At 57.4% G+C, this 57,671-nt stretch carries 48 protein-coding genes and 3 pseudogenes (1 of these 51 running past the window's edge); 19 read left to right on the plus strand and 32 right to left on the minus strand.

Going from position 1 to position 57,671, the window contains the following annotated elements:
• Window positions 1–168 precede the first annotated feature (168 nt).
• Window positions 169–543 (minus strand): hypothetical protein, encoded by a 375-nt coding sequence (locus L6637_RS25220; protein WP_188637391.1) that lies wholly within the window; start codon window positions 541–543, stop codon window positions 169–171.
• Between the two features lie 68 nt (window positions 544–611).
• Here L6637_RS25220 and L6637_RS25225 point away from each other — a divergent pair, with 68 nt between their 5' ends.
• On the plus strand, window positions 612–941 hold the full coding sequence (locus tag L6637_RS25225) for an EAL domain-containing protein (protein ID WP_128930197.1): 330 nt from the start codon (window positions 612–614) through the stop codon (window positions 939–941).
• 224 nt (window positions 942–1,165) lie between these two features.
• Window positions 1,166–1,406: pseudogene (locus tag L6637_RS25230) on the plus strand (IS630 family transposase); the annotation flags it as partial.
• Between the two features lie 647 nt (window positions 1,407–2,053).
• Here the strand turns inward: L6637_RS25230 and kynU are convergent.
• From kynU to L6637_RS25265, 7 genes are all read right to left on the minus strand, one after another.
• Window positions 2,054–3,268 carry a kynureninase gene (gene kynU / locus L6637_RS25235; protein ID WP_128929957.1) on the minus strand — a complete coding sequence of 405 codons (1,215 nt, stop codon included), beginning with the start codon at window positions 3,266–3,268 and terminating at the stop codon, window positions 2,054–2,056.
• Window positions 3,265–4,104, minus strand: coding sequence for a tryptophan 2,3-dioxygenase (gene kynA / locus L6637_RS25240; RefSeq protein WP_128929958.1), 840 nt, complete (start codon window positions 4,102–4,104; stop codon window positions 3,265–3,267). Before kynA ends, kynU begins: the two co-directional genes overlap by 4 nt.
• Before the next feature lie 256 nt (window positions 4,105–4,360).
• Complete coding sequence (locus L6637_RS25245) at window positions 4,361–5,212, minus strand: ABC transporter permease (protein ID WP_128929959.1); 852 nt, start codon at window positions 5,210–5,212, stop codon at window positions 4,361–4,363.
• Between the two features lie 2 nt (window positions 5,213–5,214).
• The gene (locus L6637_RS25250; protein WP_164933581.1) at window positions 5,215–6,060 is read right to left on the minus strand and encodes an ABC transporter ATP-binding protein; all 846 of its coding nucleotides are present in this window, start codon (window positions 6,058–6,060) and stop codon (window positions 5,215–5,217) included.
• Window positions 6,060–7,106: an ABC transporter substrate-binding protein gene (locus tag L6637_RS25255; RefSeq protein ID WP_128929961.1), complete on the minus strand. Its 1,047-nt coding sequence runs from the start codon at window positions 7,104–7,106 to the stop codon at window positions 6,060–6,062. Before L6637_RS25255 ends, L6637_RS25250 begins: the two co-directional genes overlap by 1 nt.
• Window positions 7,107–7,152: 46 nt before the next feature.
• Window positions 7,153–8,370, minus strand: coding sequence for a CaiB/BaiF CoA transferase family protein (locus tag L6637_RS25260; RefSeq protein ID WP_232995541.1), 1,218 nt, complete (start codon window positions 8,368–8,370; stop codon window positions 7,153–7,155).
• Window positions 8,367–9,302, minus strand: coding sequence for a hydroxymethylglutaryl-CoA lyase (locus L6637_RS25265; RefSeq protein WP_128929962.1), 936 nt, complete (start codon window positions 9,300–9,302; stop codon window positions 8,367–8,369). The genes L6637_RS25260 and L6637_RS25265 overlap by 4 nt, the downstream gene beginning before the upstream one ends.
• Before the next feature lie 446 nt (window positions 9,303–9,748).
• Between L6637_RS25265 and L6637_RS25270 the strand changes: the two genes are divergently transcribed.
• Window positions 9,749–10,909: an amino acid aminotransferase gene (locus tag L6637_RS25270; protein ID WP_194468753.1), complete on the plus strand. Its 1,161-nt coding sequence runs from the start codon at window positions 9,749–9,751 to the stop codon at window positions 10,907–10,909.
• 41 nt (window positions 10,910–10,950) lie between these two features.
• Here L6637_RS25270 and L6637_RS25275 read toward each other — a convergent pair whose 3' ends face one another.
• Entirely contained in the window at window positions 10,951–11,760 is an 810-nt protein-coding gene (locus L6637_RS25275; protein WP_232995542.1) for a GntR family transcriptional regulator, read from the minus strand.
• Window positions 11,761–12,856: 1,096 nt separating this feature from the next.
• Here L6637_RS25275 and L6637_RS25280 point away from each other — a divergent pair.
• Window positions 12,857–14,113, plus strand: a complete 1,257-nt coding sequence (locus L6637_RS25280; RefSeq protein WP_128929965.1) for a GGDEF domain-containing protein — start codon at window positions 12,857–12,859, stop codon at window positions 14,111–14,113.
• Window positions 14,114–14,545: 432 nt separating this feature from the next.
• Here the strand turns inward: L6637_RS25280 and L6637_RS25285 are convergent, their stop codons facing one another.
• The 9 genes from L6637_RS25285 to L6637_RS25325 all read right to left on the minus strand — a co-directional run bounded on the left by L6637_RS25285 (window position 14,546) and on the right by L6637_RS25325 (window position 24,695).
• On the minus strand, window positions 14,546–14,689 hold the full coding sequence (locus tag L6637_RS25285) for a hypothetical protein (protein ID WP_232995543.1): 144 nt from the start codon (window positions 14,687–14,689) through the stop codon (window positions 14,546–14,548).
• A gap of 549 nt (window positions 14,690–15,238) precedes the next feature.
• Complete coding sequence (locus L6637_RS25290) at window positions 15,239–17,773, minus strand: S8 family serine peptidase (protein WP_128929966.1); 2,535 nt, start codon at window positions 17,771–17,773, stop codon at window positions 15,239–15,241.
• Window positions 17,676–18,752: an AAA family ATPase gene (locus tag L6637_RS25295; RefSeq protein ID WP_128929967.1), complete on the minus strand. Its 1,077-nt coding sequence runs from the start codon at window positions 18,750–18,752 to the stop codon at window positions 17,676–17,678. The genes L6637_RS25290 and L6637_RS25295 overlap by 98 nt, the downstream gene beginning before the upstream one ends.
• 161 nt (window positions 18,753–18,913) lie before the next feature.
• Window positions 18,914–20,260, minus strand: coding sequence for an IS5 family transposase (locus L6637_RS25300; protein ID WP_128963208.1), 1,347 nt, complete (start codon window positions 20,258–20,260; stop codon window positions 18,914–18,916).
• A gap of 636 nt (window positions 20,261–20,896) precedes the next feature.
• Window positions 20,897–21,271, minus strand: a complete 375-nt coding sequence (locus L6637_RS25305) for a helix-turn-helix domain-containing protein (protein ID WP_074274398.1) — start codon at window positions 21,269–21,271, stop codon at window positions 20,897–20,899.
• A complete protein-coding gene (locus tag L6637_RS25310; protein ID WP_128929968.1) occupies window positions 21,271–21,582 on the minus strand; it encodes a type II toxin-antitoxin system HigB family toxin in 312 nt (103 codons plus the stop codon). The genes L6637_RS25305 and L6637_RS25310 overlap by 1 nt, the downstream gene beginning before the upstream one ends.
• Before the next feature lie 297 nt (window positions 21,583–21,879).
• Window positions 21,880–22,341: a hypothetical protein gene (locus tag L6637_RS25315; protein ID WP_128929969.1), complete on the minus strand. Its 462-nt coding sequence runs from the start codon at window positions 22,339–22,341 to the stop codon at window positions 21,880–21,882.
• Window positions 22,331–23,293 (minus strand): helix-turn-helix domain-containing protein, encoded by a 963-nt coding sequence (locus L6637_RS25320; protein WP_128955131.1) that lies wholly within the window; start codon window positions 23,291–23,293, stop codon window positions 22,331–22,333. The genes L6637_RS25315 and L6637_RS25320 overlap by 11 nt, the downstream gene beginning before the upstream one ends.
• A 76-nt stretch (window positions 23,294–23,369) precedes the next feature.
• Entirely contained in the window at window positions 23,370–24,695 is a 1,326-nt protein-coding gene (locus L6637_RS25325) for a carbon-nitrogen hydrolase family protein (RefSeq protein ID WP_128929971.1), read from the minus strand.
• A gap of 279 nt (window positions 24,696–24,974) precedes the next feature.
• On the opposite strand from L6637_RS25325, the gene L6637_RS25330 reads away from it, so the two are divergent.
• The 7 genes and pseudogenes from L6637_RS25330 (at window position 24,975) to L6637_RS25360 (ending at window position 32,725) form a co-directional block, all read left to right on the plus strand.
• Window positions 24,975–26,063: a hypothetical protein gene (locus tag L6637_RS25330; protein ID WP_128955132.1), complete on the plus strand. Its 1,089-nt coding sequence runs from the start codon at window positions 24,975–24,977 to the stop codon at window positions 26,061–26,063.
• Between the two features lie 102 nt (window positions 26,064–26,165).
• A complete protein-coding gene (locus L6637_RS25335) occupies window positions 26,166–26,741 on the plus strand; it encodes a M12 family metallopeptidase (RefSeq protein WP_232995544.1) in 576 nt (191 codons plus the stop codon).
• A gap of 8 nt (window positions 26,742–26,749) precedes the next feature.
• Window positions 26,750–27,916: a S1 family peptidase gene (locus tag L6637_RS25340; RefSeq protein WP_232995545.1), complete on the plus strand. Its 1,167-nt coding sequence runs from the start codon at window positions 26,750–26,752 to the stop codon at window positions 27,914–27,916.
• 12 nt (window positions 27,917–27,928) lie between these two features.
• Window positions 27,929–29,278, plus strand: coding sequence for an alpha/beta hydrolase (locus L6637_RS25345; RefSeq protein ID WP_128929974.1), 1,350 nt, complete (start codon window positions 27,929–27,931; stop codon window positions 29,276–29,278).
• Window positions 29,279–29,341: 63 nt separating this feature from the next.
• Window positions 29,342–30,447: pseudogene (locus L6637_RS25350) on the plus strand (IS630 family transposase).
• Window positions 30,448–31,057: 610 nt separating this feature from the next.
• Window positions 31,058–32,389, plus strand: a complete 1,332-nt coding sequence (locus tag L6637_RS25355; protein WP_128929975.1) for a type II toxin-antitoxin system HipA family toxin — start codon at window positions 31,058–31,060, stop codon at window positions 32,387–32,389.
• A 9-nt stretch (window positions 32,390–32,398) separates the two neighbouring features.
• On the plus strand, window positions 32,399–32,725 hold the full coding sequence (locus tag L6637_RS25360) for a helix-turn-helix domain-containing protein (protein WP_128929976.1): 327 nt from the start codon (window positions 32,399–32,401) through the stop codon (window positions 32,723–32,725).
• A gap of 647 nt (window positions 32,726–33,372) precedes the next feature.
• On the opposite strand, the pseudogene leuD (L6637_RS25365) reads toward L6637_RS25360, so the two are convergent.
• From leuD (L6637_RS25365) to L6637_RS42810, 4 genes and pseudogenes are all read right to left on the minus strand, one after another.
• A pseudogene (leuD, locus tag L6637_RS25365) lies at window positions 33,373–34,007 on the minus strand (3-isopropylmalate dehydratase small subunit).
• A 9-nt stretch (window positions 34,008–34,016) separates the two neighbouring features.
• Window positions 34,017–35,429 (minus strand): 3-isopropylmalate dehydratase large subunit, encoded by a 1,413-nt coding sequence (gene leuC / locus L6637_RS25370; RefSeq protein ID WP_128929977.1) that lies wholly within the window; start codon window positions 35,427–35,429, stop codon window positions 34,017–34,019.
• A gap of 171 nt (window positions 35,430–35,600) precedes the next feature.
• Window positions 35,601–36,380, minus strand: coding sequence for an HpcH/HpaI aldolase family protein (locus L6637_RS25375; protein WP_206733115.1), 780 nt, complete (start codon window positions 36,378–36,380; stop codon window positions 35,601–35,603).
• Window positions 36,381–36,661: 281 nt separating this feature from the next.
• Window positions 36,662–37,048, minus strand: a complete 387-nt coding sequence (locus L6637_RS42810) for a helix-turn-helix transcriptional regulator (protein ID WP_128929979.1) — start codon at window positions 37,046–37,048, stop codon at window positions 36,662–36,664.
• A 139-nt stretch (window positions 37,049–37,187) separates the two neighbouring features.
• Here L6637_RS42810 and gcvA point away from each other — a divergent pair, with 139 nt between their 5' ends.
• The 6 genes from gcvA (at window position 37,188) to L6637_RS25410 (ending at window position 42,975) form a co-directional block, all read left to right on the plus strand.
• A complete protein-coding gene (gcvA, locus tag L6637_RS25385; RefSeq protein WP_128929980.1) occupies window positions 37,188–38,063 on the plus strand; it encodes a transcriptional regulator GcvA in 876 nt (291 codons plus the stop codon).
• Window positions 38,064–38,333: 270 nt separating this feature from the next.
• Window positions 38,334–39,404 carry an ABC transporter substrate-binding protein gene (locus L6637_RS25390; RefSeq protein WP_128929981.1) on the plus strand — a complete coding sequence of 357 codons (1,071 nt, stop codon included), beginning with the start codon at window positions 38,334–38,336 and terminating at the stop codon, window positions 39,402–39,404.
• Window positions 39,405–39,644: 240 nt separating this feature from the next.
• A complete protein-coding gene (locus L6637_RS25395; RefSeq protein WP_128955133.1) occupies window positions 39,645–40,517 on the plus strand; it encodes a branched-chain amino acid ABC transporter permease in 873 nt (290 codons plus the stop codon).
• Window positions 40,518–40,578: 61 nt separating this feature from the next.
• Window positions 40,579–41,523 (plus strand): branched-chain amino acid ABC transporter permease, encoded by a 945-nt coding sequence (locus L6637_RS25400; protein WP_206733114.1) that lies wholly within the window; start codon window positions 40,579–40,581, stop codon window positions 41,521–41,523.
• A complete protein-coding gene (locus tag L6637_RS25405; protein ID WP_128929984.1) occupies window positions 41,520–42,275 on the plus strand; it encodes an ABC transporter ATP-binding protein in 756 nt (251 codons plus the stop codon). Before L6637_RS25400 ends, L6637_RS25405 begins: the two co-directional genes overlap by 4 nt.
• The gene (locus L6637_RS25410) at window positions 42,268–42,975 is read left to right on the plus strand and encodes an ABC transporter ATP-binding protein (RefSeq protein WP_128929985.1); all 708 of its coding nucleotides are present in this window, start codon (window positions 42,268–42,270) and stop codon (window positions 42,973–42,975) included. The genes L6637_RS25405 and L6637_RS25410 overlap by 8 nt, the downstream gene beginning before the upstream one ends.
• A 54-nt stretch (window positions 42,976–43,029) precedes the next feature.
• Here L6637_RS25410 and L6637_RS25415 read toward each other — a convergent pair whose 3' ends face one another.
• Window positions 43,030–43,809 carry an SDR family NAD(P)-dependent oxidoreductase gene (locus tag L6637_RS25415; protein WP_128955134.1) on the minus strand — a complete coding sequence of 260 codons (780 nt, stop codon included), beginning with the start codon at window positions 43,807–43,809 and terminating at the stop codon, window positions 43,030–43,032.
• 72 nt (window positions 43,810–43,881) lie between these two features.
• On the minus strand, window positions 43,882–44,784 hold the full coding sequence (locus L6637_RS25420) for an isocitrate lyase/PEP mutase family protein (RefSeq protein ID WP_128929987.1): 903 nt from the start codon (window positions 44,782–44,784) through the stop codon (window positions 43,882–43,884).
• Between the two features lie 594 nt (window positions 44,785–45,378).
• Between L6637_RS25420 and L6637_RS25425 the strand changes: the two genes are divergently transcribed.
• The gene (locus tag L6637_RS25425) at window positions 45,379–46,203 is read left to right on the plus strand and encodes an SDR family NAD(P)-dependent oxidoreductase (protein WP_128929988.1); all 825 of its coding nucleotides are present in this window, start codon (window positions 45,379–45,381) and stop codon (window positions 46,201–46,203) included.
• A 38-nt stretch (window positions 46,204–46,241) separates the two neighbouring features.
• Here L6637_RS25425 and leuD (L6637_RS25430) read toward each other — a convergent pair whose 3' ends face one another.
• The 5 genes from leuD (L6637_RS25430) to L6637_RS25450 form a co-directional block, all read right to left on the minus strand.
• Window positions 46,242–46,874 (minus strand): 3-isopropylmalate dehydratase small subunit, encoded by a 633-nt coding sequence (gene leuD, locus L6637_RS25430; protein ID WP_128929989.1) that lies wholly within the window; start codon window positions 46,872–46,874, stop codon window positions 46,242–46,244.
• A gap of 17 nt (window positions 46,875–46,891) precedes the next feature.
• Window positions 46,892–48,301 (minus strand): 3-isopropylmalate dehydratase large subunit, encoded by a 1,410-nt coding sequence (gene leuC / locus L6637_RS25435; RefSeq protein WP_128929990.1) that lies wholly within the window; start codon window positions 48,299–48,301, stop codon window positions 46,892–46,894.
• A 316-nt stretch (window positions 48,302–48,617) separates the two neighbouring features.
• Window positions 48,618–49,688 carry a cupin domain-containing protein gene (locus tag L6637_RS25440; protein WP_128929991.1) on the minus strand — a complete coding sequence of 357 codons (1,071 nt, stop codon included), beginning with the start codon at window positions 49,686–49,688 and terminating at the stop codon, window positions 48,618–48,620.
• 96 nt (window positions 49,689–49,784) lie between these two features.
• Window positions 49,785–50,693, minus strand: coding sequence for a fumarylacetoacetate hydrolase family protein (locus L6637_RS25445; RefSeq protein WP_128929992.1), 909 nt, complete (start codon window positions 50,691–50,693; stop codon window positions 49,785–49,787).
• 63 nt (window positions 50,694–50,756) lie between these two features.
• Complete coding sequence (locus L6637_RS25450) at window positions 50,757–52,868, minus strand: FAD-dependent monooxygenase (protein WP_164933583.1); 2,112 nt, start codon at window positions 52,866–52,868, stop codon at window positions 50,757–50,759.
• Window positions 52,869–53,363: 495 nt separating this feature from the next.
• Here L6637_RS25450 and L6637_RS25455 point away from each other — a divergent pair, with 495 nt between their 5' ends.
• Window positions 53,364–54,107 (plus strand): SDR family NAD(P)-dependent oxidoreductase, encoded by a 744-nt coding sequence (locus L6637_RS25455; protein WP_128929994.1) that lies wholly within the window; start codon window positions 53,364–53,366, stop codon window positions 54,105–54,107.
• Window positions 54,108–54,340: 233 nt separating this feature from the next.
• Here L6637_RS25455 and L6637_RS25460 read toward each other — a convergent pair whose 3' ends face one another.
• From L6637_RS25460 to nhaA, 3 genes are all read right to left on the minus strand, one after another.
• Window positions 54,341–55,297: a fumarylacetoacetate hydrolase family protein gene (locus L6637_RS25460; RefSeq protein ID WP_164933584.1), complete on the minus strand. Its 957-nt coding sequence runs from the start codon at window positions 55,295–55,297 to the stop codon at window positions 54,341–54,343.
• A gap of 458 nt (window positions 55,298–55,755) precedes the next feature.
• Window positions 55,756–56,760 carry an IclR family transcriptional regulator gene (locus L6637_RS25465; RefSeq protein WP_128929996.1) on the minus strand — a complete coding sequence of 335 codons (1,005 nt, stop codon included), beginning with the start codon at window positions 56,758–56,760 and terminating at the stop codon, window positions 55,756–55,758.
• A gap of 312 nt (window positions 56,761–57,072) precedes the next feature.
• On the minus strand, window positions 57,073–57,671 hold the 3' portion of the coding sequence (gene nhaA, locus L6637_RS25470; protein ID WP_128929997.1) for a Na+/H+ antiporter NhaA. Its footprint extends 742 nt past the window's final position; the window shows 599 of its 1,341 coding nt (coding positions 743–1,341); its start codon lies off the right edge, out of view — the gene reads right to left on this strand; the stop codon is at window positions 57,073–57,075.

Consider the following 57,671-nt stretch of genomic DNA (forward strand, 5'->3'; position numbering starts at 1 on the left):
TCCAAAAAACAGTTCATGCCAGGCTGTATCGCAGCTCATTCGCGCGATGCCCAGGTGGGGGGCTCATGCCGGTTACACCCAATGTTGACCCCAGGGTTCCGCCTTCGATACCGGAATTTCTGAGGCGGCGGTAACAGGACCGAATCTGCAGCGGGCTGGCGTGTGGCTCTAAGCGGTTGGCTGATACAGTGTTGGAAACCAACGATCGACAACCGCAGTTGGGAAGCCGAGCTTCACCGGCGAGCGTGTTGTGGACGAGACGAGGTAACCCTTTTCAATAAGGGAGTTGAGCACCGCCCGCGCCTGGCGCTCTTTGTAGCCGGTGAGGCCGCGCGCAGGGCCCCGAGCATATTCGCCCGCCATGACCGCTTCGCGCAGCAAAGGCCATGAACCCTTTGGAAGGCGCTTTGCACGCGTCTCCTCCTCGGTCCAAATCTCCATCCGCCTCAGTAATTCTTCCGGCTCCAAAAGCCCGGCCATGAAGTTGACCTGGTCAACACAGGTGGCCAGGAAGAATTTGCAGAAATCAAGAAGCCCTGCCATCGTAAGATTGCCTCGGCTATCGAGGTCGCCGCGACGCGGCTCGTCAGCAGCCTGCAGATAGGCGTGGTATTCCTCGTGAAGCCAAGTCAGTCGATTACCTCCACGCTTTCCTATTCGATCGCATCAAAGTCGATCGCCCCTTCGTCGCGGAGCTTGGAACCAACCAGCGCTCCGACGCGATCATGCGTGCCATCGTGAGCAGGACCAGGAGTCTTGGAATACCGCTGCTGGCCGAGGGTATCGAAACGGAGCAGCAATGGTCGTGGTTGCCCAAACTCGGCTGCAACGCAGCACAAGGCTATTTGATCGGTAGGCTAAAACTGCCACACGCCGTTTTGTCCCACATGATGAGTGGCAGGTCACGTCGACGAAAGATGGGGCTTGGGCACTCCGTGTAATGCACATTGTAGCATACCGTTCGGGACCGTGAAGATCATGAAGTCTGCTTGATTTGCCGATGACAGCAGATCTTTCTGGTCGCTTTCCGTGACGCGCCTTTTCTTATCATTTTTCGAAATAATTTCGATCGGGAAGTGGGCATTGCGACGACGGCGCCGGAAGGCGCGCGACCAAAAAATTCGACGGTTGCGGGCGAGGGGGCCAGACGGCTTGGCCGGCAGGTCACTACACCCCGAAACACGCCAGTTGGCTCATCATGGTCGAGTGCGAGATCAGCGTGTTTCAGCGCCAGTGTCTTGGCCGCCGCATCGACGACCCCAAAAGGTCCCGAAACGAGATCGCAGCATGGCAAAGCCGGCGAAGCAAAACTCGAGCTCGCATCAAGTGGATGTTCGCAACCTGACAAAGCACGCGCCAAACTCGGCCGCGCCTATCCAGCCACCGCAAAGAGTCAAAATCACTGAGCTGAACCACTAGGTGCTCGCGCATTTTAGTCGTTCCAAAAAACGTTAGGGTGATCCCGCTCAAATTTCGGAGTTTCAGTCGTTTCCGACACCGATAAGCCGGGCTAGTAAGAGCAATAACCAGAAGGCACCGTTCATTCGAACACTCCCTTCTTCTCTACGCCGAAACGACGCACTCCATCCTGCTTCGATCCGTCGCGGAACGAGGAGCGGAGCTCCTCGCCGGGGGCGCTCGGGAACGGCATGCATGCCTATCTGTAGGTTCAATCCTAATTCGGACTCCGTAACGATGAATTAGGACACCGCGGTTAGGCGGAGATCGTCGGGTGCTTCCTCAGTCCCACCCGACACAGCTTAAATGCGTATATCGGAAAAGGGAGGTCCCGGCGGCAAACCGGGGCTTTTTCGTTTGGCTCAAGGCGGTAAACACAAAAAGGCAAAAACGCCGCCCGCTTGAAAAACCGATGCGAGCGGCGTTTAGCCAGCCAAGGGAAGGTGATGCAAAATCCCAGCGAGCACTAGTATGCACAGACTGTAACACGATTTTGTGTCGGGGAAAGGGACACCCGCCAGACGAGTACCTGCTATCTCGCAGCAGGGTATTGTGTGTGAGCAGACTTGGTGGAGACGCACGCATTGCTAAGCGCTCATGTCACGGCATGCACAACGTCATATTCTGGCCGCCGCCAAAGCTCCCGCGTAAATACCCGCTCGATCACCTCGATTGCTCTCATCACTTCGGCCTTGCCGATATAAAGCGGGGTGATACCGAACCGCATGATGTCGGGCGCCCGAAAGTCGCCGATCACGCCATGGGCAATCAGGGCTTGCATCGCTGCGTAGCCCCTTTCAAATGCGAACGAAACCTGTGAGCCTCGCTCTTCATGCGAGCGCGGCGTCACCAGCCTGAGCTGCGGGCAGAGACGCTCGACTTCGCCAATCAGCAGATCGGCGAGCTCGAGCGAGCGAGCGCGGACTTCATGCATGTCGATGCGGTCCCAGATATCGAGCGAGGCTTCCAGCGCTGCCATAGCGAGCACGGGCGGAGTGCCGATCCTCATGCGCTCAATGCCAACTGCTGGTGCATAGCCGAGATCGAAGGCGAAGGGCTTGGCGTGGCCCATCCAGCCCGACAGAGCAGGCCGCGCGTGATCAGCATGGCGCGGCGCAATGTAGAGAAACGCCGGCGCCCCAGGGCCGCCGTTGAGATACTTGTAGGTGCATCCGGCCGCGAAGTCGGCGCCAACGCGTGCGAGATCGACGGGCAACGCGCCGGTAGAATGTGCGAGGTCCCAGACAGTGACGATGCCCAGTGCGTGGGCTCTTGCGGTGAGCTCGGCCATGTTATGACGCCGCCCCGTGCGATAGTCCACCTCCGTGATATAGAGCACCGCGATTTCCTCGGACAGCGATTCCTCTATCTCCTCAGGCCGAACGAGCCGCAATTGGTGCCCGCGTCCCAAGGTCGCGATCAAGCCTTCGGCCATATAAAGATCGGTCGGGAAATTGCCGGTATCCGACAACACGATTTTGCGATCACGATTCATCTCGAGCGCGGCGGAGAGCGCCTGATAGACCTTCAACGACAGCGTATCGCCAACGGTGACAGACCCAGTTTCAGCGCCAATAAGCCGTGCAATCCGATCACCCAGCTTGCGCGGCTGCACATACCAGCCGGCAGTATTCCAGGCGCGGATCAGCTCGACGCCCCACTGCTGCTGGATGACGCGGCCCATTCGATCAGCCGTGCTAAGCGGCAGCGGACCAAGCGAATTGCCATCCAGATATGTCACACCGTCCGGAATGTTGAACAGCGGCTTTGTCTGTTCGTAAACGCGCAATCTGTTTTCTGTAGTGCTCATAGGACCGTTCGGACGCGCCAGAGTTCCGGGAATAGTTCGACCTCCAGCATTCGCTTGAGATAGCTGACGCCGCCGGTGCCTCCCGTACCTCGTTTGAAGCCGATGATGCGCTCCACGGTGGTCACATGGTTAAAGCGCCAACGGCGGAAATAGTCCTCGAAGTCGACGAGCTTCTCAGCAAGCTCGTAGAGCAGCCAATGCGTTTCCGGCGCCTCATAGACACAGCGCCAGGCCTCGACCACTGCATCGTTGAGGCGATGCGTTTCACGGACATCACGTTCCAGTACGGAGCGCGGAATCGCAAGCCCCTTGCGGTTGCCGAGGCGCAGCACCTCGTCGTACAGGCTTGGGATTGTGAGCTCCCTCTCAAGAAGCCGTGTCGCCTCCGCATCATGCGCGTGCGGCTTCAGCATGGCTGGATTGCGATTGCCCAAAACATATTCGATGAGGCGGTACTGACGGGATTGGAAGCCGGACGACTGTCCGAGCTTCGCCCGGAAATGCGTATACTCGCTTGGCGTCATCGTGCGCAGCACGTCCCATGCGCTGTTCAACTGTTCGAAGATACGTGAGACGCGCGCCAGCATTTTCATTGCCGGCGCGACGGCGTCGCGTGCAATCGCGTCGCGGGCCGCACCCAATTCATGAATGGCAAGTCGCATCCAGAGCTCCGAGGCCTGATGCTGCACAATGAACAGCATCTCATCGTGCGCATCCGACAGCGGATGCTGCGCGCTGAGAATGGTCTCCAATCGCAGATAATCGCTATAGGACATCCGCGCAGCGAAATTCGTTTCTGCGCCTTCTGCTGTTGGATCGTAGTCATTGTTGGCCATCGCGGGCGTCCTTAGTCAGACCGATCAGACAAGGGGTGAGCTCTGACCAGGGATCTCTTAGTGGGACGACTGCGCCTGCAGGGGTTGCGATTTGGCTCGACGACGAGACGACTCGGAACCTCCCGCCTGATCCGGACATCCCCCATCAGCTCGGCTTGGCAACTTAAGCTGAGACGTTCACCGCCGCCCACCCGCGCTGCGAGCGTGCCAAATTGCGCATTCATCGTCGCTGTTCCATCATCTGCCGGTCGACGATTTATGCAGATCTTTCGAACTGCGGCTGCCAACGCAAGAGGTATGATTGCAAATATTGTACAAGCAGCGCCAGCATGGTTCCGACGATCATCATTATAAAGATCGCGACCATCATTTCGCTGGCATTGGCGCGTGCCTCTGCCTCAATGATGAGCTTGCCGAGGCCACGTTCAGCGCCGATAAACTCTCCGACGATCACGCCGACAAGTGCAAACGACACTGCAGGGAGCAGAGACGCGAACACCCAGGCCAGCGCAGACGGAATGACAACGGTACGCAAGATGGTCAGCTCGCTCGCGCCCAATAGGCGGGCGGCGGCAATTTGATCTCTGTCGACCGCCCGCGTGCCTTCGAACGTATTAAAGAACACGATGAAGAACACGACGAGTGCGGCGGTCACCACCTTCGACACATCGCCAAGGCCAAACATGAGAATGATCAGTGGCACGAGCGCGATGCGTGGGATCGAATTGAACGCCAGAATGAACGGTCCAAATATGCGCGCAAGAACGTCCGAGCGTCCGAGGAGGAGGCCAACGACGATGCCGGCGGCCGAGCCGAACAGAAATCCCCACCAAGTATTCTTCAGCGTGACAAGCGTCGCTATCCAAAGATTGTTATCGGCATTCCTGAAGCAGACCAGAAAATCCGATGGGTCGTTGAGGCAGCTAAGCCGCAAGAAGCTCTGCCAGATCAATGACGGCTTCGCCACGAAATACGGGTCGAGAATCTTGGGAACATAGGCTCTTGGCAGAACTGCTTTGCTCCATTCAAAGCCCCATTGCCAAATCACAAGCAGAAAAGCGAAAATTGCGATCTGCCAGAGCACGATCACCTGACGACGGGTAGCCATGATCAATCGGCCTTGGTACGGCGAAACTCTTCGCCAAGCGAATGCCAGATGTGAGAATACAGGCGGCCGAATTCGGCCGTTTCGCGCAACCCGACTGGATCTCGCGGACGAGGAAAGGGCACCTGGAAGTCATCCTTCAGCCGTCCGGGCCTTGCGGACAGGACGATGATGCGGCTGGCCAGTGTAAGCGCCTCGCCGAGGTCGTGAGTTACGAACAGCACAGTCTGCCGTTCGCGCTCCCAGATATCGAGCAATGTCTTGTGCATTTCCAGCTTGGTATGAGTATCAAGCGCGCCGAAAGGCTCATCCATCAGGAGAATTTCAGGTTCGAGGATGAGGGTGCGCATTAAGGCCACCCGCTGACGCATCCCGCCCGAAAGCATCCGAGGAAAGCTCTGGCCGAAGCCAGTCAACCCGGCCTTTCCAATCGCATCGGCAACCCGCGCGGAACGCTCCGTCTTCGTGATACCGGAGATTTCGAGCCCGTAGCCGATATTCTGCTCGACCGTTCGCCAAGGAAATAGTGTGTCGCGCTGAAACACGTAACCGACGTTGGAATTTACCTTGCCGGTATCAACTAAGTCGCCGTCGACGAGAATTCGGCCGCCTGAATGTGGCAAGAGCCCGGCCACCATGTTGAGGATCGTGCTCTTTCCGCAGCCGGAGGGGCCGAGCAAGGCAACGAATTCGCCTTGGCGAACCTCGAATGATACATTGTCGACGGCAGCAAAATCGCCTCGACCGGCGCTGAAGCGCTTAACTAGTCCTTGCACAGCAATCCGAGTGCGACCAGCGTCCGCATTCGTCGTTTCTCGGGCAACGGCGAGGCTGGGGCCAGGCGCGGACATCACTTGTATTTTGCCTTCGCTACATTGAGAAAGCTCATATCGACAACGTCCTCGTATGCAGTCTCCGGAATTTCTGTACCCTTGCGGGACCAAATTCTGCTGCCCCGATCATAGGCGGCTTTGTCGATGTTTCCGTCATATGCCCAAGTCAATTTGTCAAAGCCAAGCTCTGCGCTAACGGCGGTGGGATCGATTCCAGAAAACCACTTGGGCGCAACCAGTGCCTGGACTTCGGCGAGCGGCGTCGTTTTGACCCACTTCATCGCCCGATAAATCGCGTTCACGAAGGCCTGTACCGTCGGCTTGTCCTGCTCGATCGTGTCCGCCAGCGTGTAGACGACCAGCACCGGAACCGTGCCCCCGAAATCTTTCTCAAACATCCCCGGTTGGGAGGTATCGTAGATCAGAGTGCCAAAGCCCTTTTTCTTGATTTCGATGATCCAACTTGGCGGTGCCATGATGGCATCAAACTGCTTGGTTTCGAGAGACGGAAACATGATCTCCTGCCCGCCGCCAGCGACCCAATTCACTTTTCCGCCAAGCCCTCGTGCTTCAAACAGATAAGTGCCATAGACCCAACTGCCCGATCCGATGGCCGTGGCCGCGATGATCGGCTTGGCCCCGTCTGGGCGCTTGTAGGCCGCTAGCTTCTCGAGCGACGTGATGCCGCTTTCATAGAGGTCTTGCCGCACAACAACATTGGCGTACGAGCACGCCATTTCAGTTGCGAGCAGAATTTTGCATGCCTTGCCGCGCGCCGTGAGTTGAAGGGGGTGACTGGCGTCACCGTGGGCGAACATCGCTTGGTCCGAAGCGAGCATCTGGCGACCGAAACTGCCCGAGTTGCCTGTAATCAGTTTCGAATTGAGTCCTTCATCCCTGAAATAGTTCTTGAGCTCGGCGATCATGCCGATGGCATAGATTGGCGTTGTGGGGCCGAAGGCGAGGGTGACCGGCTTGCCTTGAGCGCGCGACTGGCTCGGCAGCAACGAGGTGCCCGCAAATGCGGAGCCCGAAACAAGGACTCGGCGCCGTGTGATGGTCATGCATTACTCCCCTGCTGCTTGTTGCGAACCAGGCGCTTAAGATCCGTCATACGGCCGACGAGGCGATTGTCCCCGCTTTTTCTAACGCAGCGATTTCGTTTGTCGAAAACCCGATATCGCCGAGGATGTCGTGTGTATGTTCGCCGACCTGAGGCGGGTCATTGCCATTTGCGAGGCGGCGGCCGTCGAGCGATATCGGCAGCAAGGGGGTTTTGGTGTTACGGCCATCGGGCAAGCGGATCTCGGTCAAACCACCCGATTTATTGAGGTGGGGATCGCTGAACAAATCACCCGGTTTGTTCACGGGCGCATAGGGCAGCTCAAGTTCTTCCAGCTTCGCGGCAAGTTCGGCCTTGTTCCAGCCGCCAAATATCTTGGCGACTTCCGGGATCAGCCAGTCGCGATGATCAACTCGACCTTGAGCCGTGATGAAACGCGGATCGCTCAGCCAGGCAGCCCGATCAAACGCGAGGCAGAACGCCTGCCATTGCTCCTCCCCAACGACAGTGACGAAAAGCTTTGATCCGTCCTTTGTATCGAACAGGTCATAGATCGGCCAAGGACTGTCCTTCACCGAGTACGGAATTGAAGGGCGTCCGGTGACGACCTCGCACATCATCGCCTGTGCCATTAGAAAGACGTTGTTCTCGAAGAGGGCGCTTTGGATGTAACGACCGCGGCCGGTGCGCTGTCGTTCGGCGAGCGCGGCTTGGATCGCGATCACCCCAAACATGCCACCCATGACGTCATTCACTGAGGCGCCCGCGCGCATTGGCTGGCCCGGCAGGCCGGTCATGTAGGCGAGCCCGCCCATCATCTGAACGACTTCATCGAGCGCAAGACGGTTCTCGTAGGGTCCGGGGAGATATCCCTTGAGTGAGCAATAAATCAGCCGCGGCGCGAATGCGGCCACTGAATTGTAGTCGAGACCGACCCTCTTCATCAAACCCGGTCGGAAGTTTTCGATCAAAACATCGCTGCGCTCAGTGAGCCGGCGCGCCACCTGTTTGCCTCCCGGGCTCGACGTGTCGAGCGCGATGCTGCGTTTGTTCCTGCTGTATGTCGCAAAAAAACCCGCGGCAGGCCCCTTGAAATAGCGAGTGCGATCGCCCTTGAGCGGCTCGACTTTGACCACATCGGCGCCCAGGTCGGCGAGGATGAGCCCACAGGTAGGGCCCATGACCATCTGACTGAATTCAACGACGCGCACGCCTTCGAGGGGGCGGGGAATTGTCGGCCCTGATGTGGGATTGCCGCCCATCATGCCACCCTCCGCAACACCCTTGGAATTCCAGCCTCGTGCAGATGACCTGTCAGGTGCTTCTGCTCAACGTGCCGGGCGAGAATTTCGCGTGTCGCCATCAACCGATCCAGATCGATCCCAGTGGAGAGGCCCATCCGTTCGAGCATGAACACGAGATCCTCAGTCACAATATTGCCCCGTGCGCCCGGTGCGAAGGGACAGCCGCCAAGCCCCGAAACAGCAGCATCGAAGCGCCGGACATCCGCTTCGAGCCCCGCGACGACGTTGGCAAGACCGGCGCCAAGCGTGTCATGCAGATGTAGCCTGAGCATCATTTTTGGGCCGGTCTCGTTGCGAACCGCGCGTACGATCCGCTTAACCTGCGTTGGGGTGCCGTAGCCGACGGTATCTGCTAGTCCGATCTCGTCCGCACCCGCCTCGGCGAAACCCTGCACAAGGCGACACACCGCGGCCTCACTGACGTCGCCTTCCATTGAGCAGCCAAAAGCTGTCGCTACAGCGCCCACAAGATGCGGCCGCTCAGGAGCTTTTTGCGCGTTGATCCTCGCACGAACTACACGGAATGCTTCGAGCTGTTCCTCAATCGTGCGGCGCACATTCGCCCGGTTGTGCGTTTCGCTCGCCGAGATCACGAAATACATGCTGTTGACTCCGGCCGCGAGCGCGCGCTCAGCACCTTTAACGTTCGGTACGACCGCGCCGATGGTCGTAGACTTATGGGTCAACGCGTGCGCAACAACTGCTCCAACGTCGCCGAATTGCGGCACGACCGTAGCCGGTACAAATGAGCCCGCATCGACCTCGCTCACCCCCGCGGCGACGATCGCACTGATCAGCTCGCATTTTGCGCCTGTTGGCACAATGACATCCAAGTTTTGAAGGCCATCGCGCGGTGCAACTTCGCAGATGTGCACATCCGGTGAATTGTCCATTGGCGCCCTATTGTATATTCTTGCATTAAAGAACAATATGTGACATCATCTGTCAATGAAGATTCCGAACCGCTTCGGGGGCCCCGGAACGAGGCTCTGCCGGTGGGCGGCCAGGACATGATCCGCTCGCATTCCGCGGAATTCTATTTTCGGGTGAGGTTTGCATGGATTATCCTGTTGGCTGAACTGCCTGGCGCTGCCTGTTCGCGCGCCGCGCGGCGATATTCATCGGGCGTCCGCTTCAGGGGTGCATCCCGACGGAATCCTTTCGCCCTGCGGTTCTGGCGTAAGCCAAATAGCGTTCTTGGTGAAACGGAAGCGCCGCACCAAGAATGCCTTTCGTCCACGAAGCCACGCCCGTGCCCGATTGAAGAGGCGCGCCAACTCCAGCCCTCATTGCATAGAGCCAATGAGCCGCACAAACGATCGTTCAGTAAGGAGAAGCTATGTTTCAAGCCCTGCCTGATCTGCCGGCCGACGCCGTGTTGGCGTTAGCCGAGGCATGCCGCAACGATCCTCGGCGGGACAAGATCGACCTGAGTGTGGGGGTCTATCGAAACGATAACGGCGTTACGCCCGTCCTGTCCGCGGTGAAGGCCGCCGAACATCTCTTGCTCGAGGGACAGGACACCAAATCATACGTAAGCCCACTCGGTGACACAAAGTTCGTCAGCCTTATCCGCGAGCTCGCGATCGGAAACATCGAGGTGGATCGACTAGGTGGCGTTCAGACACCTGGCGGCGGCGGTGCGGTCCGGTTAGCTTGCGAGGTCATAAAGCTGGCGGCACCCTTTAGCCGGATATTTGTGGGCCTGCCGACATGGGGCAACCACATTCCAATCTTTGAGGCCGTGGGATTGGAAATAGGTACGTACACCTATTACGACGTCATTTCTCAAACGCTTCGCTTCGACGAAATGCTCTCATCGCTCAAGAGCGCAAGGAGAGGGGATATCGTGCTGCTTCACGCGACTTGCCACAATCCATCGGGCACGGATCTTAGCCTTGATCAATGGCGGGCGATCGCGCAACTTGTGGAGGAGAGAGGCCTCATTCCTCTCATCGACTTTGCCTATCAGGGATTCGGTGATGGTTTAGAGCAGGATAGAGAAGGACTAGAAATAGTGCTGTCCAGCGTGAGCGAAGCGTTCGTCGCTTATTCTTGTAGCAAAAACTTCGGACTGTATCGGGAGCGGACCGGAGCGCTCTTCGTCTATGGCACGAACCCGGTCTCAGTAGGGCGGACTGTTCAAGCCATGGCTGCCCTAGCGAGAGTTAACTGGTCCATGCCGCCCGACCATGGTGCTGCGGTCGTCGGCACTATCCTGTCGAACACCGCCCTTCGTCAGGATTGGCTTCGCGAGCTCACGACGATGCGGGAAAGAATTTTAAAAATTCGTGCGGCCGTCGGACGGGGTATGCCCGAATTTTCTCAGCTCGGGGCGCAAAAGGGAATGTTCTCCACCTTACCCTTGCATTCTGCCACGATCGACCGTCTCCGCAAGGATGATGCGATCTATATCGTTGGAAACGGCAGGATCAATCTGGCCGGCCTTACAACTGACGACGTGCCACGCTTTGTCGACAGTGTCCGGCGAGCAGTTTAAGCTGTCGAAATGCAACTCGGAAACGGATCCGCCTGTGGCACCTATCTGAAGACGTACACCTTAAGCGGGCGTCGAATATGACGCATCATCAGAGCCGATGCATCAGCATACCGGCGGGCCTCCAGGACGTCGAGCAGCCTCAGGTGTTCCTTCACGTGCCGGCGCATGCCGTCGCGATCAGCGAAGCTTCGGTATGCAAACAAGCGACGAATCGAATTTACGCGCTTAAGTGACTCGACGAAGAAGGGATTCTTGGCACCGCGCGCGATCTCCTCATGGAAATCACATCCCCATTGAAACACTTCACCTATCGTGAATTTTTCCAGCTCGCCATCAAAAATGCGCAGCTGGCGCTCGCGAAGTCGCTCGATGACCTCTGGCGCCAGAGCGTAACCAGGTTGAGCAATTGCTGCTGGTTCGATCACCGCGCGGAACGCCATAACTTGTGTCTGCGCTTCGGGACTTGATACAGTTTCAGCAAAACGCCACCCGTAGCCCGGTGAGCGCGCGATCCACCCTTCCGCTGCGATCCGATCCAGCAGTCGTTGTAATTCGGTGCGTGTTAGATCGTAACGGCGCAGCAATTCGGCTTCCGTGACATCGGCGGGAAGGCGCTTTGCGACCACGTCCGTTGCAATCGTCGCGTAGGCCTCTTCCGCGCGGCTTACCGCCGCCAGTGTGGATTGTGCGGCTACGCTCGTAGGGTCTCTTGTCAAGACAAAGCCGCGGTGCAATTCACCGCGCGCGAACCCCGCCTCTTCTAGAGCCTTTAAGCCTAGGCGAATTGGCGCGCGCGACAGGCCAAGCGCATCGGCAAGCTTTTGCTCGATGAGGCGATCGCCGGTCTTCATCCCATCGCGACGGACAACGGACAAAATGAGCCCAGCCAAGTGCTCGGCACGACCGAGCGGGCTCTTTTTCTTGGGCCGTCGTGAGATGGGCGACAACGGCCGAGCATCTCGATTCAAAGGTCTTTCTTTCCCGTTTGCCAGCATGTGGATGTAACTCGTGGCCAAGAGCGAAGTCAACTTGGAGCTATTGTACTAAGGATGCGAACATTGCCGCTGTGGCAAGGCTCCAAGTCCGCCGCCTTCCAACTTAAGGAGGCGCAACGCGAAGTTTGGCGAAGCCAGTTGCGGCTTTCGGATGGACGCGTCTGATTTCGCGCTCAATCTCGTCGAGGCGCACTTCGATCCGGCGTACTCCTGGTTCGCGTCCTCCTTTCTACGTAGATGCATCGACAAACTCGGTAACAATCTTATGCGCGAGATGCTGGCATAGCCCTCCTAATCTTGAACGCCTCAAGCCCATCGAGGTAGATTGCGCGACCGTCAACACAAGCCTTCGTCCATGGATCGAGATGAAGCGTCGGCAGATAGAACAGCCGGCGTTCCAGTTCGATGTCCTCTGATGCGGTACTTCCGGCTGCGCTCATGGCACCCCTCAACGTAACCTAATTTTTTGCGAGCAGCGTCAGCTATTTCCCGGAAGGGTATTGCTGCGGCAAGATCGCCAAGAAAGTGCCAGATCCCGAGCTGTCGTTCCAGGAAAGCGGACTTGAGGATGTCAACCATCTGGTTCGGCTGCACCCGTCCTCGGAGCTTGGGTTGCGTCTATGGACTTCTGGCCTGGGCTGCCATTCTTAATGCCGCCCGACCCGCGGGCGCGTCTCACCGCGCCCCAAATACAACCCTCCGCGGACGCACACGCCTGAAGGGGCGGTCGGCTCGGCGAGCCACGGTGAGGAGCAGCCGAATAGTCGCCACTGGTCTGCTGATCTTTCACCGGGAAAATACGGGACCGACGGCATTCATCTCCTGCTGAAATGGCCAAGATTCTGGAGAGGGTAAGATCAAACCGGAAATCAAACGGAATATTTACGCTTCGCCGAAGTGGTCCGGTAACGCATAGAAACTATACTGCCGCTTGTCCGAGTGGCAGGTTGGAATGAACGAGATCGCAGTAACATTAGCTTCCGTCGACGCCTGCGTGAACGGGCGACGGACGCGATCGATCAGATTCCCCCCGGACATCGAACGGCAATTTGAAGCCGACATGCACGACAAGCGGTGTAAGCGCTTGACGATCGGACTGCTCGTTTCGGCTCCCCTCTATAACCTTTTTCTGCTCGGAGATTGGCTGCTGGTCCCGGACGTCGTGCGGCTGGCCATGTGGGTACATTTCTCAATAGTGACTCCGTGGATGCTATTGGTCGCCTGGCTCGTATCGCGCAAACCGAGGCCCTTCGTACGGGAGCTCCTAGCAGCCAGTGTTCCGCTACTCATCATCTTGCAGATCGACCTCGGTTTTGCCCTGACGGCGAGCGAGAGCGCTGCGCACTACCAGTACGTGGTGATTCCAACTTTGCTCTACACCAATGTCTCACTGCACAGACTCGAATTCCGCTTCGCTCGTGTCGTGACTGCCGCGATCCTGTTGCTTCACACCGCGTTCGTCATATCCGCAAGCTACATCTCCGCCCCGATAGCGGTGACCATCATCGTTCAGCTCCTCATCTGCGGTTACATCACTCTGATCGCAAACTATACAATGGAGCGCGATCTCCGTAGAGCCTACCTCTATTCGCTGAGAGATCGGCTCAGGCACGCCGATGCGGACGCCGCTTCACGCCGCGATCCATTGACGGGGTTAGCAAACCGGCTGCATCTTGATGATGAACTGTCGCGAGTTTGGTCTCGCCCCGAGTGCCGAGCATCGCCCGTTTCAGCTGTCATGATCGATATCGACCATTTCAAGCACTTGAACGATCGCTACGGACATGCTGCAGGCGACCTCTGCCTGAAACGAGTCGCCGCCATACTTCAGGCAGAGATACGAAGGACGGGTGACCTCGTCGCCCGATATGGAGGCGAAGAATTCCTGATAATCCTGCCGGATATGGCGATGATGGATGCCGTGCGGCTGGCCGAACGCATTCGCCGATCGATCGAAATTGCTGCGATCCCCAATGAAGGCCGGAGCCTCTTAGGCATCGTCACCGCCAGTTTTGGCGTCGCAGCTTGTTCGCCGTCGGATTTGTCTCCTCTGGAATTAATTGCTGCGGCCGATCACGCCCTGTATGCCGCCAAAGGCAAAGGACGTAATCAGGTCTGGCCTCCACTTGTGGCCGACGCCACCGTTCGCTCGTTGACTGAACCATTGACGTTTATGGCGTCGTCCTCAGAAGCAGCACGAGGGGTTTGATTTTCCTGCTTGGGCAAACCCGTGGGAAGCTGCGTAAGCCAGGGACATACGCTAAGCTCTCGATTGCTTCCGTGCCTCCCCCGATCCGGGCTGGGGTAGCCGATCTCGCGTCGAGTCTGATCCACTTGAGCAGTCATATTCAGATTCCAGGATCTGAAAAAGCGATACTCGCTCGCTGCACGGCAGAGACTTGGCTACGGCTCTGCTTTGCCAAATGAACCTGCGTATAACTGTTCAATCCTCTCGACTTCCTCTTGGGTCAGCGCCGCGAACTCATTGGCTCGTGCGCGGTTTGATAGCTTACCTTGATTTTGCCGAAGAAAGCCGAAGAGGTTATTCAGCGTCCTCTCGGGCATATCGACTAAACGCTCGACGCCGGCGCAGAACGTGTCGAACCCTTGAAGAACTCTGGCTTCATTCGGAAGATCTTTCTCAGTTCAGCTCTCGACCGAGCAGCCACTCATACAGGAACCAGATGCGACGCCTGTAAAGACCGGTCAGCTTCTGTTTGACCAGCTCGACGATTTCGCCTTCGGCCACAGCAAGAAAAAGCCGCTTCAGGACGGCAAGATCCACGCCCTCGTATTTCAGCGCAATGTTAGATGCGCCTCAAGGGAAGCTTCTGGGGCGTGCCGAGGTGTGTAAAGGCGCCAGCCATCCTGCTCTAGGATACGATGCTTGGTCCCGATCGCCGAGAGCGTCCGTGGAATTGGAGCGGAGAGGTGATAAGCGTCGATGAGGGCGGCATAGCCGGCCGGAGCACCGGCTTCGGGCAAACGCCGGTCATGAAAAATCGTCCCTGCTCCTGAAAACTGTGCGCTCAACGACATATTCCCGAAAGTTCAGCGGCATTAGAGGAGGCGGACGTCGCCGATCTTACGAGATGAGATTCTTCAAGGCCGGATAGCTCGCGCCGAACACGAAACCGTCCACGCTGCGGGAATCGAAGGCGAGCAACCAGAGACCTTGGGCTTCATTGCCTGAGAACCTGAGAATTTCAAAGGTGCAAAAGCTGCGCCGTTTGGCCCGGGATTTCAACCTCTTGGATTGATGCGGCACCTCCGGGCACCTTAGGCAGGCCCATCGCTGGTGAGATCCGTCTTTCAAAGGTCGAGCACAATCGAGCTAGCGGACCGGAACGGCAATGGGCGGCGCAATCCGCGCTCGAGCCTCATTGTAGACCTCAATGATGCCTGGCATGGCTACGGTTACAGCAACGCCGAACGGAACTTGCTCGTCTATCTTGCTGCCTCTGTCAGGCTCGCGTTGAATGATCAGCTCGATTTCAGAATCGACTGTCAGAGCCGGCGCCTTGTCGCCCAGCCAGCGCCGAGAGAAAACGGTCCCCTTGCTTGCCTGATTGACATCAGGCTGCGTCTTGGATGGCTGCACGCGGAACTGATCGATCTCATCTGAACTCGCCAAAAGCGAAAGCTTCACTGAGCGATACGATTGTCGACCGGGATGCACGGGCGTGAACCATGCAAGCGTTGCGGTCACCGAGTGGGGGAGAGATTGGCCGCTCATGCAAGCCGGTAACGGAACAACAACCGAACGTCTTGTCTCCTGCGCCAGCGTTCCGACGGCCCAAAACGTCGCCCTGTCGGAAGCGCAATAAATTGCATCGTCCGGACTAACAACGCCGTAGCCTAAGAAGCGCCGGATATTATCCTTCTGCCTGACGAATTGCTTTGCATCAGCTGGACCTAGCACGCTCTTGATGAGCTCGGCGCTATCTTGCGGCCACGAGGCTGTATGCACTAACAGCGCCTTGAGAAGCGCGGCGCGCTGATGGTGGGGCAGGGACAGAAAGTCCTGCCCGTACGTGTCTTCCAAAGCGTCATGAATTCTGTGAGCCGTCCTGGAGGCCAGAGCTGCCGCAGCACTTGTGCCGGAAGTGTAATGCTCCCAATTGCTGCTGCCCTCGCGCGGCGGAGCTGCAACCTTGAGCCCATGCGGTCGAGCAGGTCCACTTGGCCTTACAGCAAGCGCCGTTCCACTGGCCACCATGGTTAAATGCTCACGAGAGCCAGGCATCAAAATATCCGGTTTGACGCCGTTTGCAAATCCTGGACCCAATCCGCTGGATGGATTGGTGATGATCATCGGATGATACGGATCGACCCTGCCTCTAGCGCTACGGCGATCGGCTGCGCTAACGGCGTCGATATTGGCGGAGCCTACCGTGATCCCGTTCACTGTTTCCGACGGTGAAAGCAGCCGGCGAGAAGTGATCAATCGCGACAGCGCGGACAACGTATGTCTGGCCCGATCGGGCTGGTCCGTCGCTTCATAAGCAGCCATGGTGGGGATGGATGCTATCTCGAATGAGCCGGCGTGATTGCCGGCACTCACGCAGAACAGAATTCCATATCGATGGGCCAATCTGTCGACCAACCTCGCCCAGGGCGACAGCCGCCCATGAAATGGCTTTCGGACATTGCCGAGCGAAAGATTGACGATCACAACTGACGGAGCGCTCGGATCGTCGTTGCGCCGCATCGAGACCACAGCTTGATAAACCAGGTCGACAATCAGCCGGTCCTCAGGAAATTGATCAGCAGCCCCCAAGAGCGGTATGCAATGGATGCGGCGCGCCAGCGGCGGCTCATTGGTGTTTCGGTCGCCATGCACGATCAGAGAAGCCATAGCTGTGCCGTGAGCCCTTTCAGCCACGACGGCTGCGCCCTCTAAATCGAATTGATCGTCGACATTCATTCGATCACGAAGCAGAGGGTGCTGGGAAACGGGCACGCCATCCAATAAGGCCAAAATTGGTTGGCCTTCAGAAGGAAGCGGTCCCAGTCCGCCTTGGAGCTGACTGGCGTCTTCGACTTGCACCGGCGCAACAATACTCTGTGGCCGAATGTGCATGACCGGGTCCATGCCGCTCAACCCGGTCGCGGAGCGCTCGGTAATTTGCCGGATCGCGGCAACTGGCAGGTTAGCCAAAAGGGCATGATAGGCGATGTCCGGGATCCGGCACTGCGTCACAAGAGTGCCACCGACCGCCCTAATCTCGCTGATGACTCCTTGTTGGTTCGAAGCCGCCATGTCCTCCGACGATCGAAACACAAGCTCGATCTCAACGGGGAGAATTTCCTCATCTCCCATGAGCTCGATCTCGTGCGCAAGGATCTCTCGATCACCATCTTGAACACGATCTCCCGGCCCCCATACTCTGATGTCACGGAGCGTCGCAAAGACATCCCGCCAGGGTGCGAACCCCTCCCCAATTGCTTGCCCGGATACCCATCTCTTCCAGAGCGACAGGATGTTCTGCAAAGCCGTGACATCTGGCACAAGAAGATAGGCCTCAGGCGACTTGTCCTTCTCATCGCCCTCCAGCTCCTCTTCATCGATGAGCTCCAGACCAGGCACTCTTCGGATCGCATTCGCAAAATTCGCAACTGCCCCCCGAACCTCAAAAACCAGCAGCCGCTCTGGCGCCAGCGCGGACGGGTCTGATCGCAAAGTTAAGCCGCTTGGGTCTCGACCCAAGACTTGTTCGAGGCGACGGAAGCGGGGGCCAAATGCTGCATTCTGTGCAGCAGCCGTGAATTTAGCCGGCCTGGGGATCGGTTGCGGCCTGCCTTTTGGTCTTGCCGCCTGATTGCCTGGCGTCAGTCGCAGCAGAGGCTTCGTTGGATCGGCCGCCATGCAGGTTCTCTGGCTTTACTCTCGATGACCAAAATTCGAGTTCAGTCTTGACCGCAGAATCGATCGAGATCTCACCAAGACCAAGAATTTGTCGCCGTCGAACGTTCTGACAGAAATCAAGCACTTCAGCATAGGAGGTTGCGTCAATCTTTTGCGCGAGTTCAAAAGCCGACAGCGAAGGGCGCTCGGGCCAGCCCATATAAATTCGTTCTATGAAATGTGCGATTTCCGCAACTTGCGGAGCGGGAAATGCAATCTTTATCTGAAAACGTCTCCATACGGCTCGATCAAGCAATTCAGCATGATTCGTAGCCGCTATTGTTACCACGTAACTGGGAAGTTTATCGATCTGCATCAAGAGAAACGAAACAACGCGCTTGATTTCGCCCGTTTCGTGATCATCTCCACGCTCTTTTCCAATCGCATCGAACTCGTCGAAAAACAAAACGCAAGGTTGGGTTCGCGCATAGTCGAATAGCGCGCGAAGACGCGCGTTTGTTTCGCCTAGATAGCTTCCTACGAGCGCGTCGTACCGCACCACGAAAAACGGCAGAGAAAGGCCCTCTGCAATCGCTTCTGCAAAGGAAGTTTTGCCGTTGCCTGGAGGACCAGACAGGAGAACCCGATGCCGCGGCTCATATCCGCTTGCCCGCAGCACGTCTGCCCGCACATGCTCCTCGATCAGCTGCATCCCTTCGGCGCGCGCAGGCAAGGGTAAAACCAGCTCATCGAGAGATATGCGTGGCGTAACTTCTAAAATCGTGTCGCGCCCAGCAGCTTGCGGAGACCGCTGAGAGGCAACCAGACTTGGCGGCGTCACAGCTATCGTCTGCAGCGCTCGCTCAAGCCGATCGGCCAGCGCGTGATGACTCTTTGCGCGCTCATCAGCCACAATCGCTTCGACCGCCGAGCGCATCATTGGCCGATCGCCGGTCACACCGGCGCGCACGAGAGATATGAGTAAGTCGCTCTTGGCCATGACAGACAGCCTATTACAGGATTGCGCGCCCACGCTGCTAGAAATGGTCCCAGCTTGTGAACAACTCGCCGATAACCAAGGTTCCTTGCCGGGGTCGCTCGGCGAGCCTATCCGGCGGGGATTAACATATTGAAAAGCTGCAACAAATAAGACGTCGTCCGTTAAGAAGCCGATTTGAGCGGTGAGCCGTCGCTGCTGGCGGCGATGAGGGTGGCCAGGAAGAGGCACCAGAGAGCTCTCAGCCATGCGAGGATGCGCCGGAAGTTATGGCCGACGGCGGAGAGGATGACGTTGGCCGCATCGCCGGCGCGGCCTTTGAGGTAGCAGCGGCCGAGGTGACCATCGGCCTTCAGGTGTCCGATGATGGGTTCGATGGCGGAGCGGCGGCGCAGCTCGCGCTTGATGACCCCGAAGACGCCGCGCTTCTGGCCGGAGATGAAGACACGGCGCGGGTTCTGCGCGTCATGGCCGCGGTATCCCTTGTCGACATAGGCCCGCTCGATCGCACAGCCGGTGAGTGTCTCGGTGCGGTCGATGACATCCCGCAAGGTGTGACCGTCGTACGGGTTATCCGGTAGCGCCCTGGCGTGCAGCACGAACAGGCCGCCGGGAGCCCGGCGGTTGTTGGTGACGATGGAGGCTTTGACCCCGAACTCGTAAGGGGCGGCTGCTTTGCCCTTGCCGATGCACTCGACCTCCGGAGCGTGGAAGGAATAAAGCTTCCAGCCGCGCTGGCGCTGCTGCTGCGAGCGGATCTGGGAGGCCCGGCTGAGCGGGAGGACGAAGGCGTTCTCGAGCACGGTCTGACCTTCGATCTTGCGGCGGATATCGCGGATGATCCGGCCCAGCCGGCTGCGCAGGATGCGCAACTGCCGCTGATGCCGCTTGAATTGCTTGGCATGGGCGTAGCGCCCCGCCATCATGGCCGCGGTCTTGGCAATGCGAAGATAGGACTGCCGCAGCCTGACCCCGTGCTTCCTCGCCAGACGGTTGAGCCCCTTGATCGCGGCGTGCAAGAGCTTGGCATCGGTCGGGAAGGTGATGGCCTTCGGCTGCACGGTGGTATCGACCGTGACCCGCTTGAGGTCCTGACTGCGCAACGCGCCGGCCTCGTGCGCCACCCGCAGGCTCTCGGCCAAGAGCAGCTCCAGCTTGTCGCCGAGCCGCTTGCGCCAGTGGCTCAGGTCCGAGCGCTCGTGCGGGAAGGCGTGCTGAAAGAACTCTTCGCCGGTGAAGTACTGGAAATACGGGTCGTGGACCCAGCGCTCGCACACCCCCTCATCGGACAGGCCGTAAATGTGCTTGAGCAGCAGCAGCCCGATCATGAAGCGGGTCGCGATCCCCGGCCGGCCGTTCTCGCTGTAGAGCGGCGCGATCTCGCCGTCGACCCAGTCCCAATCGACCTTGCCGGCGAGCTGAACCAGCTCGTGCTTCATGTTGATGATCTGGTCCAGTCTGGCCCGGAACAGATCGCCAGATCCCGTCGTCCTTTGCTTCTTCGGTCGCATCGCCACCTCCGATGCGACGACGGAATCATGACTGGCGATTCGACGGAATCCTGAAAATGAAATCGCAAGGTTCCGAGGCCCGAAGCATCAAATCCCTGCAATCCCAAAACAGCCCACAACGATAAATGCGATTCTACCTCAATCGCTTAGCCGCTCCTCACGGACGACTAAGACTTCTCGTCCGCCGTCATGACTGGTCGAGTCTGTTCTGCCTGCTCAAGCATTCCCCGTCATCCTGTTGACTGCCTGCCTCTGACAAAACTAGCCAGCCTTCATAGCTAGCGCCGACCGAAAGTCCGGCAGAGCCTTCGAGCACTCGCCTCGCGCGCTTTGGCGCTTTATGCCCATCCGAGAGGGGTCGTCAGGGGATTGTTCACTTTTTGTTCAATGCCGTCAAGTCGCAGTCCAATACCGGCGTTCGACCTGTTCCGGAGCGAGAATCGTGAGCAAATGGATCAAGCCCACCGGGGGCGCCGATGCTCGTATCCGTGCATAGTCGAGCTGCTGCAAGCAATGGATGACCCTAATCCCTAAAAGGCGTTGGAATCGCATGCGCTGAACTTTCTCGCGTCGATGCAAATATTCACGGCCGCCGAGCAAAGTAGCCCCCTATCGAAAGTCATGGTCCCGATTGACCTAAGCCGCAACACTTCCGCTCGCGGAGATCAGCAAATCCGCTGGAATATGGAAACGTTCGCGCAGACGCTTCACCATCGTCATGCTCAATTCGCGCTTGCCGGACATGACCTCACTGACGCGACTAGCAGTGCCCAGAAGCGGCACAAGATCAGCGCGCGTCAAACCATGTTGTTCCACCAGATAGGTTAGCAAATCGGGCAACGGCGGCGCTTTGCGCGGCCAGCGTGCGCGTTCATAAGCCTCGATAAGGCGAGCCTGAGCTACCATACGCGCTCGATCGGCAGCCTCGTTAGATTGCATCAGCTTGCCGACAAGCGCCTTGGCCGCCTCATGATCGGCCTGGTTCTGGATAATTATCAATGTTGCCTTCATCACACCGTCTCCGCGTCCACCTTGTCACAGTCTTCATGACTGCCGAAAAAGCGGATCATCAACACGCCATCACGATATTGAACCATGGCGATCAGGCGGTAGTCATTGGCCTTGATGTTGAACACCACGCGTCCGCCTTTCAGGATGCTTGCCTTGGGATGCGATCGCTTCACCTGTTGCGGCGTCCGCCAGTCCGAAGCCTCAGCAATTGCCAGCCATGCCCTGTATTGAGCGCGCGCTGCATCGATGCCCCGATGACCAGAGCGTTCGGCAAAATAGCGCTCACCAAGGTCCGTGCCGACCACCAGCATGAAGGGATACTACCGTCGATTTCCCAAAAATGGAAGAGGGGAATTTCCATTTTTGGGAAACGCATGCCGCCCGCCGACAGTAAGATAGTCTTGCCACTCGGGGCTAATTCACGATCCGATCGGCTCGCACTTTCGCGGCGAAGCCGAAGCCCGCCGCGAACGCTTCTAGGCACGCCCCGCGGTTGATAAATCAAAATCGCATTTCGAACTCAGAATGACGCGGTCAATTGCGACTGGACAATTTTGTGCGTTAGAAGCAAAAGAATCGTCTCGCCGCAGATGCTCTCAAGACTTCCGCTAGGGAAGATTGGGCGGCTGACCAATTCGCTCCAGATCGGCGAGACACTTGTCCAGGTTGCTTTTGGCGTCCTGCAGGAACCTGCTCGTTTCGGCAAGCCGCCTGAGATCAGGCTTGACCGGTCCCTCGCTCACAGCGCTCAGCTGGTGGCAAACAGTTGCAAGATCACCCGAGATGTCTTCGAGGACGAAGGCGAGGTTTTCCAGCGGCACGAGCTCCGAAAAGAAAGACTTCAAGGCGCTTTCGTCCTGGCCAGAGGGACCTTCGAATCTGACTTCGACCAGTGGCACCAACACCTCGCGGTTGTCGCGCCCGACCCTTCCCATGCTCATGATGAGCGAGCTGAACGTCGTCGAAACAAAGGTCAACCGATCGAGCAGGGTGTTTCCATACAATACTAGCGATTCCGATTCGCCTTGCGCCTGCTCCGTTGTCGAAGCCCCGAGATCCTCATTCGACATGCTCGGAGTCCTCTCCTGCGCTCAAGTGCAGCATACCCGAAGGGAACGAGACGGGCTTTGGACTGTTCACCGCCTCAATCGATGTGGAGGCGCCGTGACCTTCGGCTTTCTTCACCTGCACGACCGTCACCGACGAGCCATGATACGAGCTCTTCGTTCGCGCCTTCATATAGCCGGGAGCTGTCGGTGCCGGCGGATGAAGCAGGTAGTCCTCCATCACCTGACGGACGCCAAGCGGGTCACGCATCACTAGTCCCGCCGCATGCAACGTAGGATGCATCGGGCTCGGCAAATCAAACAGGCTGCGAAGAACGACATTTTCTTCAGCCGTGAGGGCAGGGTGGGTTCTGAGACCCATTTTCCTGCGCATAAGCTGCGCCAATTGGCCAGCGCCCCTTGCTGTGGGCCCTTCGTGCCTTTCAAGCGCCATAAGGCCATCGCGCGTCAGCGCGAAATGAGCAAACTTTCCAGCCGCCGTTCGTTCCACAAAACGCGCATTGGTCATCAGGCGAAGAATGCGGCTGAGATTGGCATCCTTCAGATCCAGTTTCTTAGCAATGACCGTCTTCTCCAGCTGACGCGACGGTGCATCCCGCAACAACCGAAGTATCTCGACGACATGCTGACGGTGCATGACCTCGCTTGGACGAGCAACCTTGGCGGTGTTGATCGACATCTGCAGAAGATCGTAAAACGCTCTGAAGCGCTCGGCATAGGCGGCATTCTTCGGCGCGAGCGAGGCGCTCACCCGACGCAGAATATCAAACCATTCCCGCAGCTCCGGATCGCGGCGCCGGCTCTCCAGAGAATTCCAGAGCCAAGCCCCAAGTGTTGCGTAAATACGCTCCAGGCTGCTTTCGGATCCCTCTTTAAGGAATTCCGAAATGACGCTCCGCGCCTCAGTCGCGGTGGCCTCGCCGCTCTCTATCTTTTCCAATGCTACGTCCGACATGGCCATACCCTACGTCACAACCCTTAAGATCATTTTACAACGCTTTACTCTGATTTTAGTCTCTGAATCTAGGGTGTCACCGGCCCCATTTGTAGGCAGTCCAAACGGTCTTTTGACCGAGTTCCCGGGCGGAAACAGCGTTCGGCTCTTTGAGGAGGGGTAATATAGTACCAAGCCGGCCATCCCCGTAGCGGTTGTGGGTGGGATGTTGCACGACAAAACTTCGCGTGCCGAACTTCACTTCCACCTGGCTCGCAGTCGTCTGGTGGCCCTGCATGGTGCGGTCGTTCCCCATCGAGGGGACCAGCATCACATCGACATCCAGGTCCCTGAAGGGCGTGTCGCAGACGTCACAGAAGTCGAGGCAAATTGCGACGCCAATCAGGGCGCCTTCAGTCGCAAGCACGCACATCCGCTCGCCAGCAGTTATGTTTTCGATCCCCCAGTCGTCATCGGCGTAAGGGGCGATCTTGTCGTAGACGAGCCGCTCCTCGCCATAACCGTCATAAATCCGGGCCCGATTCACAATCTCCTTGCCTGCCACCTCGTGCCACGTTCCCGGAATGACGATCTCCGGAGGCTCCAGCGGGTCGGCCACATCTCGCTCGCGGATGAACTTGACGATCTTTTCTCGCAGTCCTGGTGGTACCGTGAGCTCGGGCCAGACGATTGCGATGCAGTTCTCCTGCAACGCGTTCGCCATCTGAAGCAAGACCGCGTTCCCCGCCGCCGGCGCATCGACGCCGCTGACGATGAAACGCTTGTCCCCGTCTACCGTTGCGAACTCCGCCTCAAGCTTGAGCGCCTCGAAAAGGCAGGCGCCCATTTTCCAATTCGTGGGGTCTTGAGCGGCACTATGCAAGGTACGGCTATCGACCACCTCGACGGCATAGCCGTCAATGAAGGTGGGCAGGATCCGATGAAATAGCAGGCCTCGCTTTGAATAGGCTTGGCTCCGCCGGGCAGGGCGGCCGGCGCTCACGCCCTGTCGCGGAATGAACCAGCATCCGAGCGCCTCCAGGCGCCACTCGCCCGATGCAATCGGCCATTGCGACCGCCGCTCGAGCAGCACGCGGTCGATGGCCCGGATGAGACCTCCAAGCGACACAGCAACCTGCTCGGGGGTCTCCTCGGAAACGGACCAAAGGAGGCGGCCTTCTCCGACGCTGTCACCGAAACTCCGGGCAGATTCTTCAAGACGCCGCTCCGAAAGATTGCGGTAAGCCTTGTACACGCTCGGCGGCGCCTTGCGGAACAACTTGTCGAGCTCGATCAGAGCCTTCCTCAGTTCGTCCCTTCTGGCATGCGTCATCGAGGCCTGTGATTGAGCAAGCTCACCAGCTGCCTTCTTCCACTTGCCGAACTCCGTTGTCTTCAGGCGGCTGTCCGCAGGCCCAGGCAAACGACTCGTCCAAACGACTTCGCCAATATGTGCCATTGATAGGCGTACGGTTCGCTATTTGCAATCGGCCCGACTGTGACTTACGCGCGTCTCATCATCTAGCTGCGGGCGCAGTTGCTCTGAATGTCAGAACGCGCAGAAACTCTGCATCGAATTATACGATGGCAACGAAAAGCTGCATATGGCTTCCGATACTCTTGACGAAGCACGAGCAAAGCATTTCAATCTGGGCGGGAGATCCGCGCGCGAGCGACGCGAAGCGGACAGGGGGCACAATCGATGTGGAAGATCAGCCGGGCCGCGGCTTGCCTTGGCGCCTGCTTTGCGATGGGCGGATGCACCAGCCTGTACTATGTGCACGATCCGCAGACTGGCGTGATCACAGCCGGCGAACTGCCATATTTTCTCAAATCGATCCGGTGCGAGGTCGTCACCTTTTATCAGATCGAGCGCGAAAGGCGGAAGCACTACCTCAAGATCTACAAGACCAGGCCGGAAGAGGCGTTCGACCGCTTCGCCCATTTCGACATCGACCCGTTCCTATACGGCACCTTCTTCCTGGAACTGAAAGTAACCGATACCGGCGGTGTCGGGTCCGGCACCGCCTTCGACTATAAGCGCGTTCTAAGTGCCACCACCGCCGAAGTGACCCATGTCGGCCCCACGGCTTCGGCGCAGGACACCTACGACCTGATCTGGTCATTTCTCTTGAAACAGAATGCCGAGCTTGCGTCTGATACCTTGCCGCTGGCATCTAGCCCGGCAACATATGAGCGCGGCTGCTACCGGGGAACGCCGACCGAGCTCCTCGAGCTCGAAGCTCTCGCCGAAAACAAATATCCGGAACGGGCCGCTTTCAAGCGCATCACCGTCGATGCCTCCAAGCCATTGGCGGCCTGGCTGCGCGACAATGCAATTTTGATCGCCGCCAACAACCTGACGCCGGCTATGCCATCGGAAATAGCTGAGCCAGCGCAGATGACCTATACTTTTTCGATCCAAGTGACCGGAGGCATCGAGGCCAAATACTCCCTTACATCGGCGCGCTGGACACCGGCCGCCATCCAAGCCTCCGCATCTGCGCAGCAATTCAGCAATCTCGGTATCTACATCAATGGGCCGAATGCCGTCTTGGCCAACGGAGCAAAGTCTGGCTCGGCCAGCTATGCAGCCAAACAGCCGGCGCTCGGATCAAAGGACAATCCGATTTACACGACACCAATCCCGGGAGGGGAAAAGTCGCAGGAGTTGCCGGAGAGCGGGGGGGCCGCAGCCCGCCGGCCAAGGGCTGGTGGTGGCCCGCGGACGAACGGCTTTATCTTCGCGCCGGTGCCAGTCTTCCCGCCATCTCCAACGCCTACTCAATAAAACATGACTCGTTACTGCCTGCTCGGATTGCTGGTTCTTCTCGTGCTCCTCCCCTGCAGCAGCGCGAAGGCTCAGCCTGCGCTTCCCTCAGGGGTGTCGGAGATGGAGCTCTTCGGAACTGTGATCCGCAGCTCCAAATGGGACGTGAAGGAAATCCCGGTCTGCTGGGAAAACCTCAATCCTCATGACCAGAAATATGCAGAACTCGTCCGAAAAGCCGTGGCCGAGACCTGGGAAAGCGCAGCACAAGGAGGCGTTTGGTTCGCCAAGACCTGGCCTGCCTGTAAAGAGGGCGCAGCCGGCGTCCATGTGCGCATCGCCGACGAGGGCGCGCACACCGACGTCGTCGGCAAGTATCTCGATGGCAAGTCTTCGGGCATGACCTTGAATTTCAGCTCCAATCATTGGAGTAAAGGATGCATCAATAAGCGCGAATTCTGCATTCGTGCGGTCGCTGTCCACGAATTCGGGCACGCGCTCGGCTTTACTCACGAGCAGAACCGCGACGATGCTCCGGAACAGTGCCGCAACGAGAAATTTTCAGGATCGGTCGGCGACTACAAAGTCACTAAATACGACCCCAATTCCATCATGAACTATTGTAATCCAGCATGGAACGGAAGCGGACAACTCAGCCCACTCGATATCGCAGCCGTCAGAACGTTTTATCCGTCCTGACCCTCGCCTTGCTCTTTGTCATCTCCGGGCAGGCGCTAGCCGATCGCGCCGCGGTGCAGATCGCCGCGCGCTATAACGTCAGGACTGTTCATGTCCAGTTTGTCGGCGTTATGTACAACGGCAAGCAGGAAGTCGGAGGCGGCTCCGGCCTTCTGATCGGCGACAACCTCGTGCTCACCAACAGCCATGTGGTCGGACGCGAGGAAAACTACAAGAGCTTTGAGGTCGATGCTCGCCTTGGCTCGCGCAACGCAAACCCAATCAAAGTCAGCGCGATTCACCGCGACGACGCCAACGATCTTGCCCTTCTCGAGTTGGCCCAGCCGGCCAGCAACAGCGGCGGAGCATCGCGCTGCCCAATGCCGGTCATCAATGAAAGCCAGCAGGCCCCAATGGGAACCCAACTCTATCTGCTCGGCTATCCCCTCGACCTGGATCTGAGCATATCGAGCGGCCTGATCAGCAATCAAACCAGCCCAAATGGGCGCTGGCAAACCGATACTGTCATGAACGTCGGCAACAGCGGAGGTCCCGCGTTCAACGAGTTCGGCGCGCTCCTCGGTATCGCTGTCGGCGGCATCGTCAAATGGAACGATGCCCAGGTCAACGGAGTGAATTTCATCATTCCTGCCACGGTCATAGCCGCGAGTCCGCTCTACAAGCTGATTGCGGCTATCCCCCAACCATCCGTCTGCTGGACCAAATGGGTCGACACTACAATCTCATTCGAGAACTGGAGCAAGCTCAACTCGACCCATGTGCAGACGCAAGCCAATCAGGGCGTGAAAATTCCCGAGATCCTGGCCGGCGCGCTTCACACGTTGCTTCCAGAAGACCGGCGGCTCATCGTCAATGTTCCGCTATCGCAACTCGTCGAGCTCAAGCAGATCGAGCGCTCATACACCGTCGACAAGACCAAGGATGATCATCCCGTCGTGTTTGCCGAGCATTCGGCCGACTACGCCGAGACGTTCCCAGCCGAGCCGGGCTACCGTATCACCGGCTGCTCCTGGCATGTCGAGACGGCAAACGGAGCCGGCAACATTGCTTGCGCCATCAACGATGGCGGTGCAGAGGCGCGCTTCACCTACAAGCTGACCAGTGGACCCGCCGTCGATCGGTACCGTGGATGGCTCGGTGCTACCGTCAATCTATCTCAAGTTCTTGCGAAGTAAGGAGGAGGGGCCATGGTCGTCTCGACATTGCGAGCCGATTCTTCAAATGCGCTGCACTGGCTCTCGTCGTTCCGGCAGCTCCGCGCGGCTTTAATTGCTCTGGTCTGCATGTTTGTCGTCGGCTGCGCTCATCAAGCACCTATCTCGAGACCGTCAAAGCCCCAAGCCCAAAACACGCATCAGCACCACGGGCGTGCATTGACAGGATATCACCATCATGCCGCAAGGTATTACGGCCCGAGGTATTATGGTCCGAGACGCCATGATTATGGCTATCATCGCCCCACAACGGGTGAGGCAAGTGAGGAAGCACCTCCCGAGAAACCGACGCCAACTGGCGCCGAGGCTCCCAACAAGCCCGCCATCAAGGGCTTGGTGCCCGTTTATTTTGCGACCAACCGCGAGGTGATGGGAGGCCCGAATCTGCAGCTGAAACAGATCACCTATGATCGTTCGGCCACGAATACCTATGGCTGCGTGACTGTGAGCATACCGATCGTTCACAAGATGGGCGAAGTCGAAACGCCAAAGACATATCTGTACGGCATTTGGACAGAGGCCGAGCAGGACGGAAAGCACTTTCGAATCCAGACTCTATCGAAGCTCTCACGAGAGGAGTTTGCCTCCGCGATCGCCAATCCTGCCGACAGCCTGATGCTGTTCGTCCATGGCTACAATGTTCCTTTCTCGGATGCAGCGTTCAAGGCCGCTCAGATTGCCTTCGATGCAAATTACAAGGGCCGCGTCATGATTTATTCCTGGCCCTCGAAAGGCGGGTTGGCGGATTACGATTACGACCGCGAAAGTGCTTTGCATGCCACCGATGGATTGTTCGATCTTCTCAAGCTCATCAAGACGGAGGGGAACGTTTCGCGGATCATCCTGATCGCACACAGCCTTGGCAGCGAAGTGGTATTGGGCGCCTTGCAGCAGGCAGCGCTGAGCCAAACAGCGCTTGGCATTACCGAGCTGATTTTCGCAGCACCCGACGTCGACCGTGACCTCTATCTGGAGCGGGCTAACCAGATCAAAGCGGCCGCGGGTGCGGTGACCGTGTACGCCTCGTCAACTGATCTGGCTCTGCTCGCCTCGATGAAGAAGGCGCAGTCGAAATCGCGAATGGGCTATGTGACTAAGAGCGGTCCAACTCTCGTCTCGGGCATCGAGACGATCGATGTCTCTGCGGTCGGAAGCGAAATGTTCGCGCTCAATCATAGTACCTATTCAACGAGCCGGGCGGTCCTCGACGATATCGGCCGGATCATCTCCTCATCTAGCCACCTCAAGCCACCGCAGCGGACCCCAACTTTGCGCTCGATGCCTAACGAGCTCAACGCGACCTATTGGATGTATCCTTACTAGTCATCTGGAACGCAAGTTCATCACATTAGTTGATGGCTCGAATCTTTGTAGAGGAGAGCGCTTGTGGGGAATGCAGGTGTGAGAGGCCGGCCGATCGCGCCGTTAGTGCTCAGTCCGCAGGAGCGCACGTACCTAGAGAGGCAAGTTCGTCGTCATCGTGTCGCGCGGTGCTATCTGAGCGATGCCGCGCGATCCTGCGATGTGCGGATGGCCTGCCAAGCAAGTCTGTGGCTGCTGAACTCGGCATCCATGAACACACCGTTGGCAAGTGGCGCCGTCGGTTTTTTTAGAAGGATCGCTGTGATGGCCTGCTTGATGAAGCCCGCCCGAGCCGCCCTCGCACCATCGACGACGATCAGGTTGCTGAGGTAATCGAGCGGACATTGCGTACGACGCCGGCCGACGCGACGCACTGGTTGATCCGCTCGATGGCTGCGGAAACTGGCTTTTCCCACACCACGATCCGCCGAATGTGGTCGGCGTTCAGCTTGCAACCGCACCGTAGCCAGACATTCAAGTTGTCGAGCGATCCACTGTTCGTCGACAAGGTACATTGTCGGCCTTTATCTATCCCCACCGAACCGAGCCGTTGTCCTCAGCGTTGATGAGAAAGCCAGATCCTGGCACTCGATCGCGAGCAGCCGGTCTTGCCGATGATGCCTGGGATGCCAGAACGTCGCACGCACAGTTATGTGCGACATGGCACGACCACACTGTTTGCCGCGCTCGATGTCGCTTCCGGCTTTGTCATTGGCAAATGCTACAAGCGTCATCGGGCGGTCGAGTTCTTGAAGTTCCTCAAGGAAATCGACGCTCAAATCCCCGAGGGGCTTGCGGTCCACATCGTCATGGACAACTACGCCACCCACAAGACACCTAAGATCAAGGCGTGGCTCGCTCGCCGGCCGCACAACCATGTCCACTTTACGCCGACTTCCGCGTCATGGATCAATCAGAACGAGCGCTGGTTCGCTGAACTCACCAGAAAGCAGATCCAGCGAGGTGTTCACACCTCCGTCAGACAGCTCGAGGCCGACATCCGTACCTTCATCGAACTGCACAACAATAACCCGAGGCCCTTCAAATGGACCAAGTCTGCAGACCAGATCTTGGCTTCCGTCAAACGCTTCTGCCACAAAGCCCAGCAGACTTTATGCGGCGAACTTTAGATTCACGTGACTAGGGGGGCGTGCGCATTAATCCTCGTTGATGTGCGGCTCGTTCCTATTTCGAAGCCTTTATGTAACGGCAGCAAATGTCGCGCAGCTTTCGCGGAATCGAGCAGTCTTGCACGATAGTGAGAAGCGGGCCGTGGTGAGATCGGGGACCGTACATGCATGCGCCCGGGAAGACCACAGTTTGGATCGGGATAGCGCGCATCTCGTCGTACGAGTGCCGCTTACTCAGTTGATGGTAAAAGTCCGTTCGGGCTTTTGATGTTTGAGCGTGCGACGCTCCATCATAACAGCCAGCCTTTGCGCTTTTTAGGTCTTGCCGAAGGAGGCGCCCTCTGGGTCCTCTGGCCGGGTCCGCTCTTCAGCATGAAGCCCATCAGAATGAGAGCTGAATACAGGGCTGCGCCGTCACCGCACTTGATCGCGGGGCGAGCATCTCTGAGGGGCCGCTCAGTCCGTGGTGGCGGCGCAAAGATCCGGCAGGCCAAAAGCATGATGGGCAACGACTGCAGTGTCCGAACGGATCCTCCGCTATTAATACTTCCATTATAATGGGTTGATTCTTGAGCTCACCTGCCATATACATCCCTAAAGGGATTTGTAAATGGACCTGACTGTAGAAACTTTCATAGAAGGCACGTGGCACGAGGCGGCCATTGTCAACTTGGAAGCCCCCGAAAAGGGCTACACGACGCCTTCCAGAACTAGCTACGAAATGGGCTATTTTGCCAAGTTCGGCGCCATTCCATTTGCGGAAGACCGTCCCCTTAAAGGCGTACATGCTTACTCGATCAACGCCCCAGTCGATCTGGTGGATCGCGCAGCAAGCACCTGGCCAGCTTTTCTACTGGACCTAATTCCTCAAGGTCACCACGCCGAGAGGATCGCGCGATTTCTGAACCTTCCGGTCGAGGCGCCTTCTACCCAAGTCCATCTTCTCATGAGAGCTGCGAGTTCTCCCGTCGGCAATATTCGCATCAAAGAAGCATATGATCAGGAGGTCGAACGTCTTCAGGACATATCGGTCGCGGGAATCACTATGGAAGAAATTCTCGATCGGAGCGATGCGTTTCTCGAAGTTGCTGATCGCTTTTCCTTGCTTGCCTCGGGTTCGAGTGGGCTGCAAGGTGACTGGCCCAAGGTGTCACTGACTCGCTCCCGAGACGGACTTTGGTATCCGAATTCGATGGTCCCGGACGCGGACGCCCTCGAATTTATCATCGTAAAGCTTCTGCGTAGTGATGAGCCGGTGGATCAGCGGATCCTGGAGTCTGAATCGGGCTATTCGGTGGTCGCAAAAGAGTTTGGCGTCAACGTCGAACGCACGAGCACCTACGGCAATGGTGTGCTTGTCATTCCACGGTTTGACCGCAGGGTGACGTCGGGTGGTCTAATCCGCTACGGACAAGAGAGTCTGGTCTCTGCGATTGGCGTTGCGGAGTTTGCATTTCAGAGCAGGCACGAAACTTATCTGAAAACAATCCAACAGGTCTCGTCGTGTCCGCTGGAGGACACGACGGAGTATCTGCTGCGAGATGTCTTGAACCTGGCTATGGGCAATCCCGATAATCATGGTCGAAACGCCGCGCTTAGAAAATTCCCGGATGGAAGCATACGTCTCGCCCCCTTGTTCGATTTCGCACCAATGAAGATCGCGACAGCGGGCATCGTCCGTTCCACAAGGTGGGGGTGCATGCTCGATGGTGGAGGACAGGACACCAATCCTGATTGGAGGCTCGTCTGTGAGACAGTTTCTAGCCCCAAGGTGCCCGCCCACAAATTGATGTCCGCTTTGGCAGCTAAGGAAGATCTTCTCCGGGCCCTTCCAGAGATTGCAAGAAAGTGCGGCGTGCCGGTCTCCGTCGTGACGAATGCAATCATTCGCAACGAAGATATGGCGAACGGTGTTGCCAAACTGCGCAATGTGACAGATTAGGCGAGCCTCATGGCCAGATGGCGTAAACCTACGAAAGAGGAGATCCGAGATCGTCGCGCCGCAATTGCAGCCAAAGCGCGCGCGGGTACTCTCCGCTTGCCGGAGGCTGTCGCCGAGATGCGTCAAGCCCTCGGGCTCACCCAGATTGAGTTCGCCCGACTGTTTAAGCTGACACCGCGCCAAGTCGCCGACATTGAAAGAGGAGCGGCCAATCCTACTGCGCAAACGCTAGACAAAATAGGTCGCGCATTCGGTTTCCAAATCGGCTTTATTCCGATCGCTGCTGGGGCGACAACGGCCTCTCGCGAAGATGAGAAATCTGCCGGGCCACATTGATGATGAGCGCGTCTCGAACCGAATAGATTCTTCCGAATGGCCATTCGTGAGGAATCTCTTTGGCGTGTTCGCAAACGGTCCGTAATGCTCTGGAGTTTTGAGGAGGCGCAAATCCGGTACGCTGGTCTATTTCAAGATGACACTGCCGGTGTGCCGGGCGAGCCCTTGGCCGACCAAAGGAGCGACGCTGATCGCAAAAAACAGCGGCAAGAGGTTGCGTCGAAGTGCAATTCTGCGAGATCTTGGCCTCTTTTCATCCACCTTGGTCGCCTTCGAACATCTTCGGCCGGTCGGCTTCCCCGTGGCGTTGCTGCAAGATCTTCGTTCAAACTTGACTGGAGGACGAATGTCTTGAACTGAAGAACTGACCTCGTACCCAGGAGGACAATGTCATAATCTTGAGCCGTGGGGTTCACAAACAAAGACAGCGCTCCATATCCCCAGCGAAAGTCGCGAGGCTTTTCGCATAGGAGAGAAGCCGAGCCCGGGCTGGATGCGCGTTAAACCCAAGCTCGCTCCAAGAGATTCGTATCATCAAATGTCGTGGAATGCGTAACCATTTGCGTCTTTTCGTTTCCGCTAGCGTTCACCGGACGACAGAGCCTTGAATTGCCAAGGCTCCCACCACGAAACTGACGTCATCAGCTCTACGGCGATCGGCCAAAAGATGACGTGGGGCGACGCATCCATGGCCGCGCGACCCCGTCGAAGGCCTCGAATGCGTCGATATCGCTGACATAACGCAGCGTCAGCTGGATATCGTCGAGCCCTTCAAGCAATGCTGTCCGACGCGAAGGCGACACGACAAACGGTATCGATAGCGAACACGACATCCTGATCTCACATCGCTCAAGATCGACCTTAATTTCACGCCCGGGGTCTTTCGCAAGCGCGCCTAGGATTTGCTCATAGTCGGCTTTGGGCAATGTGATCGGAAGAACGCCATTCTTGAAGCAGTTCTCGAAGAATATTTCCCCGAAGCTCTCGCGATAACGCAGCGAATACCAAATTGCTTCAGCGCCCAGACTGCTGCTTCTCGCGAGCTGCCGCAGCCAAAGTTATCGCCTGCCACGAGGATCGAGCTGCTCCGAAATGGCGGAATATTCAGCACAAAGTCGGCGCGTTCGGATCCGTCGTCCTGAAATCGGCTGTTGGCGAACAGGGCCTTACCCAAATTAGCGTTCGCAGAACGCATGAAGCGGGCAGGGATAATTGCATCTGTATCAATATTCGGGTCCGCCAGCACTGCGGCGACACCTTCCAACGTCACAAACTTTTCCATTTGCCGCCTCTATGCGTGCGCGAGCTTGCGAACGTCGGTGATGACACCCGTCACGGCGGCCGCCGCCACCGATGCCGGACTTGCAAGATGCGTGCGGCTATTTGGTCCTTGGCGATGCTCGAAGTTGCGATTAGAGGTCGCCATGCAGCGCTCACCTGGCGCGACTTGGTCGTCGTTGATCCCCAGACACATTGAACACCCGGCCTCTCTCCAGTCGAAGCCTGCATCGAGAAATACTTTGTTTAGACCGAGGGCCTCAGCCGCGCGCTTGACCGACGTCGATCCAGGCACAACCAGCGCCCGCACGCCTTTGGCGACCTTGCGCCCCTTGACGATGGCCGCTGCCGCCTGAAGGTCCGATAGGCGGCTGTTGGTGCAGGATCCAATGAAGGCGACGTTGATCGGAATGCCTTCAAGAGGCTGATTAGGTTTGAGGCCGATATAGTGCAGCGCCTGCTCCGCCATGGCGCGACGGACAGGATCGCCAATCAACACGGGATCTGGGATGTTTTCGTCGATACCTACGACATCGCCAGGTGTTGTCCCCCACGTCACCTGGGGGGCAATCTCGCTACAGTTAACCCTGATTTCCTTGTCGAAGAGAGCTTGCTCGTCTGTGTTAAGAGTGCGCCACTGATCTAATGCGGCCTGCCAATGCGCACCTTTGGGAGCATAGTCGCGGCCAGCGATATATTCATACGTGGTATCGTCCGGCCCGATCATGCCAGCACGTCCACCAAATTCAATGGACATGTTGCAGATCGTCATCCTGCCTTCCATGGACATCGCACGAATGACGGGTCCGCAATATTCGATGGCATATCCGCGCGCCGCCTGTGTTCCCTCTTTGCCGATCAAGTAAAGTATGAGGTCCTTGGCACAGACATCCTTTCCCAGACGTCCGGCGAACGTCACCCGTAGCGCCTTTGGCTTGCGCTGAAGTACGGTTTGGGTTGCTAGAACGTGCTCGACATCGCTTGTGCCAAAACCCCACGCATAGGCACCGAGCGCGCCATTTGTTGGTGTATGGCTGTCTGCGCAAACAACAGTCATCCCTGGCGTGATAAGCCCGAGCTCCGGCGCCACGACGTGTTCGATACCCTGCCTGGCATCAGCCAAGTCAAACAGCTCAATTCCGTGTTCGCTGCAGTTCCGTTCCATCAAGGTGATTAGCTCGCGCCCCTCGGGGTTCGAATCGACCGTGCGCCCAGGACGTGTCGAAACGATGTGATCCGTGACACCGAAAGTGAGATCAGGTCGACGCACAGATCGCGAGGCGCGCCGTAGCCCATCAAATGCTTGTCCGCTCGCCGATTCCTGGATGATGTGGCGATCGACATAGAGCAAGAAGACGCCGTCACCCATTTCCCGGATGACATGACTGTTCCAGATCTTTTCAAAGATAGACCGCGGTTGGATCATGTTACACCATGGCCGAGTTGCTCCCACGCTAAGAGCGGGTAGGCTTCACGCCAATTGCGTGATCGGCGACACCGGTCTTGATGCAGGAGGAGCTCGTCGACTAGTAAGAAATTGCAATTTCGAGCGGATGAGGGCTTATGGTCCGGTCGCCCACTTTTTGATATTTAGTCCTTACCCCTTCAGGCCCGATGCACCGGTAACACGGGACGGCTCTCGACTGAGCAGTCGAAACTTCTCAACCCAAGACTTGGCCTGGAACGCCAATGCGCGAGCGTCAGTGGAAAGCGTGACGAATCGAAAGCCACGCGTGACCATGCGCCACGCTTGTTCGGGACCAGGTGCGAAAATGCCTGCAATCAGACCCTTCTTAATGCACCCCTTCAAAACGCGATCGATGGCAGCGTCCACCTCGGTATCAAACTCCTCCAGCTGCGGCTTCCTGTTCAGGGACAGCGAGAGATCGCCTGGTCCGATATAGACACCATCCAGACCTGGCACATCAAGAATACTCTCGATGTTGGCGACGGCTTCAGCGGTTTCAATCATAGCGATGACGCTGAGCTCCCGGTTCGCATGCGCAGCATAGTCCTCGCCATAGGCCGTCGCCGCACGGACGGGGCCTAAGCTGCGCTGGCCCATCGGTGGATATTTGCAATATTGGACGAGGCGCTCAGCGTCCGCTGCCGTGTTGACCATAGGGCATGTCACACCAAGAGCACCTGCATCAAGCGCTTTCATGATGATTGCCGGGTCGAGCCAGGGGATGCGTACCAACGGGAGCACGTCCACGGCCGTAATGGCTTGTAGCATCGCGACGGCGGCATCGTACCCGATGAGACCATGCTGCAGGTCAAGCGTGATTACGTCGAAGCCTTGTCGAGCATAAAGTTCTGCCGAAAACGCATCGGGGATCGCGCAATAGCCGTTCAGTAAATGGCCATTTTCGGCCATGCGGCGATTTAGTCCTCGAAAGGGGGCCATAAGGAAGCTTTCTTTGCTGTGAATATGACGACTGGCCTCGATATCCTGTTGACGGCTGCTGGCATCGGAATGTCGTCGACGCCGCGCGCAACAAGTACACCACTGACCGCGTGATCACTTGACTGCTCCGATTGCGCCGGCAACCGCGCCTTGTTGTGCGCCGGAGCGGATTAGACCCTCAAGAACTCTAGACAAGCTTTTGCAAAAGGTCTGTCGCCAGTGGCGAACTTCTCATGCGCTCGATTTGCCAGCTAGCTGGTGGCTACCGCAACATAGCGCTTTGGCGTCACGCCGTGGACACGCTTGAAGTGCTTCGTGAAGTGACTTTGGTCAACGAAACCGACCTCGTAAGCTACTTGTGCCGCTGGCTCTCCCTGAAGAAGAAGATCAGCGCCGCGCGCGACGCGCCGTTTTATCAGATAGGCATGGGGCGTTACTCCCAAATCTCTTCGGAATGCCCTAATCAGTTGAAAGATACTTGCGCCCGTCTGACGCTCAAGATCGCGAAGCGTAATCCTGATCTCAGGGCTCTTCTTAATAAACGCGAGCGCAACTTCTGTAATGCTTCCGTCAGGGTCGCCGGGCGGAGCAGAGAATGCGTCTGCCGATACGACTGCCGTTTCCATCCCACAAGTCATGTCCAACTCTTGCTGCAGTGGACGAGTTTCATCGCGGGGCTGAGGATGAAGGCGATCAGCATGCCGCGCAAAGCAAGTTAACTGATGACTTGCATGAGTTTTTGCGATATAAGCGAAAACCTAGGGAGAATAATGGGTTATGGGCCAATACTTGCCCATGAATGCGCTACGAGCCTTCGATGCTGCGGCGCGTCATGGCAATTTCAGTCGAGCGGCGGAAGAGCTTTGCATTACCCAAGGGGCCGTCAGCAGGCATATCGCGGTACTTGAGACCCACCTCGGAATAAAGTTATTTGTTCGTAAGCATCGTCGCATCGAACTGACGGAAGAGGCTCGACGATATCATAAGCGGCTTCAGGTTGCGTTTGACGAGATAAGGTCCGCGACGTCCGAGATCTGCGCGTCGTCAAAACACAATGTCCTAAAGCTTAGGTGTTTACCCACCTTTGCCATGCGCTGGTTGATCCCTCGCCTCGCGAGGTTTCGCGAGCAATATCCGCAGGTGGAAATTCAGGTCTCAACCTCACAACAATCCCCTGCCAATTTTGAAGCGCAAGGCATCGATGCCTCGATCGAGTACGGATTGGGCCAGTGGCCTGGGCTCGAGGCCAAACATCTGTTCGACGAACTGCTCATCGTCGTATGCGGCCCCAAGCTTGCGAATGGAATGCCGGTCCCGCGCTATCCGCACGAACTCGATCATCACGTTCTTCTCCATTCCTTGCAGCGCCCGGATTTTTGGCGGCAATGGCTCCAGACTGCAGGCGCGCCGCAGGTCCCGGCCAACACGGGCCTACGATTTGAAAACTCGGGGCTCGCGTGCCAAGCAGCTATCGACGGCCTTGGTATTGCAATTGTGCATCTTCCCTTGATTGAAAGGGATCTCGAAACCGGCCGACTGATCGCACCGTTCAATCTCATTGTCCGCAACCAGATGGCATTCTATCTCGCTTATCCAACCGAAAAGAGCGATTTGCCGGCACTTGTCGCGTTCCGCGCAATGGCTGCTCGGTGAGGCGGCGGCAACCGTCAGATCCATCGATCTGAAATGGACGGGAAAGAAGCGACTCTCAGCCCCGGACATGGACCTTGTGACATCCGCGTAATATAGCGTGAGCAGCCCTTAACTGGTCTGCCCTCCGCGACCTGCGACTAACAGTCCCGGCGTCCCGCAAGATTATACAAGAATGCACTCCTCTAATGCCCTCTATCTGGGCCGAACGATGGGCGCAGTCGTCGCCTTGCTTGCGGCGCATGGCGGTGCACAAATAGGGGGACGGAAACAATGAAGCGCTTCAGCTTGCTGGCCTTCGCGGCGGTTCTTGCCTCACTGTCCATTTCTACAGATGCGCATTCTGCCGAGGTCAAGATCGGCATCATCGGCTCTTTTAGCGGCCCCTATGCCGAGTGGGGCGTCCAATTCAAACGAGCCGTTGACCTCTATGTCGAGAAGCACGGAGGAAAGCTTGGAGGCCACACCGTTGAGGTCCTCTATCGTGATTCTGGCGGCCCAAATCCCGCTCGAGCGAAACAACTCGCTCAAGAGCTGATCACCCGAGAGGGGGTACAATTTCTCGGCGGTATGGACTTCACGCCTAACGCGGTAGCCGTTGCCGATGTTGTGACGCAAGCGAAAATTCCCTTCGTCATTTTCAACGCAAATACCGCAGATACCACACGTAAATCGCCATATTTTTTAAGAGTGGGCTGCACCATCTGGCAATTGGCGTATGGCATCACGCGCTATGCTATTGATCAGGGCAAGAAGAAAGCTGTTGTCTTTGCCGTCGACTACGCCCCCGGTCACGACGCAATTGCAGCTTATGATGCCAATTACGGCAAGCTCGGCGGCAAGATCGTCGATGTCGTAAAGGTGCCTTTGGATACAACTGACTTCTCCAGCTACTTCCAGCGGCTGCAGGACGCGAACGCTGACGTTCTATTTACGTTCGTCCCGAACGGGCCCATCTCCGTTGCACTGTTCAAAGGGTATTTCGAGCGCGGCTTGGCACAACGGGGCTTGCAGTACTTTGGCCTCGGTGAAACCGAGGAGGCACCCCTCGCGGCATTGGGACAAACCGGCGAACTGGCCATCGGTGTATATTCCTCTCTCTTTTATGGTCCTCATTCGCCAGAAAGCACCGCGAATAAGGAGTTCGTCAATGCGCTGGAAGCAAAATACGGGAAGGGCGCCATACCTAATATCGGGACCGTTGAGGCGTGGGACGGCATACACCTGATCGCCCATATGACCGAAGCAACCGACGGGAAACTTGATGGTGAAAAAGCCTTGGCGGCCGCCAAAGGGTACTCCTGGGAGAGCCCGCGCGGATCGATCCGGTCGAACGGGACCTGATCCAAAACGTCTATATCCGAAAGGTCGAGAAGATCGACGGCGTCCTCGTAAATAAACAGGTCGCCGTAATTCCGAATCTCAAAGATCCCTGGAAGGAGGCCAATCCTGCCTCGCGCTGACGACGTTTAGGCGCGCGAAAATAGGGGAGTAGAATCAGGCCGCATGACTCCAGGCCAATGCGGCGGGACGTAATGGCCATTGGCAGCATGCTTGTGATGCAGGCGGTGTTTGAGGGATCAAGTGAATAGCTACTGGACGACGGGTATATCGCTTTTGATCGACGGCCTGTCCTTCGGGATGATCCTCTTTCTGATCTCCTCTGGCCTGACGATCACGCTCGGCGTGATGCGTCTTCTAAACATTGCACATTGTGGTTTCGCCATGATCGGCGGTTACACTGCACTCTCGCTCGTCAATCATTTTGGCCTGGGTTTGCTCGCCGCGCTTCCGATTGCTGTTGCAATCACGGCGATACTCGGGGCCATTCTTGAACGGACCGTATATCGATGGATCTATGAGACGAGTGCTCTCGGTCAAATCCTGATGACAATTGGCCTCACATTCATAATGATCGCCTCGATCAACGCCGGTTATGGCTCGCTGACGCATACATTACCAACGCCTGAATTCCTGGCGGGAGCATGGCATTTTGAAGAGATATCGATTTCTGCTTACCGTAGCTTTCTTTCAATCGTCAGCCTGACAATCGCAGGCCTGATTTGGTACGTCATCGAACAGACCGATTTTGGCGCCCGCTTGCGCGCCTCCGTCGATAATCCGCGCATGGCTCGCTGTGTCGGGATCAATGTGCGGCGGGTGTTCGCTCAGACCTTCGTTGCTGGGTGCGCGTTAGCGGCCATAGCCGGCGTACTTGGAACGCAGATGCTGCCGCTGCAGCCATACTATGCCACGAACTATATGGTCATGGTTTTGATCGTCGTTGCGGTTGGCGGCTTTGGCAGTCTCAAAGGATCGCTTATCGCCGCGCTCGGCTATAGCATCTTCGATACCTATTTTCGCTATCTCTTTCCGGCGGCCGGCGCTTTCGGCATCTACATTCTTCTGGCCCTCATTCTGTCCATTCGACCTTTTGGGCTTTATGGCCGTGCTTAAGGTAACTCCCTCAAAGGACACACCTAAACGGGACATCGCCGCGTCCTTTGGATCCCACCGCTTGGGACTTAGCGATGCGCTGGTGTGGGCGCTTGCAATTTTCGCTTATTTCTTCTTGGGCGCCTATCACCAGCTCGGCACCCAAGTCATCATCATGATCATCTTGGCTCTGTCGCTCGATCTCGCCATCGGTTACTCTGGAATCGAAAGTTTAGGTCATGCCGTCTTTTTTGGTATCGGAGCCTACGCCGCCGCCCTTTTTGCGCTCAATGTTTTATCTGAACCCTTGACCGGCCTTGTGGTAGGAGGGCTAGCTGCCGGCGCGTTCGGCTTCGTCACGGGTTTGCTGGTTCTTCGTGTTCGCGGCTTGACTCAAGTCATCCTCACGATCGCCATTGGTGCCGTCGTCCTCCAAGTTGCGACAACCTGGAAATCAGTAACGGGCGGAGATGATGGCCTTGCGGGGTATCAGGTCGCACCCATCTTGGGACGTTACTCGTTCGACCTCTATGGCCATACTGCCTATCTCTATTCGCTTTGCGTGCTGGCCTTCGTGTTTGCCCTTGCCCGGATCTTGGTAAACTCGCCATTTGGATATGTTCTGCGTGGGATACGCGACAACGACCAACGCATGCGCATGCTAGGCGTACCGGTCGCCGCACGGTTGCTTCTCATCTATTCGATTTCGGCAGCAATAGCGGGTGTGGCCGGTGCAATTTCCGCACAAGTCACCGGGCTTGTCGCAACCGACTCACTCTCATTCCTGCTATCCGGAAACGTCCTCATCATGTTGCTAATCGGCGGGATGGGGCGCCTGACCGGCGCATTCATTGGGGGCATTATTTTCGTCATTTTTTCTGATCGGGCCGCGGCGATAGACCCCTTCAATTGGTTGTTTATGCTGGGTGGACTCCTCATTCTCGCCGTCAGGTTTACACCTCAAGGCGTTGGTCCCTGGATTGATCGTATGGGTGGCTATCTCCTCGATCGCAGGCGGAAACCATGAATGATACGGTCCTCGAAATCGTCGGTCTGCACAAAAGCTTCGGTGCTCTCGCCGTCACGCGTAATATCAACTTCCGCCTTGAGATTGGTGCAAGACACGCTCTGATTGGTCCGAATGGCGCAGGAAAGACCACCCTTGTAAATCTCATCACGGGAGCGTTGGCTCCATCCTCTGGGTCGATCCGACTTGAAGGACGTGACATCACACGGTATTCGCCGCAACGCCGAGTCTCTCTGGGGCTCGCGCGAACGTTTCAAATAAACTCGCTATTCCCGTCCATGACGGTGGTCGAAAATATTGCCCTCGCGGTCGTTGCAAATATGCATATCGACGCAAAACTGTGGGGCGCGCTCAATAGGCGCAAGCAGGTTCTGATCGAACTCGAGCGGCTCCTAGACGTTTTTAACCTCAGTGGTTCGGCATGCCAATTGATTTCCAATCTCGCATATGGTCAACGGCGGCTCGTTGAGCTCGCGCTGGCGCTGGCTCTCAAGCCAAAGGTGCTCATTCTCGACGAACCTGCTGCTGGCTTGCCGAAAGAAGACAGCGGAAAACTTTCGGAATTGCTGCGGCGGTTGCCCGCCGACCTCGCAGTCATCGTCATCGAGCACGACATGCAGATCGTTTTTGGTTTCGCTGACCGTATCACGGTGTTGGCAGAGGGAAGCGTGCTGACGCAGGGAACCCCGTCCGAGATTCGAGCAGATGCTAAGGTACGAGAGGTTTACCTCGGACAGGCGCGCAATGACTGATTTGCTGAGACTGGAAGCTGTCACCGCAGGATATGGCTATGGCGCCGCGGCTATTGAAAACGTGGCTCTTTCGCTCCCGAGAGGGTCGTCATTGGCCGTGTTGGGACGCAATGGTGTCGGCAAGACGTCCCTGCTTGCGACCATTATGGGCCTAACGCAAATGGCCTCCGGCAAGATCACATTTGACGGCGGCGAGATCGGAGGCATCGATACCTACGAGCGGGCTCGCCTGGGCCTCGGTTACGTGCCTCAGGAACGAGAGATCTTTCCTTCCCTGACGGTAGAGGAAAACCTTTCCGTTGCAAGGGTTGATCGGGGAAAGTGGAACATTGAATCCGTGTTTGAGCTATTCCCCCGGCTTGCTGAGCGACGGCAGAACTTCGGAAATCATTTGTCGGGTGGAGAGCAGCAGATGCTGGCTGTCGGCCGAGCGCTCGTCAGCAATCCCGCTTTGCTTATTCTCGACGAGCCGTTCGAAGGATTGGCTCCGGTCATTGTTGACCAGCTTGTGGAAGCGCTCAAACGCATCAGAAAAGAAAGCGATATGACGTTTATCCTCGTAGAACACCATGTTGATCTAGCGCTGTCACTAACGGTCCAGGCCCTAATTCTGGATCGAGGCCAAGTGGTTTGGAACGGCAAAAGCAACGATCTGGCGGGCAATAAGTCCGTTCTATCGAGCCTCGTTGGCATCAGCTAGGGAGGTAGACGACCTCCGATTACATACCTACCGGCAACGATACCAGTGCCGAGGTTACGGTACGGGACAATTGCCTCCATCGACATTAATGGCTGTTCCCGTTACGAACGAGGCTAGGTCCGAGGCTAGAAAGCAGGCCACATTCGCAACCTCGGTCACAGTTCCAAGCCGACCGAGACGCACGCTCTTTCCTTTCTGCAAAACGAAGTCTTCGTAGCTCGCTTGCGGTGCGGTGGACCGGTGCATTCGTTTCCACTGGTCGGTTTCGATCGATCCAAGGCAGATGGCGTTGATAAGGACGTTATCCGGCGCGCATTCGTTAGCCAGCAGCTTCGTCATGGATAGGCCGGCCGCCCGGCTCAGCGCCGACGGAGCGGCGCCGGTACCGGCCTTTGCCGCAATGCTGAGAATATTGACAACTCGTCCCCAGCGTCTTGCTCGCATTCCAGAGAGGCAACGCTGAGTTAAGTAAAGTGCCCCTCCGACTTTCAGCATGAAATCGGACTGGAGTGCGTCCCACTCAACTCCCGATATTGGCTCGTGGGCAGCGTTGCCTGCGTTGTTAACGAGGACGTCAACATGACTGAAGTCGGGGGAGAGCCTCGACCAGGCCTGGTCAATCTGCAATTTGTTTCCGAGATCACATGAGATTCCAATCACGCGCTGACCGGTTGTGCTACTTATCTGGTCGGCGGTATCACTCACTTGTTGTTTATCTCGGGCGAGAATTGCAACAGAAGCGCCGGCCTCGGCGAACGCCAGAGCTATCGCTCGGCCAATGCCTCGGCTTCCGCCCGTTACGATTGCGGTTCGGCTTTTCAGCGAAATCTGCACTAAACTATCCTTGCTTGCTCTAGCACCGAGATTTCCATCGCAGCAGTCCGAAAATGCGGAACCGCGGACGAGTTACGTGGCGGGCGCAGAGGCCTGGGACCGGGCAACTTTGTCGAGCGCCTGCCAGTCTCGAAGTCCGACCGCCTCAGCAAAGGCCGCGCGAGCCGCCGGAAAATCGGCCAGTGCCGGGAGAGGGGACCCGTCGGCCGTGGACAACAACAACCCTGCGAGCGCGCTCGCCATCGCTTCTGTGGTCCGCAGCATCAAATAACTCGGATAAGCGATAAGATCGTAGCCCATCACAAAGAGATCTTGTGCCCGCGGCAGTTGCGCTTTCCCATCTTCAGTTAGGGCAAGCAGCTGGTGTTTCCCCCGGAAGGCACTCCCAACCGTCACGAGATCGTCATGTGCTTTCAATCCTGGAATAAATACACCATCCGCGCCCGCGGCTAAGCTGCGCTCCGCTCGCTTTAGGGCGCCATCTAGGCCAAGCGTTGTTAAGGAGTCCGTGCGGGCGATAATCAACATGTCGCCTGAACTGCGGGCATCAACAGCTGCCCGAAGCTTTGTTTCGAATTCTGCCATCGCGACAACAGCAGGAGCAGGATTATCGCCGGGTTGCTTGCTCGGGCGAGCCTGGTCCTCCAGGATCACGGCGCCAACACCAAGCGCCTCGTACGCGCGGATCATGCGAACAACGCTCTTGATGTCACCGTAGCCGTCATCGCCATCGGTGATGAAGGGTAGATCGGAGGCCGCCGCAATATCCTGAATACCGGCGACCATCTCGCCAAGCGCCGCAATGCCTAGGTCCGGCAACCCGTAACGGGCAGCAAGCATTGCCGACCCACCAATTGCAAACGCTTTGAACCCAGCCCGCCCTATCAGCCGGGCGGCAAAAGCATCTTGAGCAACCGGAAGGACGAGCGGTCGTCCGGCTTCCATGACCTTGCGCAGAGGAATACGAGCTTTCAAAAGACACCCAATGATGCGAGTACGGCAACGACGCGAGTCCGACAACCGTGAAAGCGGTTAGTGAAGGTCGCTCCAGTGCAGAAGACCATCGTTGGACTCAGCACGTTTCATAAAGCACGTGTACTATCAACCGACAGGCGCCGGCATCACTAGGAGAAAATTGCACGATGGGCTGCCCCGATAGCATTGCAATTTCTTGCTAGCGGATCAGCGCCTAAAACCCTGTACTCGCGCAAAATCCTGTGGCGACACGGCGGGCCTCAGGGCTAGTACTGCTCAAGCCAGAGGAGAACGTCGCACTCTTCTTTCATGGACGAGGTCGCATGACGAGTGGCCACCTTAGCTAGCCAAAGGGTGCGCCATGCCATAGTGCACTCAGCCAAGCGCGTGGTCTCTTGGTTCGCTGGGTCAGTGTCCGACGTGACGACATGGAGTAGATCTCGACAGGCGCCAAGGCCGGTCGAGCCTGGCCTTTTACTCAACCGAGCTCGCAAGGCACACATCTGGGCAGCTCAGACTAATGTTGCGTCCCGATGCGTGTGGCCGGTTCTGTCAACAATCCCATTCAATCGACCAGACACGGAGACTTCCACGATGACAGGACACACCAAACAGGAGCCTCGCCTGGCGGGAGGCGAAGATGCGTCCCTCCGGGGCAAGGTTGCGATCGTAACGGGCGCAAGCCGAGGCATCGGTGCTGCCATTGCGCTCGAGCTCGCGCAAGCAGGCGTCGATTCCGTTATCGTCGCCCGGGATGAGGCCATGCTCAACAGCGTTGCCGAACGCGCACGATCATTTGGAACAAGGGTAGAGGTCGTTGCTGGCGACCTGCGAAACGTGGAAACCGTTTCCTGGACGATCGACCGGGCCTTGGCCGCTTTTCAGAAGATTGATATTCTTGTCAACAACGCCGGTGCGACCACGCGGGGGCACTTCCTGGAGCTGCCCGATAGTGATTGGGAGGATGGTTTCGGCCTAAAATTCTTTGGTGCAATGCGCCTCTGTCGGGCGGCCTGGCCTACACTTGTTCAGACGAGTGGATCCGTCGTGAATATCGCCGGTGCAGGCGGCCGAACACCCGACATCTATTTCGCTATCGGTTCGCCAGTGAATGCCGCACTCAATAGTTTCAGCAAATTCCTCGCCGAGCTTGGCATTAGGGACGGCGTGAGGGTCAATTGTATCAATCCCGGCTTGGTGAGGACAGACAGATTGACAAAGCGCCTGACGCTGGAGAGCCGCGAACGACGCATCGACCCTGCCGAAATGGAATATCAGCTCAGCCGCGAGTTGCGCATTGCGCGAATCGGCGAGCCTGAGGATATCGCGGCGCTGGTTAGATTTGTCTTGTCAGATCGCGGTCGTCTCCTGCAAGGGGCTGCTATCGATGCGGATGCAGGTCTGACAAAAACGCTTTAGATTCGCCTAACCGCGCAACTCTGGTTCGTCGGCCCCACTCAGGGAGAATGCCGAGGTTCAGGTCGCGCGTATAACCAGGGCTGGCACGCTCGGCTCTTCTGCTGGAAGTCCTCAATGTCGGCGACGAATCTTAGCGTTTGACCAATCTCGTCGAGGCCCTCTAGCAGCGTTGCGCGACGGGCAGTTGGAATGTTAAAAGCGATTGTCCTGTCGTTCGGTAATTCGATGGTGCAGCTTTCGAGATCCACCGACATCGTCGGATCGTTCGTGGTCGCCAGGTGGTGATGGATCTCATCAACCTCTGCCTGCGGTAACGTGACGAGTAGCAGCCCGTTCTTGAACGAGTTTTCGTAAAAAATGTCGCCAAAGGTGGGTGCAATCACGCAGCGAATACCGAACCGTACCAGGGCCCAAACCGCGAACTCGCGGGAGCTGCCACAACCAAAATTGGCTCCCGCAACAATAACTTTGCTCTTGCGAAAGGGGGCGCGGTTCAAGATAAAGTCCGGCACCTCTTGGCCTTGCAGATCATACCGCCAGATCGCAAACAGGCCTTCCCCCGGATTGCTCTTCAAGCTGCGTTGCCAAGCGACCGAAATGATCGCGTCTGTATCGATGTTAGGGCGCGGGAAACTGGCCGCGACACCCTCGACACGTGTGTATTTCTCCATACGAATTCTCCGGCGGCCTAGGTTAAGTACCTTCTGACGTCCGTTACCGCCCCGGCAATCGCAGCGGCGGCCACCGAGGCGGGACTGGCTAGGTGGGTGCGACTCTTTTGGCCTTGGCGCCCCTCGAAATTGCGGTTCGACGTAGAGATGCAACGCTTACCGGGTCCTACAAAGTCATCATTGATGGCGACGCACATGGAACATCCGGCCTCCCGCCACTCAAACCCAGCTTCCAGGAAGACTTTGTCGAGCCCCAGAGATTCAGCGGCATGTTTAACCTGCGCTGAGCCGGGTACCACAAGCGCGCGTACATGCGAAGCGACCTTGCGCCCCCGCACGACTTCGGCGGCAGCCTCTATATCGGAAAGGCGGCTGTTGGTGCATGAACCGATAAACGCCACGTCGACGGTGAGCCCTTCGAGAGACTGACCGGCCTCAAGACCGAGATAAGTCAGCGAACGGTCCATTGCGGCGCGACGCGCAAGGTCGTTAACCGCCGCGGGATCAGGAATCGGATCGCTGACGCTGCCAACATCCTCGGGGGTCGTCCCCCAGGTGACCTGCGGGCCGATGCTCGTGCAATCAACATCGACCTCTCGATCGAAAACCGCTTCTGGGTCGGTCGGGAGCGAACGCCAGTAAGCCAATGACTGTTCCCACATTTCTCCCTTGGGCGAATAAGGCAGATCGTGGAGATATTCGAATGTGACGTCATCGGCAGCTATAAGTCCAGCTCTCGCACCGAACTCGATCGACATATTGCAGATGGTTTGGCGTTCTTCTATCGACAAAGACCGTATGACGCTGCCGGCATATTCCACAGCGTAGCCACGTCCCGCCGCAACGCCGATCTGACCAATCAATCTCAAAATGAGATCCTTGGCGTATACCCCTCGGTTGAGCTTGCCTTCGAAATTGATACGCATGCGTTTCGGCCGCCGCTGGACGATTGTCTGGGTCGCGAGCACATGCTCCACCTCGCTGGTGCCAATGCCCCAAGCCCAACAACCAAGTCCTCCACACGTTGCCGTATGGCTGTCGCCGCATACCAGTGTTGTGCCGGGCAAGACGATGCCGAGCTCAGGTGCGATTACATGGACAATGCCTTGCCGAGGATCGTCAACATCAATGAGTTCAATCTTATGAGCCTGACAATTTTCACGTAACAGCTGCACGAATTCCCGACCACCAGCGAACGTCTCTCCCGTACGACCTTTCGCCGTGGAAAGGATGTGATCGACAACAGCATAGGTCAGTTCGGGATTACGGGTCTTGCGGCCAGCACGCTTCAAGCCCTCGAAGGCGGCAGCCGATGTGCATTCATGAACCATGTGCCGGTCCACATGAAGAAGAAACACGCCATCTTCAATCTCCCGGATAACATGCGACAGCCAGATCTTGTCGAACAGAGTTTCGCTGTTTGCCATGGCGCTAATCGACTTGTCCCAAGGGGCTTGAATTCTCACGAGGTGAGCGAGCCGTACACGAGCTTTGGGAAGTTAAGAACCTCGGACATTGCCCAATAGGAGAAAATTGCAAACACCCCTTTTGCCCGGCTAGCAAATCGATGCTGTGCGTCAGATGCGCTTAAGTACTCGCGGTCCACGCAAAATAGAACGATCGGCCTGCATCAGGCCTGCGCTATCTACAAGAGCAACTTTCTGGAAACGCGGAGCGAGCCAACGGGTATTGCCTGCGCAAACAACTACGCCGGGCACAACGATTGCAAGAGGCGAAAGCTGCCTATTGACGTCCGTTCGGATGATCTTCTTGGCGAGCCAAACCGAAAGGTTCCAATATAGGCTGATCGCTTGTCCGGAACAGAATCGATTTCTCATACGCAATATATTCGCACCACGACCAAGCCGGCTCTGCGATCACATCGCGCTCTGACCATTCGTGCTTGACGCCATCGATAATGGTGGCACCGCTTCCCTTCGCAACAACACAAAGACTACTCGATGTGCGTCGTCGTGCCTTCGAGTGGAAGCCTTTACGGAATCCGTTCACGTGACAGGCGATTGTCGGCATGACATGCCCACCCGTGATAGGATTTACGTATTCGTAAACGACACCCTCGTACGGGTCATCATCGTCGCGGTCCAGTCCGGCTTGTATCATTGCTTCGGCGGCAGCCCATTTGTACACCAACTGGGGCGAGGCCGGCGGTTGCGCGCGCGTCCGACCTTGTAGCATTCCGAGCGCGCCAATATCTTCGTAAGAGCCCACAGTATTGGTATAGGGTTCTAAGGATTTGCTAGGATGCATCTCGAAACAATCGGCTCGCATGTATGAAACGAATGGGGTATCGAGCGCATCGAACCAAACCATTGGCTCCGTCCCGCCATTGTGCGCGTGACTATGCCAGCACCCTCCAGGCGTGAGCAAAAGATCAAGCTCGTGCATATCCGCGCGCGTGCCATCGACGACCGTGAACGCACCACTTCCCGACAAGATGAAGCGCAGCGCTGAATAGGTGTGCCGGTGCGCCGGTGCGACTTCGCCAGGTAGGATCATCTGCAACGCGCCATTGAGCGTAGGCGTTGCTGCTGCGGACCGTGGCATCCCGGGATTCTCAAACAGAAGAATTCGGCGCTCAGTGCCCGGCCCGGCCAATGATGTCTTAACAGCTTCCTCGAACTCAGCGTGCAAGTCGCGCCACCGCCATACATGGCCGCGCGCCTTGTAGCCCATCTCTTCGGCGACCCCGCTGGTATTCCAGATGGGAATGATACTCAGCCGCTTCATACGATCGGCCCGCTCGGCTGTGGGATCGGCATGTTTCGGATCTGGCTGAGCCGTGCTGTTCGACATTTTGGTTCCTCAACTTTAGTTCGAGCTTGCCGCCACGCTGCGGTTGATTAGACCTGCCGGCTAGCATGAAATTGCAGGACGAGGACTGCGCCTCCTCTAATTTTTGGCTATGCGCGGTGATCGGAGCATTTCGTCCGCCGACCAATCGCCGGCCTCGATCAGGAGCGTCATTTCGCCAATATCCTGTACGCCAACGACGACGCGGTCGCCCGGTACAATTTCGGATACTCCTTCGGGAGTGCCGCTCATGATGATGTCGCCGGGATGAAGTGTATAATAGGCGGACGCGAACGCGATCAGCTTGGGAACCGACCATATGAGGTGTCGCGTATTCGATCGCTGCTTCTCCTTGCCGTTTATGCTCAGATAAAGGTCAAGAACCCCGGGATCGGGAATCTCATCTCGCGTAACCAACCAGGGTCCCAAGACGGAATAGGTGTCGATTGATTTCCGCAGGCTCCGCTCTTCGGGACCACGGACAACCGCGTCGACAGCAACGGCGTACCCAGCGACATACTGCAAGGCGTCTGCCTGCGGGATGTTGCGACCCCGTCGACCTATAACAACACCCAACTCGGCTTCGGGGTCGTGCCTTCGCGTCGGATCGCCCAGTCTGATCAGCGATCCCGGGCCCACTAGCGAACTATTGGCCTTCAAAAAAAGACCGGCTCTGTCGATCGTCTGAACCTCCGATCGGCCCTGCCGCAATTCTTGATTGTTCGTCCCCTCGTCGAGATGGAGCTGATAGTTGACAGGGGCAGCGATGATCTTAGACGGATTAGCGACGGGGCTATCAAGCCGAACCGAGCTCACGGGAATGCGTCGAGCGCGCCCGGCCAGCTCCTGTGCCTTGGCGATGACGCGGTCCAAATGCTCGATCATGATGTCGTGCTGCGGAAACGGCCACTTGAGGCTGGGCAGCACGTCCAGCGCCTCGGTAACGACGAGAATTTCGCCATCTCGCACGATACCAAGCTGATTTCCATCGAAACGACAGAGCCGCATATTATTCTCTCCTATCCAGATAGAGCGGTTAGGGCAGCCAAGCCGCCGGCTTATGCCCTAACCCTATGGCGTCGCCCCGACGTAAGTGTTGGAGTGGGCGTGGCGCCGAATCGCGCGAAAGAACTCGTCCGTCTCCGGCAGAAACTCGAACAGCGCAAAACTATGAATGCTATCGTCGAACAAGTGCAGTTCGGCATCTCCGCCCGCCGATTTAGCAGCAGCGACCAATGCACGAGCGTCGTCAGCGAGGGCTTCTCCACGCGCCGCAAAGACGCGCATCGGTGGTAGCCCGGCAAGATTTCCGCGAAGCGGCGAAATGGCGGGATCATCGGGCTCTCGGTCTTGGATGAACGCACCAGCCAAAGTCAGTAGTCGCCGCCGGGTCATCCAGGGCTCGGTTCGTCTATTGCCGTCGATACTGGCCGCCGTCAGCGTGAGATCGGCAAAGGGCGACAGGAGATAAAGGGCGGCGGGCCGAGTGACATTCTCGTGACGGAGCTTTGCGGCGAGACTTAAAGCAAGACCACCGCCCGAGCATTCGCCACTGACTGCAACTGGGTCTGCGCGCCGCGAAAGCCACGCAAAGGCCGCTCGCACATCCTCCTGCATTTGCATTGGCGTATGTTCCGGGACAAGTCGGAACTCGGGTACCAACGCCCAGCCACCGATCGCGCGCGCTAGACCAGCTGCAAGCAAAACCGAGCTCTTAGCCGAACCAAACACATATCCTCCCCCATGAAGATGAAGAACGGCAGGACCACTTTTCCCGCCGGGGGGAATGACGCATAACGCAGGCACCCCGTCGCAGTCGACGGTTTCTACCGACACATCCTCTGGCAACGCACATAGACTCGACATGAACCGCTCGTAAGCAGCCCGTTCGCTCATCCAGTCTTCATCTTCGAACTTGAGAGCATTCGACCAAAGATCGAACGCGCGGGCGGCGGCCGGCCGCGACGGCCGCACCAATGGACTGGCGTTAAACAGGTCGAATGGCTTGTTTGATTCGGCGACTTCATCATAGCCATAGAGCCACGCAAACCGCTCATACCCAGCTTGGTCGAGCTTCAGCATGCCCCGCCCCATCCGTCCGTAAGCCGCCTGACGCTCGGGTGCCTTTTCATGAAATGCCGTAAGATCGCCGCGACTTTGGTGAAGCAACCGAGTGGTCCGCGGCTTCCGCCGCGCTTGAAACTCGGAAAAAGCGGCTTCCAAGTTGCTCCCGCTCCGGTGCAAACAAGCCGCCAACGCCACCGAATCTTCGAGCGCCATCGCCGCACCGGAGCCGGATGTCGGCAGCACCGGGTGGGCCGCGTCGCCAATCAGAACTATTCGCCCGCGATGCCATTCTGGCAGGGGATAACGATAATTGATCGCCGTGATGAAAGCTTCGGTTACAGCCTCAGTGATCTCTCGGACGTCTTTGCAGGCGTCCTTAAATGAGGCGCGCAAATCCGCGACATCCCCAGCTGTGGCCCAGTCCTCACGATGGATCTCATCGGCAGGTACGTAGAAGGCTGCATAAAACTGTTTGCCGCGACGAATCGGATAGCAAACCACGTGGCGACCCGCACCGCTCCACACATTGGTATCCAATGTTAGCGCTTTGCTGAGAAGCGTCGTTGGTAGAACGGTCCGCCAGGCGAGGAGGCCCGTAGATATCGACTCGCTTTCTCCAAAAATTGCGCTTCGCACCTTGGAACGCAGGCCATCGGCTCCGATTAGGAGATCGCCAAGAACAGCCTCACCCCTCTCGAGAATGACGGTAACACTTCGATCATCTTGCTTCACATCGACAACAGAGCAGTTGAGCCGGATCTCCGTTCCGTCCAAATGTCTTGCAAGAGCGTCGATCAAATCGCGGCGATGCGTCTTGTAAAGCGGGGCGCCATACAGCTTGGCTCCCGCTTCGCCCAGTTGGGTGCGATTGCGTACCTCACCGCTCACCATATCATAAAATGTAATCGTCTCGGGCGGCTCATCCGAGCGCTTTATCTCCGCCGCAATGCCCAGCGATTCAAGAACGCGCATAGCATGAGGTCCAAGGACAACACCTGCTCCAACCTCGCTTAACTCCGCCGCTCGCTCGATGACGGTCACGTCGATGCCGTTACGACGCAAAGCAACCGCCGTAGCCAGTCCGGCCACTCCGGCTCCGACAATCAGGGCACGCATAGCCATCCTCCCGTAGTTGGACATCTGTGACCGATATCCTTTATTCGCAGGTTAAGCTCACCAGTCGTCGAACCGACCAGAGCGCTGCGGGTTAAGGCGAGCTTTCCGGGCTACTCACTGCCCGGTCAATCATCGACCTACGTCGCGCTGCCGCCTTGTCATTTTGGTAAACGTGTTTCCTATTCTGTCGTTTGTCAAGCAGCGCCCAGTCCTGGCGGCAAACCCCAAGCCAAACTCTTTCCGTCGCACAAGTATGCGGCGCAGTATTGTCCTATTCCGCTAGTCGCACCGATTGTAAGTTCCGGCGATACCCTCAAGCCCTGCGGCATGCATACGCCCGCCGCTACACAACTTTTGCTGACCTATGAAACAGCTGATCTCTCCTGTTCGGTGCAGCTTTCCACTATGCGGGGCCGTTCAAAGCGCACCGCCGCCACATAGCAGTGCGACGTGCACCAATCGATGCGACCCTGCTGCGAGCGAGGTTAAACAATAATGGCTGGCCGTCTGGCTGGACGTCACATTTTGATCTCGGGCGGCGGAAGCGGAATCGGCCATGCCACCGCCATGCGATGCGCCGAGGAAGGAGCGGTGGTGACTGTTGTCGGACGGCGGCTCGATTGCTTGAAAGAGGTCGCCAGGTTGACGCGAGGACACGCTATTGCGGCGGATCTTACCGACGAGGCGCAAGCATTTGCCGCGGTGAACGACGCCGCGGCCCTTATGGGCTGTCTCGATGGTATCATCAATTGCGTCGGCAATGCCGAGGCCGCTGTTCTAGAAGATATCGACTTAGCTCGTTGGGACGCGAGTCTTCGCACCAACCTTACGTCTCACTACCTGGTCTGCAGAGCAGCATTGCCACATCTTCGAAAGACTCGAGCAGCAGCCATCGTCAACGTGTCGGCACTGGCAGGTATACGACCCGGTGTAAGCAGCGCGGCGTACGGAGCCGCAAAGGCCGGCGTCATCCAATTTACCAAGACACTTGCTGCCCAGTTGGCGCCCGATATACGAGTGAACTGCGTCTGCCCGGGGGCCGTCGATACTGAGATGATGGACCGATTTTTGGCCGGAAAGTCAGCCTCGCAACAAGACGCTTTTCTGGCGAGGTACGCGCTGAGGCGGCTGGCAATTCCCCTAGAAATAGCAAATCTCTTGCTGTTCCTGGTCAGTTCGGAGGCTCAGTACATCACAGGCAGCAACTATGTCTGCGACGGAGGTCGGGCCTATCAGTGATAGGGAGGTCCTACCGAACGGAACTTGTCACCTGTCCAGTCGACACTGGATCATGACGGCTAGGCTAAGGCTGGCACGCTTGGATAAGGCGACCAGCCTAATTTGCAGATGAGATCGGGCCTAGACAGGCCCGCGATGGCTCGGTGTCGACAGAGCAGGCATGGCGCGCTGCCAAGCCCGCTCAGCCCTTTTGAAAGATCTGACAGTGCGAACCGCGGGTCGGACCGCTTGAACTAGGTCGGCAGCCGCGAATTCGCGGGGACGATCCGCGGCGGCCCCAGAGCGCCACGCTGGGTGCGCGGCTTCTTCACGAAGTCTGCAAACTCGGCATCGACGCCGTATGGCCAGCTGCGCTTGAGAGGGTCCTCCACTAACGTCGTCAGCCGACCGAGCCCCGTTATTTCCTGAACGATGGTATCGCCATGCTGCATCGGACCTAAACCCTGACGGTTGCAGCCTGTCGCGATTATATCGCCTGGGAAGAACGTATTGAACATCGAGGCCTTGTGAATGAGCGCCGGGATTCGATGGGCCATGTCACTTGTGTGGTAGTCCTGCCGTAGCTCGCCGTTGGCCCAAAGCCGGACCTGCAGATCGTGAGGGTCCCGCACTTCATCCTTTGTCACGACCAAGGGACCAAGAGGCGCAAACGTATCCCAATTCTTTTGCGTGAAAAATGACATCTGACCGTTCGACAATATGCCGCGTGCGGACCCGTCTTGAACGATCGTGTATCCAAAAACATAATCCAACGCTTCGCTCTCCGAGACGTCCTTGCAGGTCTTGCCTATGACCACGCCTAGTTCCAATTCGTGATGGACGATGGTCACTTCGACCTTAGGAAGAATCATTGTGTCGCCATCGCCAATGATCGCAGATGGCGATTTGTGAAAGAACTCAAGATCGCTGATATTGCCTTCGATCCCCTCTTTATAGTTCGCTGCGGCGCACAGAATTTTAGATGGTCGCGGCAGCGGCGCTCTCAGCCGCACTTCGGAGACTGGGCGGCCCTTCGTGCGCGACACGTAATCCTCCAAGAGCGGCCGGTAGGTCGCCCAGTTAGTCATCAGACCTTCCATCAGGTATTGAGGCCCGCATTTCGCGAGCGCGGAAACCGGCTTTGTGATGTCGACAATTTCATTCTCTTTGATTGCCCCGGGTATGAACTCGTTGAACAAAGCTAGTTTCATCGAAGTACTCCTCGCATCCCGCTGAAAGCCGCCGCCTAAGGTGCATAAACCAAGGCGCATCCGACGCTGCACGTCGCGACCGACGCAATGTCACTAGGCGTCAAACCCACCAATCAAAATAGTATGGAATTTTGCAAGCGCTGGAACAGCGCAATTTTTTACTCGAATTGCACAGCGAAGCACCGAATACTCTGATGTAAAGCATGGCAGGTCGGGGCTTGCATGACGGTAAGGAGAGCGGCCTCGGAAAGGCGACCGGACCGTAGCTCGCGGCCAAGTCTCTGACGGGAGGGGAGTGAAGGAGCGAGCCCGCCACCTGCGCTCGGCTTCACCTCGTCTGCGGCCATTGGCTTCCATGACCGAATGTGGACGCTGCGGCGCGGCGTGTCGAGCGGCAAGCCAATGATTGGACTTCCACAACATTCGTCCAACTGCTGGCTCTTGCGAGACCAATGCTCCTAAGTTGGCGGCTCGGCTAGGCCGCCCAGGCGCCGCGAAGCTGCTTGCGCGGCGGCGCGGAGCTTCTTTTGAAGTGCAGGTTCGCTATTGATGGACGAACCATGGACTGACCCAAAAAACGTGAGGGCCATTGGCACACGGCCGCGATGATCGAAAATCGGCGCTGCTGTGGTTTCCAATCCTAGTCTGATGACTGTGGGAAATACGGGGTCGAGCAGACCATTGCGTTGCTGCGATGGAACCGATGCTGAGAGACCGAACTCGCGAACCGCCGCACACATGCGCGTCACGTCCTGGCGCCGAATCTGCTGTTCGGGGTTCTCGCGATTCCACACGGCAAGCTCTTGCTTCACCAGCGGGGCAATTTCCCCTCCCTCGCGATAGGCCATGAGCACGCGCCCGGTTGCCGACCATAAGAGCGGGAGCACGCGGCCTTCGTCGATCCGGAAATGATAGCCCAAGCGTCCGGATTGCCAACGCACCACCGTCGGACCAAATGAGCCCCAAACGGAGAGATGTCCGTCAAAGCCGGTCTCCTCACTGAAGGCGACGAGCGCATCCACGCCGATCCGAATGTGATCCAATTGACCGAGGGCAACCAATCCTAATTCGACAACGGCTTGCCCCAAAGCGTAATGGCCTGATCTGACGTCCTGCTCCATAAAGCCCGCCGCGAGCAGGCTTGACAAATACCTATGAGCCCGGCTCGGGCTGAGTCCGCTGACGGTGGCAACATCCTTAAGCGGAAGCGGCCGGCGCTCCTTCGCGATCGCCTGTAGCATTGATAGACCAACGAGCATGGCACGGATGCCGTTGCCGGCCTCTTCCCCGTCCTCCCGTTCACGCAGCGGCATTCCCTTTGACCGGAGCCTGCCGCCAGCTGGAAGGCCCTTAGCTTTTTTCGGATCCGAGCGGAGGTTCTTTTTTCGGGCCATGTCTTTGATAGCGGTGGCTGCGCCGTGGTTCGGATCAAGATCGTTATTCGGTTCCGTGCCGTGCTTCAAGCGGCGGTCGGTTGAGACTTGGGGAGCGAGTGGCTAAAAGCCCGAGAGAAACTAACCGGCCGCTGGGCTGTTTCAAGCGCCAGGCACAACTGGGCAGCCTATCAAGATTACTGCCGGCTGAATGGCCGTGTGAGAGCGCAAACTTTGGTAGCTCCTCTGCTGGAGTAGCCGATCTGGAAGCGCAAAAGAGCCGATGTCGCCCTGCGCGGTGGCAGGTTTTGCTAGGCTACGTCGGATCAACAAACCGGACCGATGATCGTGACAGCGACGATATCGCGGGCCGTGCCGAGCCTGGAAGGACACGAACCGACGTCACGAACGTCGCACGTAGAAGGCGCCCCAGCCAAGGCCGAGCGTCACGGCTATGGCCGAGCCCAACAACACGCCCAATTTTGCTGCCCTTAAAAAACCTTCACTGGAGAAGGCCAGCATCGAGATGAAGATGGACATGGTGAAGCCGATGCCCGCTAGCAGTCCGACGAGAAAGACGCCGCCCCAAGAAACCCCGGGAGCAAGGCAGCAGAACCCCGATCGTACGGCGATCCAGGCCGCTCCGAAAATGCCAAGCGGCTTTCCCACTATCAAAGCAAGTGCGGTGCCCATCGTCACCAGCAGGCCGGCAGCGGGTAGATCCGCGCCCTTTATGCTGACCCCCGAATTCGCCAGCGCAAACATTGGCATCACTCCGTAAGCTACCCACGGATGAAGTACCATCTGCACGCGCGACGCGGGCGGCAAAATCTCACGGTGAGCTATGCGAAGGTCGCGCAACGGCTGCTGCAACAAATGCAGATCTCCTGTTTTCATCGCATCGCCAGTTTTCAACTGTCCGAGCGCTTGCGACGCCACCTCCAGCGGAGGTTCTCGCATCGCTATGGGGCGAGCCGGAGTCATCAACCCGAGCACCACTC

The organism is Bradyrhizobium zhengyangense, assembly GCF_022012435.1.
Taxonomy (GTDB): domain Bacteria; phylum Pseudomonadota; class Alphaproteobacteria; order Rhizobiales; family Xanthobacteraceae; genus Bradyrhizobium; species Bradyrhizobium zhengyangense.

What these genes read in the sequence shown, in the direction of transcription:
- L6637_RS25440 (WP_128929991.1), bottom strand. Translation starts at nt 49,688, where the DNA reads ATGTCGAACAGCACGGCTCAGCCAGATCCGAAACATGCCGATCCCACA.
- L6637_RS25450 (WP_164933583.1), bottom strand. Translation starts at nt 52,868, where the DNA reads ATGCGTGCCCTGATTGTCGGAGCCGGAGTGGCCGGACTGGCTACGGCG.
- L6637_RS25405 (WP_128929984.1), top strand. Translation starts at nt 41,520, where the DNA reads ATGAATGATACGGTCCTCGAAATCGTCGGTCTGCACAAAAGCTTCGGT.
- leuD (WP_128929989.1), bottom strand. Translation starts at nt 46,874, where the DNA reads ATGGAGAAATACACACGTGTCGAGGGTGTCGCGGCCAGTTTCCCGCGC.
- L6637_RS25300 (WP_128963208.1), bottom strand. Translation starts at nt 20,260, where the DNA reads ATGCGACCGAAGAAGCAAAGGACGACGGGATCTGGCGATCTGTTCCGG.
- L6637_RS25320 (WP_128955131.1), bottom strand. Translation starts at nt 23,293, where the DNA reads ATGTCGGACGTAGCATTGGAAAAGATAGAGAGCGGCGAGGCCACCGCG.
- L6637_RS25375 (WP_206733115.1), bottom strand. Translation starts at nt 36,380, where the DNA reads ATGGCCGAAAATGGCCATTTACTGAACGGCTATTGCGCGATCCCCGAT.
- L6637_RS25330 (WP_128955132.1), top strand. Translation starts at nt 24,975, where the DNA reads ATGTGGAAGATCAGCCGGGCCGCGGCTTGCCTTGGCGCCTGCTTTGCG.
- L6637_RS25290 (WP_128929966.1), bottom strand. Translation starts at nt 17,773, where the DNA reads ATGGCGGCCGATCCAACGAAGCCTCTGCTGCGACTGACGCCAGGCAAT.
- L6637_RS25250 (WP_164933581.1), bottom strand. Translation starts at nt 6,060, where the DNA reads ATGTCCGCGCCTGGCCCCAGCCTCGCCGTTGCCCGAGAAACGACGAAT.
- L6637_RS25425 (WP_128929988.1), top strand. Translation starts at nt 45,379, where the DNA reads ATGACAGGACACACCAAACAGGAGCCTCGCCTGGCGGGAGGCGAAGAT.
- L6637_RS25355 (WP_128929975.1), top strand. Translation starts at nt 31,058, where the DNA reads ATGGACCTGACTGTAGAAACTTTCATAGAAGGCACGTGGCACGAGGCG.
- L6637_RS25310 (WP_128929968.1), bottom strand. Translation starts at nt 21,582, where the DNA reads ATGCTGGTGGTCGGCACGGACCTTGGTGAGCGCTATTTTGCCGAACGC.
- kynU (WP_128929957.1), bottom strand. Translation starts at nt 3,268, where the DNA reads ATGAGCACTACAGAAAACAGATTGCGCGTTTACGAACAGACAAAGCCG.
- L6637_RS25345 (WP_128929974.1), top strand. Translation starts at nt 27,929, where the DNA reads ATGGTCGTCTCGACATTGCGAGCCGATTCTTCAAATGCGCTGCACTGG.
- kynA (WP_128929958.1), bottom strand. Translation starts at nt 4,104, where the DNA reads ATGGCCAACAATGACTACGATCCAACAGCAGAAGGCGCAGAAACGAAT.
- L6637_RS25245 (WP_128929959.1), bottom strand. Translation starts at nt 5,212, where the DNA reads ATGGCTACCCGTCGTCAGGTGATCGTGCTCTGGCAGATCGCAATTTTC.
- L6637_RS25460 (WP_164933584.1), bottom strand. Translation starts at nt 55,297, where the DNA reads ATGAAACTAGCTTTGTTCAACGAGTTCATACCCGGGGCAATCAAAGAG.
- L6637_RS25260 (WP_232995541.1), bottom strand. Translation starts at nt 8,370, where the DNA reads ATGATGGGCGGCAATCCCACATCAGGGCCGACAATTCCCCGCCCCCTC.
- L6637_RS42810 (WP_128929979.1), bottom strand. Translation starts at nt 37,048, where the DNA reads ATGACTTGTGGGATGGAAACGGCAGTCGTATCGGCAGACGCATTCTCT.
- L6637_RS25390 (WP_128929981.1), top strand. Translation starts at nt 38,334, where the DNA reads ATGAAGCGCTTCAGCTTGCTGGCCTTCGCGGCGGTTCTTGCCTCACTG.
- L6637_RS25255 (WP_128929961.1), bottom strand. Translation starts at nt 7,106, where the DNA reads ATGACCATCACACGGCGCCGAGTCCTTGTTTCGGGCTCCGCATTTGCG.
- L6637_RS25295 (WP_128929967.1), bottom strand. Translation starts at nt 18,752, where the DNA reads ATGGCCAAGAGCGACTTACTCATATCTCTCGTGCGCGCCGGTGTGACC.
- L6637_RS25455 (WP_128929994.1), top strand. Translation starts at nt 53,364, where the DNA reads ATGGCTGGCCGTCTGGCTGGACGTCACATTTTGATCTCGGGCGGCGGA.
- L6637_RS25410 (WP_128929985.1), top strand. Translation starts at nt 42,268, where the DNA reads ATGACTGATTTGCTGAGACTGGAAGCTGTCACCGCAGGATATGGCTAT.
- L6637_RS25280 (WP_128929965.1), top strand. Translation starts at nt 12,857, where the DNA reads ATGAACGAGATCGCAGTAACATTAGCTTCCGTCGACGCCTGCGTGAAC.
- L6637_RS25265 (WP_128929962.1), bottom strand. Translation starts at nt 9,302, where the DNA reads ATGGACAATTCACCGGATGTGCACATCTGCGAAGTTGCACCGCGCGAT.
- leuC (WP_128929977.1), bottom strand. Translation starts at nt 35,429, where the DNA reads ATGATCCAACCGCGGTCTATCTTTGAAAAGATCTGGAACAGTCATGTC.
- L6637_RS25315 (WP_128929969.1), bottom strand. Translation starts at nt 22,341, where the DNA reads ATGTCGAATGAGGATCTCGGGGCTTCGACAACGGAGCAGGCGCAAGGC.
- leuC (WP_128929990.1), bottom strand. Translation starts at nt 48,301, where the DNA reads ATGGCAAACAGCGAAACTCTGTTCGACAAGATCTGGCTGTCGCATGTT.
- L6637_RS25360 (WP_128929976.1), top strand. Translation starts at nt 32,399, where the DNA reads ATGGCCAGATGGCGTAAACCTACGAAAGAGGAGATCCGAGATCGTCGC.
- L6637_RS25305 (WP_074274398.1), bottom strand. Translation starts at nt 21,271, where the DNA reads ATGAAGGCAACATTGATAATTATCCAGAACCAGGCCGATCATGAGGCG.
- gcvA (WP_128929980.1), top strand. Translation starts at nt 37,188, where the DNA reads ATGGGCCAATACTTGCCCATGAATGCGCTACGAGCCTTCGATGCTGCG.
- L6637_RS25275 (WP_232995542.1), bottom strand. Translation starts at nt 11,760, where the DNA reads ATGAAGACCGGCGATCGCCTCATCGAGCAAAAGCTTGCCGATGCGCTT.
- L6637_RS25220 (WP_188637391.1), bottom strand. Translation starts at nt 543, where the DNA reads ATGGCAGGGCTTCTTGATTTCTGCAAATTCTTCCTGGCCACCTGTGTT.
- L6637_RS25270 (WP_194468753.1), top strand. Translation starts at nt 9,749, where the DNA reads ATGTTTCAAGCCCTGCCTGATCTGCCGGCCGACGCCGTGTTGGCGTTA.
- L6637_RS25445 (WP_128929992.1), bottom strand. Translation starts at nt 50,693, where the DNA reads ATGCGGCTCTGTCGTTTCGATGGAAATCAGCTTGGTATCGTGCGAGAT.
- L6637_RS25335 (WP_232995544.1), top strand. Translation starts at nt 26,166, where the DNA reads ATGGAGCTCTTCGGAACTGTGATCCGCAGCTCCAAATGGGACGTGAAG.